Annotated in this window: 52 protein-coding genes and 1 tRNA gene (1 of these 53 running past the window's edge); 30 read left to right on the top strand and 23 right to left on the bottom strand. The window is 41.4% G+C overall.

The annotated features are described in order from the left end of the window. The 3 genes from F986_RS09920 to F986_RS09910 form a co-directional block, all read right to left on the bottom strand. A protein-coding gene (locus F986_RS09920) for an amino acid ABC transporter permease (RefSeq protein WP_004694576.1) crosses the window boundary here: on the bottom strand, nt 1-605 show its 5' portion. Its footprint begins 139 nt before the window's first position; the window shows 605 of its 744 coding nt (coding positions 1-605); it begins with the start codon at nt 603-605; its stop codon lies off the left edge, out of view. A gap of 68 nt (nt 606-673) precedes the next feature. After that, nucleotides 674-1,618, bottom strand: a complete 945-nt coding sequence (locus F986_RS09915; protein ID WP_004694574.1) for a transporter substrate-binding domain-containing protein — start codon at nt 1,616-1,618, stop codon at nt 674-676. Between the two features lie 560 nt (nt 1,619-2,178). Next, nucleotides 2,179-2,601, bottom strand: coding sequence for a hypothetical protein (locus tag F986_RS09910; RefSeq protein WP_004694572.1), 423 nt, complete (start codon nt 2,599-2,601; stop codon nt 2,179-2,181). Nucleotides 2,602-2,888: 287 nt separating this feature from the next. Here F986_RS09910 and F986_RS09905 point away from each other — a divergent pair, with 287 nt between their 5' ends. The 4 genes from F986_RS09905 to F986_RS18440 all read left to right on the top strand — a co-directional run bounded on the left by F986_RS09905 (nt 2,889) and on the right by F986_RS18440 (nt 5,610). Further along, entirely contained in the window at nt 2,889-3,167 is a 279-nt protein-coding gene (locus F986_RS09905) for a hypothetical protein (RefSeq protein WP_004694569.1), read from the top strand. A gap of 163 nt (nt 3,168-3,330) precedes the next feature. Continuing rightward, entirely contained in the window at nt 3,331-5,037 is a 1,707-nt protein-coding gene (locus F986_RS09900) for a mechanosensitive ion channel (RefSeq protein WP_004694567.1), read from the top strand. 61 nt (nt 5,038-5,098) lie between these two features. Then, nucleotides 5,099-5,290 (top strand): hypothetical protein, encoded by a 192-nt coding sequence (locus tag F986_RS09895; protein ID WP_004694565.1) that lies wholly within the window; start codon nt 5,099-5,101, stop codon nt 5,288-5,290. 167 nt (nt 5,291-5,457) lie between these two features. After that, entirely contained in the window at nt 5,458-5,610 is a 153-nt protein-coding gene (locus tag F986_RS18440) for a hypothetical protein (RefSeq protein ID WP_004694563.1), read from the top strand. A gap of 21 nt (nt 5,611-5,631) precedes the next feature. Here the strand turns inward: F986_RS18440 and F986_RS09890 are convergent, their stop codons facing one another. The 5 genes from F986_RS09890 to F986_RS09870 form a co-directional block, all read right to left on the bottom strand. Then, entirely contained in the window at nt 5,632-6,831 is a 1,200-nt protein-coding gene (locus F986_RS09890) for a BaiN/RdsA family NAD(P)/FAD-dependent oxidoreductase (RefSeq protein ID WP_004694560.1), read from the bottom strand. A 64-nt stretch (nt 6,832-6,895) separates the two neighbouring features. Beyond that, on the bottom strand, nt 6,896-7,765 hold the full coding sequence (locus F986_RS09885; protein WP_004694557.1) for a 1-aminocyclopropane-1-carboxylate deaminase/D-cysteine desulfhydrase: 870 nt from the start codon (nt 7,763-7,765) through the stop codon (nt 6,896-6,898). A gap of 63 nt (nt 7,766-7,828) precedes the next feature. Next, nucleotides 7,829-8,989: an HlyD family secretion protein gene (locus F986_RS09880; protein WP_004694556.1), complete on the bottom strand. Its 1,161-nt coding sequence runs from the start codon at nt 8,987-8,989 to the stop codon at nt 7,829-7,831. A gap of 32 nt (nt 8,990-9,021) precedes the next feature. Then, the gene (locus tag F986_RS09875) at nt 9,022-10,671 is read right to left on the bottom strand and encodes an MFS transporter (protein WP_004694553.1); all 1,650 of its coding nucleotides are present in this window, start codon (nt 10,669-10,671) and stop codon (nt 9,022-9,024) included. A 12-nt stretch (nt 10,672-10,683) separates the two neighbouring features. Beyond that, a complete protein-coding gene (locus F986_RS09870; RefSeq protein WP_004694552.1) occupies nt 10,684-11,232 on the bottom strand; it encodes a TetR/AcrR family transcriptional regulator in 549 nt (182 codons plus the stop codon). A 545-nt stretch (nt 11,233-11,777) separates the two neighbouring features. Between F986_RS09870 and F986_RS09865 the strand changes: the two genes are divergently transcribed. Beyond that, nucleotides 11,778-11,981, top strand: a complete 204-nt coding sequence (locus F986_RS09865) for an NF038215 family lipoprotein (RefSeq protein ID WP_004694549.1) — start codon at nt 11,778-11,780, stop codon at nt 11,979-11,981. Nucleotides 11,982-12,188: 207 nt separating this feature from the next. Here the strand turns inward: F986_RS09865 and F986_RS09860 are convergent, their stop codons facing one another. Next, entirely contained in the window at nt 12,189-12,644 is a 456-nt protein-coding gene (locus F986_RS09860; protein ID WP_004694548.1) for a DIP1984 family protein, read from the bottom strand. Between the two features lie 471 nt (nt 12,645-13,115). Then, complete coding sequence (locus F986_RS09855) at nt 13,116-14,735, bottom strand: oleate hydratase (protein ID WP_004694546.1); 1,620 nt, start codon at nt 14,733-14,735, stop codon at nt 13,116-13,118. Nucleotides 14,736-15,180: 445 nt separating this feature from the next. On the opposite strand from F986_RS09855, the gene F986_RS09850 reads away from it, so the two are divergent. The 4 genes from F986_RS09850 (at nt 15,181) to F986_RS09835 (ending at nt 17,652) form a co-directional block, all read left to right on the top strand. Beyond that, nucleotides 15,181-15,804 carry a LysE family translocator gene (locus F986_RS09850; RefSeq protein WP_004694545.1) on the top strand — a complete coding sequence of 208 codons (624 nt, stop codon included), beginning with the start codon at nt 15,181-15,183 and terminating at the stop codon, nt 15,802-15,804. Nucleotides 15,805-15,915: 111 nt separating this feature from the next. Continuing rightward, complete coding sequence (locus F986_RS09845; protein WP_004694543.1) at nt 15,916-16,587, top strand: CsgG/HfaB family protein; 672 nt, start codon at nt 15,916-15,918, stop codon at nt 16,585-16,587. 13 nt (nt 16,588-16,600) lie between these two features. Continuing rightward, nucleotides 16,601-16,978: a DUF4810 domain-containing protein gene (locus F986_RS09840; protein WP_004694541.1), complete on the top strand. Its 378-nt coding sequence runs from the start codon at nt 16,601-16,603 to the stop codon at nt 16,976-16,978. Continuing rightward, nucleotides 16,975-17,652, top strand: a complete 678-nt coding sequence (locus F986_RS09835) for a DUF799 domain-containing protein (RefSeq protein WP_004694539.1) — start codon at nt 16,975-16,977, stop codon at nt 17,650-17,652. Before F986_RS09840 ends, F986_RS09835 begins: the two co-directional genes overlap by 4 nt. Before the next feature lie 108 nt (nt 17,653-17,760). On the opposite strand, the gene F986_RS09830 is transcribed toward F986_RS09835, so the two are convergent. Beyond that, the gene (locus F986_RS09830) at nt 17,761-18,735 is read right to left on the bottom strand and encodes an MBL fold metallo-hydrolase (RefSeq protein WP_004694537.1); all 975 of its coding nucleotides are present in this window, start codon (nt 18,733-18,735) and stop codon (nt 17,761-17,763) included. Nucleotides 18,736-18,833: 98 nt separating this feature from the next. Here F986_RS09830 and F986_RS09825 point away from each other — a divergent pair, with 98 nt between their 5' ends. Then, entirely contained in the window at nt 18,834-19,763 is a 930-nt protein-coding gene (locus tag F986_RS09825) for a hypothetical protein (protein WP_004694535.1), read from the top strand. 290 nt (nt 19,764-20,053) lie between these two features. Here F986_RS09825 and metG read toward each other — a convergent pair whose 3' ends face one another. Further along, nucleotides 20,054-22,114 carry a methionine--tRNA ligase gene (gene metG / locus F986_RS09820; protein ID WP_004694532.1) on the bottom strand — a complete coding sequence of 687 codons (2,061 nt, stop codon included), beginning with the start codon at nt 22,112-22,114 and terminating at the stop codon, nt 20,054-20,056. A gap of 350 nt (nt 22,115-22,464) precedes the next feature. Here metG and F986_RS09815 point away from each other — a divergent pair, with 350 nt between their 5' ends. Together F986_RS09815 and F986_RS09810 are read left to right on the top strand one after the other, a co-directional pair. Next, on the top strand, nt 22,465-23,265 hold the full coding sequence (locus tag F986_RS09815) for a hypothetical protein (protein WP_004694530.1): 801 nt from the start codon (nt 22,465-22,467) through the stop codon (nt 23,263-23,265). 149 nt (nt 23,266-23,414) lie between these two features. Then, nucleotides 23,415-23,879, top strand: coding sequence for a hypothetical protein (locus F986_RS09810; RefSeq protein ID WP_004694528.1), 465 nt, complete (start codon nt 23,415-23,417; stop codon nt 23,877-23,879). A 44-nt stretch (nt 23,880-23,923) separates the two neighbouring features. Here F986_RS09810 and F986_RS09805 read toward each other — a convergent pair whose 3' ends face one another. Next, nucleotides 23,924-24,253 carry a hypothetical protein gene (locus F986_RS09805; RefSeq protein ID WP_004694526.1) on the bottom strand — a complete coding sequence of 110 codons (330 nt, stop codon included), beginning with the start codon at nt 24,251-24,253 and terminating at the stop codon, nt 23,924-23,926. A 316-nt stretch (nt 24,254-24,569) separates the two neighbouring features. Here F986_RS09805 and apbC point away from each other — a divergent pair, with 316 nt between their 5' ends. After that, on the top strand, nt 24,570-25,847 hold the full coding sequence (gene apbC / locus F986_RS09800) for an iron-sulfur cluster carrier protein ApbC (RefSeq protein WP_004694524.1): 1,278 nt from the start codon (nt 24,570-24,572) through the stop codon (nt 25,845-25,847). A 52-nt stretch (nt 25,848-25,899) separates the two neighbouring features. On the opposite strand, the gene F986_RS09795 is transcribed toward apbC, so the two are convergent. The 3 genes from F986_RS09795 to F986_RS09785 are packed head-to-tail and all read right to left on the bottom strand — an operon-like array spanning nt 25,900 to nt 29,389. After that, on the bottom strand, nt 25,900-27,912 hold the full coding sequence (locus tag F986_RS09795; RefSeq protein WP_004694521.1) for a TRAP transporter permease: 2,013 nt from the start codon (nt 27,910-27,912) through the stop codon (nt 25,900-25,902). Next, nucleotides 27,909-28,382, bottom strand: coding sequence for a DUF1850 domain-containing protein (locus F986_RS09790; protein WP_004694520.1), 474 nt, complete (start codon nt 28,380-28,382; stop codon nt 27,909-27,911). The genes F986_RS09795 and F986_RS09790 overlap by 4 nt, the downstream gene beginning before the upstream one ends. Then, nucleotides 28,379-29,389 carry a TAXI family TRAP transporter solute-binding subunit gene (locus tag F986_RS09785; protein WP_004694518.1) on the bottom strand — a complete coding sequence of 337 codons (1,011 nt, stop codon included), beginning with the start codon at nt 29,387-29,389 and terminating at the stop codon, nt 28,379-28,381. The genes F986_RS09790 and F986_RS09785 overlap by 4 nt, the downstream gene beginning before the upstream one ends. Before the next feature lie 361 nt (nt 29,390-29,750). Here F986_RS09785 and F986_RS09780 point away from each other — a divergent pair, with 361 nt between their 5' ends. The 8 genes from F986_RS09780 to F986_RS09745 all read left to right on the top strand — a co-directional run bounded on the left by F986_RS09780 (nt 29,751) and on the right by F986_RS09745 (nt 38,145). Beyond that, a complete protein-coding gene (locus F986_RS09780; RefSeq protein WP_004694517.1) occupies nt 29,751-30,344 on the top strand; it encodes a LysE family translocator in 594 nt (197 codons plus the stop codon). A 113-nt stretch (nt 30,345-30,457) separates the two neighbouring features. Further along, on the top strand, nt 30,458-31,027 hold the full coding sequence (dcd, locus tag F986_RS09775) for a dCTP deaminase (RefSeq protein ID WP_004694514.1): 570 nt from the start codon (nt 30,458-30,460) through the stop codon (nt 31,025-31,027). Nucleotides 31,028-31,264: 237 nt separating this feature from the next. Next, nucleotides 31,265-32,707: a hypothetical protein gene (locus tag F986_RS09770; protein ID WP_004694511.1), complete on the top strand. Its 1,443-nt coding sequence runs from the start codon at nt 31,265-31,267 to the stop codon at nt 32,705-32,707. 9 nt (nt 32,708-32,716) lie between these two features. After that, entirely contained in the window at nt 32,717-33,400 is a 684-nt protein-coding gene (locus F986_RS09765; RefSeq protein ID WP_004694509.1) for a hypothetical protein, read from the top strand. 26 nt (nt 33,401-33,426) lie between these two features. Next, the gene (locus F986_RS09760) at nt 33,427-33,972 is read left to right on the top strand and encodes a DUF6160 family protein (RefSeq protein WP_004694507.1); all 546 of its coding nucleotides are present in this window, start codon (nt 33,427-33,429) and stop codon (nt 33,970-33,972) included. 12 nt (nt 33,973-33,984) lie between these two features. After that, the gene (locus F986_RS09755; RefSeq protein WP_005100823.1) at nt 33,985-35,010 is read left to right on the top strand and encodes an IS30-like element ISAba125 family transposase; all 1,026 of its coding nucleotides are present in this window, start codon (nt 33,985-33,987) and stop codon (nt 35,008-35,010) included. Further along, nucleotides 35,003-36,802, top strand: coding sequence for a hypothetical protein (locus tag F986_RS09750; protein WP_004694506.1), 1,800 nt, complete (start codon nt 35,003-35,005; stop codon nt 36,800-36,802). Before F986_RS09755 ends, F986_RS09750 begins: the two co-directional genes overlap by 8 nt. Before the next feature lie 23 nt (nt 36,803-36,825). Next, nucleotides 36,826-38,145: a hypothetical protein gene (locus tag F986_RS09745; protein ID WP_004694504.1), complete on the top strand. Its 1,320-nt coding sequence runs from the start codon at nt 36,826-36,828 to the stop codon at nt 38,143-38,145. A 58-nt stretch (nt 38,146-38,203) separates the two neighbouring features. Here F986_RS09745 and F986_RS09740 read toward each other — a convergent pair whose 3' ends face one another. From F986_RS09740 to F986_RS09725, 4 genes are all read right to left on the bottom strand, one after another. After that, nucleotides 38,204-39,922 (bottom strand): proline--tRNA ligase, encoded by a 1,719-nt coding sequence (locus tag F986_RS09740; protein WP_004694502.1) that lies wholly within the window; start codon nt 39,920-39,922, stop codon nt 38,204-38,206. Nucleotides 39,923-40,017: 95 nt separating this feature from the next. Next, a complete protein-coding gene (locus F986_RS09735) occupies nt 40,018-43,122 on the bottom strand; it encodes an efflux RND transporter permease subunit (protein WP_004694498.1) in 3,105 nt (1,034 codons plus the stop codon). Between the two features lie 20 nt (nt 43,123-43,142). Continuing rightward, nucleotides 43,143-44,270 (bottom strand): efflux RND transporter periplasmic adaptor subunit, encoded by a 1,128-nt coding sequence (locus F986_RS09730; RefSeq protein WP_004694497.1) that lies wholly within the window; start codon nt 44,268-44,270, stop codon nt 43,143-43,145. A gap of 57 nt (nt 44,271-44,327) precedes the next feature. Continuing rightward, nucleotides 44,328-44,966 carry a hypothetical protein gene (locus F986_RS09725; RefSeq protein ID WP_004694495.1) on the bottom strand — a complete coding sequence of 213 codons (639 nt, stop codon included), beginning with the start codon at nt 44,964-44,966 and terminating at the stop codon, nt 44,328-44,330. A 280-nt stretch (nt 44,967-45,246) separates the two neighbouring features. Here F986_RS09725 and pilG point away from each other — a divergent pair, with 280 nt between their 5' ends. From pilG to F986_RS09695, 6 genes are all read left to right on the top strand, one after another. Beyond that, nucleotides 45,247-45,630 carry a twitching motility response regulator PilG gene (gene pilG / locus F986_RS09720; RefSeq protein ID WP_004694493.1) on the top strand — a complete coding sequence of 128 codons (384 nt, stop codon included), beginning with the start codon at nt 45,247-45,249 and terminating at the stop codon, nt 45,628-45,630. Nucleotides 45,631-45,657: 27 nt separating this feature from the next. After that, the gene (locus F986_RS09715) at nt 45,658-46,026 is read left to right on the top strand and encodes a response regulator (protein WP_004694491.1); all 369 of its coding nucleotides are present in this window, start codon (nt 45,658-45,660) and stop codon (nt 46,024-46,026) included. A gap of 5 nt (nt 46,027-46,031) precedes the next feature. Continuing rightward, entirely contained in the window at nt 46,032-46,568 is a 537-nt protein-coding gene (locus F986_RS09710; protein ID WP_004694490.1) for a chemotaxis protein CheW, read from the top strand. A 50-nt stretch (nt 46,569-46,618) separates the two neighbouring features. Continuing rightward, nucleotides 46,619-48,691, top strand: a complete 2,073-nt coding sequence (locus F986_RS09705) for a methyl-accepting chemotaxis protein (RefSeq protein WP_004694489.1) — start codon at nt 46,619-46,621, stop codon at nt 48,689-48,691. 166 nt (nt 48,692-48,857) lie between these two features. Next, the gene (locus F986_RS09700; RefSeq protein WP_004694487.1) at nt 48,858-53,336 is read left to right on the top strand and encodes a hybrid sensor histidine kinase/response regulator; all 4,479 of its coding nucleotides are present in this window, start codon (nt 48,858-48,860) and stop codon (nt 53,334-53,336) included. Nucleotides 53,337-53,340: 4 nt separating this feature from the next. Then, the gene (locus F986_RS09695; RefSeq protein ID WP_004694485.1) at nt 53,341-53,796 is read left to right on the top strand and encodes a hypothetical protein; all 456 of its coding nucleotides are present in this window, start codon (nt 53,341-53,343) and stop codon (nt 53,794-53,796) included. Between the two features lie 65 nt (nt 53,797-53,861). Here F986_RS09695 and dapE read toward each other — a convergent pair whose 3' ends face one another. The 3 genes from dapE to F986_RS09680 all read right to left on the bottom strand — a co-directional run bounded on the left by dapE (nt 53,862) and on the right by F986_RS09680 (nt 56,296). Next, nucleotides 53,862-54,995 carry a succinyl-diaminopimelate desuccinylase gene (dapE, locus tag F986_RS09690; RefSeq protein WP_026056444.1) on the bottom strand — a complete coding sequence of 378 codons (1,134 nt, stop codon included), beginning with the start codon at nt 54,993-54,995 and terminating at the stop codon, nt 53,862-53,864. A 118-nt stretch (nt 54,996-55,113) separates the two neighbouring features. Continuing rightward, on the bottom strand, nt 55,114-55,230 hold the full coding sequence (locus F986_RS09685; protein WP_373868118.1) for an entericidin A/B family lipoprotein: 117 nt from the start codon (nt 55,228-55,230) through the stop codon (nt 55,114-55,116). Nucleotides 55,231-55,417: 187 nt separating this feature from the next. Then, entirely contained in the window at nt 55,418-56,296 is an 879-nt protein-coding gene (locus F986_RS09680) for a DUF1853 family protein (RefSeq protein WP_004694477.1), read from the bottom strand. A 97-nt stretch (nt 56,297-56,393) separates the two neighbouring features. On the opposite strand from F986_RS09680, the gene F986_RS09675 reads away from it, so the two are divergent. The 3 genes from F986_RS09675 (at nt 56,394) to F986_RS09665 (ending at nt 57,671) form a co-directional block, all read left to right on the top strand. Next, a complete protein-coding gene (locus F986_RS09675; RefSeq protein WP_004694474.1) occupies nt 56,394-56,786 on the top strand; it encodes a YbaN family protein in 393 nt (130 codons plus the stop codon). Next, a complete protein-coding gene (gene elsL, locus F986_RS09670) occupies nt 56,786-57,289 on the top strand; it encodes a cell wall-recycling L,D-carboxypeptidase ElsL (protein ID WP_004694473.1) in 504 nt (167 codons plus the stop codon). The genes F986_RS09675 and elsL overlap by 1 nt, the downstream gene beginning before the upstream one ends. A gap of 306 nt (nt 57,290-57,595) precedes the next feature. After that, nucleotides 57,596-57,671: transfer RNA gene (locus F986_RS09665), tRNA-Val, on the top strand.

The raw sequence follows: 57,671 nt of genomic DNA, 5'->3' as shown, positions 1-57,671 counted from the left end.
CTGATGGTTTTCATCTGCGAAATAATCTCGGAGACCCCAACTAAAGAGGCTACAGAAGTATTTTTGACGCAGTTGGTCAACTCTGAGCTCAGAGGCGGCAAAATCGTACGGAAGGACTGCGGTAAAATGACATAGCGGTATAGCTGTGCGGTACTAAAACCCATGGCATAACCTGCATTGACCTGTCCTGTAGGTAAGGCTTCAATGCCTGTACGGACTTGTTCGCAGACACGTGCTGCAGTAAACAGTCCCAGACCGATACTGGCTGAAATCAGCGCTGTTGTTCCTGCACTTAAATCATTAATCCACCATGACTTAATCGGACCAGGTAAGAAATTCGGCACCACATAAAACCAAATAAATAATTGGATCAGTAGCGGTACATTACGAAAAATGGTGACGTAGCCAGTGCCGATAGCACGTGCGGTTTTATTGGGAAGCGTGCGCATAATGCCGAGAATACTTCCGAGCACCATTGCAATGCTCCAAGCCACAATGGCAATAACAACCAGCCAGCCTAAACCAATTAAAATCCAACTGAGATAGGTGCTATCTCCGACGCCTGTGGATTGCCAAAGGACGTCCCAGTTCCAGGTATAATTCATGACAATCCCCTAAAATAGGTCAGGCAAAGAAACTTTGCCTGAGTGAACATTAATTCTTCCTTTATCGTTTACTGATCACGGTCATGTGGGTTTGCAATTAAGGCTTTAAGTTGGTCTGACATAGCAAAGTTCAGGTTAATGTTTTTCGGTGGAATTGGTTGTTCAAACCATTTGTTGTACATCTTGTTAATTTCACCTGAGCTATAAGTAGCTTTAATTGCATCATCAACCACTTGTTTAAAGCCAGTATCGCCTTTACGCAACATACAGCCATAAACTTCTTGAATTGGTGCTGTACCAACAATGTGCCACTTGTTTGGATCTTTGGCTTTCGATTTTTCTCCAGCAAGTAAAATGTCATCCATCATAAACGCAGCAGCACGACCACTTTGCAGCATCAAGAATGATTCAGCATGGTCTTTGGCAGAAATCACTTCACCAATACCGAGTTCTTTTTCATGCTGACGGATATAGCGTTCAGAGGTTGTTCCTGCTGTCGTTACTAATTTTTTGCCTTTTAAGTCAGCAAAGTCCTTCACACCTGAATCGGTTGTAGTAAGTAAACGTGAACCCACTTCAAAGAAGCCAACAGAAAAATCAACTTGTTGCTGGCGTTCTTTGTTGTTTGTAGTTGAGCCGCATTCAAGATCGACTGTGCCATTTGAAACCAATGGAATACGGTTTTGGCTGGTGACTAAGTTATAGCGAACTTTCAAATCAGGCATATTCAGCTTTTGTTTAACAGCCTCAACCACTTTGAGCTGTAAATCATGTGCATAACCGACAGGTTGATTTGGGTTGTCTGCGATATAGGAGAATGGAATAGAGGAGTCACGGTAACCTAAAACAATGGTTCCTGATTTTTTAATCTTATCTAAAGTGCCTGACTGTGAAGCATCTGCGCCAGTGCTAGCTGCATCCGCTGCAGGTGCTTTGTTGTCGCTACATGCACTAAGGCTCAGCGCAAGTGCACTTGCACAAAATAAGGTAGAAAGATTACGTTGCATAGTCATGTACAAACTCCTTTTGTTTGCAGCATCAATTGCATTGTTTTTATCAAAAACGTCAGAATTGGTTTAAAGCTTTATTCTGTGCAAAAGATGTTCTTTTTATGGTGTTTTTTTACAGCTTAGTCTGCATCTTAATCGAGATTGCTTTTGCTGCTCAAGAGGGATATTTAATATTTTGTTAATAATGCTTTAAATAAGTGCATCGCTATATTCCTCTGATATTAAAAAGAAAATTATGCATAATGCGTGCCATTTCAAGTTTTATAATTCATTTTATTAGGCTAATGTCTAATGCCACAGGGTTGGCTATGCGTTTCGTTATGGATGCATGACAGAATGGATTTTGTTCGTGTAGAACATGCTAAAACGGCAATAGCAAAGAAAAGTGCTTTATTTTGAAGATGATCCGTTTTAGGACGCAGTATATAAAGGTCAGTTAGATTCGGTTTACTGTCCTACGTTTTCCGCAGAGGATTAAAAAATAAAAGCGACTGTACGTTATGAACAAATGACGGGGCACAATCGCAAGGGGAGGAGATGAGCAGGTGTGTATCAAGAAGTGCTTAGTGCACAAACATATCCATATATTCACGGATTTCAGAAATAGCCGTTTCAATATCTGTTGTCAGCCATGTTGGCTCAAACAGTCCAATATAGTGATCTAAACGGTCTTGAGGCACAACTAAACGCACAGGACATTCTTCTTCCAGTAAGCGCCAAGGAATAATCGGTGTTTCATTGTCTAAAAAAGCTTGCACATTTCGAATGTCAATAATCATGGCATTGACACATTCAGGAAAAGGCATCACTGAAAACTCTTCAGTACGACGACGGAAAAACTCCAGATCACCCCATTTTAAAATATAACTAGGCTTAGAAAATTCAATAATACCAATAAGATGTTGGTCTCGCGTGTAGTGCAAATGACATTGGTGCGTAACATCAGTGTCTAAATCAAGCGTTACACTTTGTTGACGATATGCCATAAAGTCCAAAAACAGCTAAAACAAGGTGCATAATTATAGCGCAAATTCATTTAAAGAACGCTGTTCGCCAGACTCTTTTTGTCTATGTGTATATGAAATACTTTTTATATGACTTTTAACACTGAATTGACAGAAGAGTGACTGTTTTTAAAAATATAAAAAATAATAACTTAGATTAAAATAAAGCGTTTGTTTACTATCTCGCTATGCTTTGAAACACAATGCTACACAAGCAGTTGTTAGTATGAAAATTCGACAACTTGATAATAGACAATTGAGGGGGAGCTATGCCACATGATTTCAATAAACCGTCCCATGTGCAAACGCCAGAGGAGCGGCAGAAGAAAAAACGCGTGCCCTTGTATATATTGGCATTGGTCGGAATTTTCTTAATCGCATTATTATTTTATATGTTTGCAGATACCAAGCCAAATCCGAATGAGGCGCCTCCAGGACATCCGAATCCGAGTGCAGAGCCTGCAACACCAAATAACAGTACCACTGCAACAGCAGGTGACGAAGCGACAGCCAACGATAGCAATACGGCGACTGCAACTGACCGCTAAATGTGACTAAAGCCCTTGTAATGTACAGGGGTTTTTTCTTTAGCAGTCATCAAAAGGTATTCCATTTCTCATTCATACCTCATGGCAGACAATCACTTCAAAACTAAAATCTGTAGTTGAGCAAAGGTCGCTGTGATGTATACACAACAAGAGGGAGAACAAAATGAATGATTATGTAGGGCATCAGGGTCGATTTGATGCGATGTATTATTGGGACCAGTTTCACCCAATCCTGTCCGCAATCGCCATCCTGATCATTGGTTGGATTATTGCATTATTGATTGCAGGTGCTGTGAAAAAGGTTTTAACCAAACTCGGGACCAACCAAAAACTTTCCAATGCTACCGGCCATCGCTCAAATATTGAAAATATTATCTCTCGAGTTGTGTTTTGGCTCATCTTGATTATTGCGGTGATTGGTGCACTCAATGTTCTCAATCTCACCAGTGTAAGTGGGCCATTTAGTAGTATGGTTCAACAGTTCTTGTTGTTTATTCCACAACTACTGGCTGCTGTTGCTGTGGGTTTTATTGGCTGGATTGTGGCAAATCTGGTCAAAGTGGGTTTACAAAAAGGATTGGATCGGACTCAGTTAGATGAAAAACTCAGTCAGGATGTCGGAGTCAGTACGCTGAGTCAAAACATCAGTGAAATTGTCTATTGGCTGATTTTATTACTATTCTTACCCATTGTTTTGTCGATACTCGGTCTGACTGGGCTGCTCTTTCCGATCCAAAATATGGTCAATGAAGCCGTACTGTATCTGCCAAATATCTTTATTGCGGGTGTAATTGTTTTTGCGGGCTATATTCTGGCAAAAATTGTACGGGGCATTATTGAGGGTTTATTGAGAAGTCTAGATGTACAAAAACAGGTTGAAAAAGTAGGACTGTTTAAAAACTCAGATTTGGCCAAAGTGCTCGGATCTTTTGTTTTTGCAATCGTTATTATCACAGCGCTGATTATTGCGTTTGAAGCTTTAGGGATTGATGCAATTTCTCAACCTGCGACGGCCATGTTGTATGAAATCATGAATGCGATTCCGCACATCATTGCGGCGGCATTGATTTTAATCTTGGCCTATGTGGTGTCACGTTTTGTCGCAAGCCTTGTGGTTGAAGTCTTGTCGGGAACAGGTGTAGATGACATTCCAAACAAAGTTGGCTTGCAACGTTTCTTAGGAAACACCAAAGCATCTTGCGTCGTGGGTTATTTCATTGTGTTCTTTACCATGTTATTTGCAGTCTCTGAAGCAGCAAATCGACTCGGCTTTGAACAGATCAGTGGTTTGATTGCGATGTTTATCCAGTTTGGTGCAAACATCCTATTAGGTGCAGTCATTCTGGGCGTGGGCTTCTGGCTGGCGAACTTGGTTGCTCAGGTGATTGAGCGTGGTGAATACAACAGCTCTCGTTGGGTGGCGAACATTGTTCGTGTCTTGATCATTGGCTTGGTATTGGCGATGGGCTTACGTGCCATGGGTATCGCAGACTCCATTGTAAACTTGGCCTTTGGCTTAACGCTTGGGGCAGTTGCCATTGCATTTGCACTGGCTTTTGGTCTCGGTGGGCGTCAACCTGCGGAACGGGTTTTGACCGATTTGTTAGATAAAGCCAAAAAAGAAGGTACGCAACCGAATCCACTTTATCAGGCCAAAGCTGAAAGGACGCAACCCGCACAAGGCAAAGAAGAGCATGTCTCACTGAAAGAGCAAATGGATACGCCAACGGTTGCAGAGGAATATCAACATGCAGATGATATTCCAACTACAGCAGAGGTCGATCCTGCGCATAAACCTTTAAATAAACCTTTTGGTTCAACGGGTGAAGCTGAACAAGATATTGATGTTCACCCCAAAGATCCAGACTAAATTAATCACACTAAACACCGACCGCTGATGGCGGTTGGTGTTTTTTTATTGGAGTAAACCGATGTCAAAAAAAGCCCCAAATAAATATTTTGCCCCAATCATCATCGCGGGTATTACGGTTGGATTTTTTGTGAGTGCTTATAAATTTGTATTTGCAAAACCGAAAATCGATAGAACAACACACGCTAATGCTGCAAGAATACCGACTGCGGCAACTGAGGGACGTGATGCGGTTGAATCTGATGAAAAATAATACAAAAGTCTATAGTGTTGAATGAACTTTAATTTGGTATGTTTGATGCATGTGGAATATGGATATTTCATAAATTAGAAATACTTACATGCCTATACTTTTGTGATAGCTGCATGGACATTTCACGATTTATTTTTATAAATTGCAGTTTAAAAAGGAAAAAACAGATGATACAAATATTAAAAAAAACATTGATGACGAAACGTTCAGTGATCCAGCCGAGCCATGTCCATATTGCCATTGCGAAAATGGACTTAGCACTTGCCCGTCAGCGGAAGCAAAAGCAGTGCGTACTGCTACGCACTGATTATTTAGAATAATTTATCATTTAAGCAGATGGTTTAGACATATTCTGATGCGGCATGCGCAGATGACCATGCCCATTGGAAGTTAAAACCACCCAAATGTCCTGTCACATCCAATATTTCACCGACAAAGTACAAGCCTTTTTGCTTTTTACTTTCCATGGTTTTCGATGAAACTTCAGTGGTGTCTACACCGCCTAAAGTCACCTCAGCAGTACGGTAGCCTTCAGTTCCTGATGGTTTGACTTCAAACGCATGCAAGCGTGTTGCAATGTGCTCCAGTTTTTCATCCGACAGTTGGCCAATCGCTGTTTCAGCCAGTTCAGGCCAAATGAGGTTTTGCAGTTCAAGCACCACACTTTTAGGCAAATGTTCACCCATTAAAGTGCGAAGTAAGGCTTTGGGTTGACTGTGCTTCTTAGCTTTTAAATAGTCGTGCAAATCCACACTTGGCAGGAAGTCAATTTTGAAGCTTTGTCCGACATCCCAATAATTCGACAGTTGTAGCGAGCTTGGCCCACTGAGTCCACGATGGGTAAATAAAAGGGCCTCAGTGAAAGCGTTTAAGTCATTTGATAAAGTCGCATCGACCGCGTTGCCACTTAGGCGAGTGGTCACTTCTTTAAAGCTATCTGAAAAGGTAAAAGGCACCAAACCTGCGCGAGTTGGATATACATGGTGACCAAATTGCTTTGCAATTTCATAGCCAATGCCTGAACCGCCTAAGGTCGGAATAGATAAACCACCCGACGCAATGACTACAGATTCGGCTTCAAAATAACCCAGTGTCGTAGCAATTTGAAAACCTTGCTCATCGAGTGCGGTGATGGCTTTCACTTCACAGTTGGTTTTAATGTCGACCAAACCTGTTTTTTCACACTCGCTCAATAGCATGGCTAAAATTTCTTTGGCACCTTTTAGGGTGAACAGCTGACCGTGTTTACGCTCTTCATATTCAATGCCGTACTCACAAACCATTCCAATAAAGTCCCAATTGGTATAGCGAGTGAGGGCTGAAATCACAAAGTGTGGATTATGTGAAATAAAGTTGCTTGGTTCGACATAGAGGTTGGTGAAGTTACATTTACCCCCACCTGACATGAGAATTTTTTTGCCGACTTTATTGGCTTTTTCTACCACCACCACTTTACGTCCACGTTGAGCTGCCATATAGGCTGTCATTAAGCCAGATGCACCTGCACCTAAAACTAAGACATCATATTGATTTGTGGACATGACACACTCACGGGAAAATAAAGCAGGGCATTATAGACCATCTTTTTTGCTTTTTCAGGACTATCTAAAGTGCGGCTAAACGGCCTTGTAGCCCACCAGAATGAATCACCAAAATACGATGATCTTTGGGGAATGAACCTTGTTGAATTAAATCGCTTAAGCCCAACAGCATTTTGCCTGTGTAAATCTGTTCCAGTGGAATCTGATAGCACTGTTCAAAGTCTTGAATAAATTGCAGTAATTCAGGCGTGGTTTTTGCATAGCCCCCACAACAATATTGATCGGTAATTTGCCAATTTCGTTTTTCAGTCAGTTGCTGTAGTTCTCGACTCAAAAAATCACCTTTGAGCGCGGAGAAGCCCAAAACGTACTGCTGTGGATGACTGGCTTCAATCAGACCCGCAATGGTGCCACCCGTCCCTACGGCACAACAAATCAGATCGAAATTTTCTCGATCCGCATCAGAGAGAATTTCTGTGCAGCCTTGAATGGCAAGGGGATTGGTTCCCCCTTCGGGAATCACATAATAATCAGGATAATCTTGTTGTAACTGTGCTAAGTATGCTGGGCTTTGCTTTTGACGATAGGCTTCACGGGACACAAACTGCAATTGCATGCCGAATTGCTGTGCTGTATTTAAAGTTGTATTCAGGGGTTTACAGGCCAGTTCTTCGCCTCGAATAATGCCTAGACTCTCAAAACCAAATAACTGCGCTGCATAGGCCGTGGCGGCAATATGATTGGAATAGGCACCGCCAAAAGTCAGCAGTTTTTTATAGCCTTGTTGCTGCGCCGACAATAGATTGTATTTCAGTTTAAAAAATTTATTGCCTGAAATGTGTGGATGGACCAAGTCTAAACGTTTGATGCTGATCTCAAATCCTTCGACAGTAATTTGCTGATAGGGAATGGTTTGGGCAATTTGGTCAAACATAGAATTTTTATCAACTCGGCTTAGAGCATAGTGTAAATGAAAATGAATTTCTTCTGCACAAGATTAATGTTGTGCAGATTGGGTATCGACCGAACTAATTACGGACATGCCTGGACGTAGGTTTTCAATGCCCGTTTGATTCGGATCAATTGCAATCCGTACCGCAATGCGTTGTACCACTTTGGTAAAGTTACCTGTCGCATTATCAGCTTTAAGTACACTGAACTCTGAACCCGCCGCTGGGGAAATTTGCTCGACATGGCCTGTAAATTTCTGATGATTGAGGGCATCCACGGTGAACCATGCTTTTTGTCCAATTTTCATATTGGCAATTTGAGTCTCTTTAAAGTTAGCCGTGACCCAAGTTTGCTGCGGAATCAGATAGAGCAACTGTGTGCCTGCTGCTACATATTGTCCCACACGTGGATTGACTTCACCCAGTTGTCCATCCATCGGGGCGATAATACTGCTGTAATTTTTGGTGGTTTTGGCTTGATCCAGCTGCGCAGCGGCATTGGTCACTTGTGCTTTAAGTCCTGTTTCAGCCACTTGCGCGGTTTTGAGCGCTTCTTTCGCCACCAATACATTGGCCTGTGCTTGTTGCAGTAGAGCTAAATTATTTTGGGTATCGGCAAAGGCTTTGTCTTGTTCCGATTTAGACGCTGCGCCAGAGTCTCCTAACTGTTGATAGCGCTGCTGTTGTGCCAATGACAGTTGGTACGCTGCTCGCGCTTGTTCGACCTTAGCTTCTGCCGCCACAATATCGGCTTTACGCTGTGCAATATTTTGGCTTTGATTGGACAGTGCATTCTGCGCCTGATCCACCCCAGCTTCTGCTTGAGTCACTTTTTGGTCATAAGTCGTGGCATCAATATGCATCAACACCTGTCCTTTTTTGACATGATCAAAATCACTGACCAACACATCTTTGACATAGCCATTAATTTGCGAAGAAAGCACTGTAGTTTTGCCTTTGACATAGCTGTTGTCTGTTGACTCAACAGCACTGTCAAAGGGCCCAATTTTCCATGCCCATAAAATGATGCCAATACCGATGATCAGCACAATAAACATCAAGATCAGCGTACGTTTCGCTGTTGGAATTAGTTTACTCGAAGGCGGCGTAATCGGTGTTGCTGCTGCCACGGGCTGTTCAGGCTGAGAGGCATCTTCAGAAGTTGCAGTTGTTTCAGCGGGAGCTATTGGTTTTTGATCTTCAGACATAACAATTTCTCAATAAATAGGGAGCAGTAGTATTAGGCAGGACCGATTTTCGCTTGTTGTCGCAGTTGATATTGATTTCGTGCAATCAGGAATGCCCCCCACAACAACAGCAACATGGCAACGACACCATTGAAGCTAATCACATCGTTATAGGCACGCACTTGAGCTTCTCGAGTCACCACTTGATTGAGATTTTTTAAGGCTTGTTGTTGCTCTAACTGCTGATCCAGCGTGTAAGTATGCGAACTTTGTTGATACGCTAAAAGACGCTGTGCAATCAATGGATTGGTTTCGGGAAGTTGTTGAATCATCTCAGCACGATAGTTTTGGGTTCGGACTTGTTGATAGGTGGAGTAAAACGATGAACCGACTAAGCCACCAAATGTTTGAGTCGCTGAAAATAAAACAATAAACGTGACAATATGGGTGGGGCCTTTTTGCATGGCGCTTAAGATACCCGTGATCAAGAGTGGACCAATAAACACACCACTGGCAAAGCCCACCAAAAACTGACTGCCGTAGAAGTTGGAAGGGCGAATATCGCTGGTAAGGTGAAAATCTAGTCCGCAAGCAATCAACACCAAAGCTTCTGCTAATAGTAAGTGCCAAATAATCCGTTCACGTGAAAAAGTGATGGCACTAAATAAGGTACCAGACACGATGCCTAAAAAGATCACCACATAGAGCGGCACAAATTGATCGGGGCCCATGCCCATAGTTTTGAGAAAACTCACGGCAGCATAACTTTGCTCCGACATTAAGAAGCGAATGGCAAAGGCACCAATGATAAAACGAAGCGTGGATGATGTCCCCAGCCAACGCGTCATAATCAGCGGATTGACCCGATAATGCTCGTAGACCAAACCAATGACAATTAGGCTGAACCCTGCAATGAGCAAATAGGCTAACCATTTCACTTCAAACCACCACAAGATAGGCCCTTGGGTCAGCACAATACACAAAAAAGCAAAACCAGGCGCAAGCAGGGCAAAGGTGAAGAAGTCTTGCTTTTCAAAAACAGCAATTCTTAAACTACGGGGGAGCTTAAGAGACACCACCATTGCGAAACAGCACAGCGCTAAACCAATTTCAAAGGTATACAGGACATTCCAGTTATTCACGTCAATGAGATACGGAGAAATGATCCATGCCAAAGGAATACCGAGCTGCTGAAAGCCTAAAGCCAAATAAATACTGCGACCAAAATTTTCCCGCTTAAAGGCCTGCATAATGTAATACATGCCCAAAGAGCTAAGTGGTGCTGCAACCATGCCGCTAATAAAACGTACCAATACCGCCATTTCAAAGGTATGCACAAAGACGTGTAGAACCAAAACCACAATAAAAATCAGTAGGCCAATTTCAGAAAATAGACGTAGACCGTATTGCTGGCGGGCTTTAAACAGAATCAGGTTCGCACTGACATTGGCCATGACATAGGCCGCAGGAATCAATGCCACCTCAGAGGGTGTTAGTCCATATTCGCCCTGAATTAAGGGCAAATTGGCGGTAATAAAACCATTACTGAGACTTGCAGACAGTGCGACAAACAAACCAATAAAAAAATACACGAAGCGCTTAGGCGTGGAGTGCGCAATCACGGCAGGAGAGCCGGGCAAGGTTGGTTTTTCTTCAGCTGTCCAGTTTGGCGCGGGTTCGAGTAAACGCGGTGGCTGTGTCATGAGTGGTGACCTTTATGCCCGAATACCATTGAGTAAGAGCTCAATCGCACGCTGTGCAAGTTGTTGTTGCTCTATATCGGTCAACCCTTGAAATGAAGTCCTTAAAATGGCCGTAATCATGGCGTAATCTTGGGTAGTCAAATCGGGGCGGCATACGCCGTGCTGAATAGCTTGATCAATCAAAGGCTGTAAAATCGCATCGCGGCGCGCGTAGATATCGACCATGACGGGATCATCACGCTCAATCACCCGCCAATATTCCATCAGTGCAGTTAAATACGGTAAGTTATAGACATGGTTTTCAATTAAACGAATAAAACCATCGTCATACTGAGAAAACGCTTCAGCACGAACTGCAAGACGTTCCAAAGCTTGCTCCATGAGTGCAATCACTAAGGCACGACGGTCATCAAAATTACGATAAAAAGTCGCCCGTCCGACATTGGCTGCGTTAATCACCTGTTGTAAGGGCGCATTTATCCCGTGTGTACGAAAAACCTGAACTGCGGCTTCCAGCAATTCCTCACGGTTTTGTGCAGCACGCTGTTGCCTACTGGTCATGGTGATTATTTCATTTGATTTGGGGGTGCTATTATTTAACGGACAAAAGTGTCCGTTGTAAATATTCAATCCTGTAAGATTTTGTAAACCCCTTTGTCTTTTTCTAATTTAATCTAATTTCGATAAGAAATATGCGACTCGGAAACGTCATCTGCAACCTGCATGGTGTAAATAAGATAATGTTTATTCGTTATATTTGAATAAATCCAAGAAATGAACAGGTTTTGCAGATGACAATGGTTTTGCCTACTTTTGTCGAAACAAAAGTAGGGCGAGCCGCAGGCTGATGAAGAAATTGAATAAAACAAGATAAGACTCCGCCAAGATAGTTTTTTCAATACGTCGGATAAATATTTAAATCGAATTTTGGTTAACTTAAATCATTTATACTATTGTTTTATCTACGAATAGTTGATATTTCTTTTAATAAAGAAAATATGCAGAGAACCATCATGTAGATGGATAAGAGTTGTAACAAAGTCGATAGGATTGGAAAAATAAAAGTGCTATGCTGAAAGAACAATAATGATAAATGAGGGGATATGATGAAAACTTTATCTACCCTAGTATTGGTTTTATTGCTCACTCAACTGACCGCGTGTGATGCAAAAAAGGATTTGAATCAGCCTAGAACTGAGGCTCGTACCATGATTATTGGTGGTGTTCCTGTGCATGATCGTGACTATAAACTTCCATCACAAGAAATGGCTTTTAATCAGAAAACGCCTACACAGGCTGATACGTACTAATAGGTGAAAATAGGGAGGCATATTGTCAGTACATGGTGGTGCAAGGTGCGATGTACAGTATAAAAGATGCATTGTGCTACGTCAGATTTGTAAAAATGTGAAGTAGACGTCTTACTTCCTGCAAATGTTTGTTGAATTAAAGCCTTACAAACGTATAAAAGGCCTTGTACTCGCCCAATATGCCCAAACTGTTATGGCTCAACTTGGCTAGATCAGTTCGATTTGCCAATTTGAAGCTTGAATCTCTAAGTTATTTTGCCTGAGTTGCTGGCTAATTGCATCGGCTTGTTTTTGCAAGTCTGCAACCGTAATGGTTTTAACCCAGCGAATTTCACTGGAACTATAACGACCATTTTCACGTCGTGAACTGTCGATGGCCTGTTGAATAATACGATGCTGTTGTGTGAGTAAATCACGTGTGTTTAAAACACTGAGCATGGATTGACCCGTACTGGTTTTAGCTTGAGCATTGGTCGCATGAATTTTTTCAATCAGATGATGTAATTCTGTATTCACACTAAAGGCCTCACCCATCAGCGCATTGGGGTCTTCACTCAGTTCATCGCCTTCTTGGATTAGCACATTATTGTTGATGCGTTGTTGTAAAGAGGTGAGTTTGGTTTGTAAATCACTACGCAATAAAAGTGCTTCTGCTAGTTTCATAGATTTGTTTTTAAAGTTTTAGATGAGTCTTATGCTGCATCTGTACAGTCAAAGCTTCAAGTGAGTTTTGTAATTTTTATGAAATCTAAAATCATGAGAAAACGATAGAAAAGCACTTAGTCAGTTTCGGTATTTTATTTAAAACGTGGAGGTGTTTTTCCTATGTTGATTAGTCAATTTATTTACTAATGAGGTATAAAGTTTTATCTAATTTTTCTTTTTATCCAATTTAAAATTAGGTGCGTACACGGCCTCAACATTTCAATAAAGTACAAAAGGTGTTTGCGTAGGCAATAACCTTACTTTTGATAGGCCAAAAGTAAGCAAAAGCCTTTGTTACCCATACATAACATCCCTGTTATGATGGATAACGTGTGGCATCCCTGCCACACTCGCGTATCCAAACGTTGCTTAAATTAAACTATGTAATAGTAGCGACATAAAGGTGCTCTTATCACTATTATTAAAAGCTTAGTGGAACACGGTTTCCAAAGCTTTCAAACCGACCTTTGGATCAAGCAGACCATTGTAAATTTCAGGGATTTCACGTTCGACCCCAAAGAATTCATAAATGGCAAGCATCGCTCCACGAACTGAATATTCCACAGTAAAGACCACGTCATCTTCAATTTCCACAAACTGTCCAAGGAAGGCAAAGTTTTGTGAGCCTTGTGGAATTACCTGTGGACGATCCCCCGGCTTACGGCAGGCGAATAGGGCAGAGGCATATGGCATCATGGCAGTGGTTACATTGGTGGTTGCCAAAACATGATCTAAAATGTCGTCAAAACCGAGCTGTTTAATCAGTTCTATCAGGATTTCTTGCCCAGTGGTTTCGGACATTGGTTTCTTGATGTAATCGCCCATATGATCAATTTGGAAACCGTAGCCCCATAAGGTATACAGGCCTTCAGGTAAGTCGGCAAAGTGTGGCTGTGCAGGAACCACGATGGATAAATGCCAACCCGACTCATACCAAGTCATCAGTGCGCCTGTACCTGGCTCATTGCCTGTATAGTCAATAATACGTTTAAGCAGCACGTCATCTTTCATGGTCAGGGTGAAAGACTCCCACTTATGTTCATCGATATTGCCATAAAAAGTCATTGGACGGCCAAAGTCTGGGGCTTTTTGTGCTAGCGTTTCCCAAAGTGTCCAGCCATGATCTTCTCGATTACGAACGAGGGCAGGCACGTCATGATTGCCACCATAACGTGAGTCTGCGGTAATAGAGCCTAAAGTGAAAATGGCTAAATCATTGGCTTTCAGATTAATTTGCTCTGAGCCTTCAGGCAATTGTACATATAGTCGCGAGGTATGGCGTTCTTGGGTTTCAGCATTGGTAATGAAATCCGCATCTGTGACATAGTGTCCAAAACGCACATCGACGCCTTGTGCGACTAGCCAACGCTGTAGGGGCAGAATCATCGAATCATATTGGTTGTACTTGGTCCGTTTCACACCCGCTAAGGTATGAATGCGTGGCAATTCTTGAATAAAACGCAAGAAATAGCGTCTTAACTCTGCTGCACTGTGCCATTTTTGAAAAGCGAAAGTCGTGCGCCACATGCGCCAGAAATTGGTTTCAAAAAAGGCTTCATCAAAAAACTCATCAATGCGGCGACTGCCAATTTTTTCTTCTTTTGAAGCCAATAGGCGCAGCATCTGCGCACGATGTAGTGTATTCAGACCAAGCTTTGCCGCATCCGCAATGACATGTTCGGCATCAATCAAACGTGCATTGGCGTGGGTTTTCACTTGTTCATTAAACTCACGACATTCTTCACGTACCGAAACGTTTGGATTTTCCAAAGATGGAATACTGGAAAATAAATCCCATAGGCACAAATAAGTTTCATCGGTCAGCATTCGCCCACCACGTGTTACCCAAGCTTGCGCGGCATGTGGAGTATGTCCACCATCCATTGAGCCACCTGAAATATCGAGTTCTTCTAAAATATGGATATTTTTGGCAGGGACTTTGGCATCACGGATCGCAAATGCAGCAGCAGCCATACCTGCGATACCACCACCAATGATCCAAAGATGGGATTGTTGCGCGTCTAATGGGGTGCGCTTCTTATTTTGCATGGTTCACCTGTAATTATGATGTTAAAAATTATGAAGTTAAAAAATGTGGTTTTTAGAAATAAAACCTTATAAATAGTAAGTCTTTTTATATATGAAAAATGTATGAAAAGGGAAGCAATTCCCTCATTATATTTTGTAATCAAAAATAAGAACATGATGGCTATTTTTAATACACATTTGTCTTTTTATTAAAATTGAATATGATCTAAATAACTGATGTTGAAGTTTATTCTTGAGTAATTGCTCTATTGTTGTTTTCACTATGGCCTATGCCGAATTTACTTAAAAATAGGCTTTTTATTTATCATTAAAAAATATAATGGGTGTACAAGCTGTGGCTTGATTACGATATAAATGTGAAAAATAACTGATAAAGTGAATATCGTAAAAACTTTGTTTAGCGTAAAATCGCAGCTGATAAATTCTCTCAATTTAGAGGTCACTCTTGGAATCATTTTGGATTTTGGGCTCCATTGCCTTTGCATTAATGTTAGGCGCAATGAGCCCTGGACCGACGTCGATTTATGTAGCAAAAAATTCGATTGCGATTTCTCGAAAGCATGGCCTCTTTACCGCACTGGGGACAGGAACAGGCGCAGCTGTTTTTGGTCTGTTGGCTGTACTTGGTTTACAAGCCTTTTTGTTGGCTGTGCCGTCAGCGTATTTGGCCTTAAAAATTTGTGGTGGGTTCTATTTGCTTTGGCTCGCGTTTAAAATTATTAAACATGCCAAAGAGCCGATTGAGGCAGATCATTCCAGCTCAAAAGCAATGACTTTACGCCGTGCCTTTATGACTGGCTTAATTACCCAGCTGTCCAACCCTAAAATTGCGATTGTTCTAGCCAGTATTTTTACTGCACTTTTACCCAAAGAAATCCCAACTTATTACTATTTTGTACTACCTATCCTATGTTTCTTTATTGATGCGGGTTGGTGTTCGTTGGTTGCAGTGGCATTGTCTGCTGAAAAGCCGCGCCGTGTGTATTTGAAGTTTAAAGCCGTATTTGACCGCGCAGCAGGGGCAGTGATGACAGTGTTAGGTTTGAAACTTATTTTTGGAATGAAGTGATAAGTTTCAAAACAACAAAACTGGATTTTGTATAGGTAACTAAAAGCTAAATGGTTATAATCCCTTTGATTTTTTTAATGATTTTTAAATTAAAGATTTGAGGGATAAATTTTGAATAAATCTATATTTTTGGCCGTTTTGAGTGGCTTAGCATTATCTGCATGTTCAACAACAGAAACATCAAAAACAATTCAATCACCGCAAGTAACTGCGGCAGTGGCGACAGTTAAATACGCTGGCGCTAAAACGCCTGTTTCTGTAGGAAAATTTGACAACCGCTCAAGCTACATGCGTGGCATTTTTTCAGACAATATTGACCGCTTAGGTGGTCAGGCGAAAACTATTTTAGAAACGCATTTACAGCAATCGGGCTATTTCTCTGTCCTAAACCGTGACAACCTTGCTGAATTAAAACAAGAAGCAGGCTTTACTAAATCATCTCAATCCATTAAAGGCGCACGTTATGTATTAACGGGCGACGTGTCTGAATTTGGCCGTAAAGAAGTTGGTGATCACCAGCTATTTGGCATATTGGGCCGTGGTAAAACCCAAATTGCTTATGCCAAAGTGAACTTAAATATTGTCGATGTAAAAACAGCAGAAATTGTTCACTCTGTGCAAGGTGCAGGCGAGTATGCACTCAGTGAACGTGAAATTTTAGGTTTTGGTTCTACTGCTTCTTATGACTCAACTTTAAACGGTAAAGTTCTAGATTTGGCTGTGCGTGAAGCGGTTAATAATTTGGTGTTGGATATTCAAACCAATAAGTGGTCTGCGCAGTAACTGGTTTGAATCAATGAAAAAAATCGTATTGGTTTTAGGTGTGATCTGCACCATGACTTTGGTGGGCTGTGTTTCAGCGCCAAAATCGTTATACAGCTGGGGCGAATACCCGCAGCAAACCTATTTGATGTTGAGTCTGCCAGAAAAGACTTCTCCACAAGAACAGATTGGCAAACTTGAAAAAGATATTGAAAAAGCCAAAGCCAAAAATGCAGCAGTGCCTCCGGGCTTGTATGCGCATTTGGGTTTATTGAATTTAAATATCAATAATGGGCCACGTGCTGTTCAGTATTTTGAGCTTGAACGCCAAACTTACCCAGAGTCGACAGTATTAATGGATCGTCTTTTGAAAAAAATGACGGCTCAGTCTGCGGTAGGGAGTGTGAAGTGAAAAATTTCAAAAAACTATGCATACTTGGCCTTGCTGTGACACTCTTCACAGGTTGTGCTACGACACCAAAAAGCAATCGTGACTTATCTGCATATCATGCCAATATGCCAAAATCCATTTTGGTATTGCCGCCTGTAAATGAGTCACCCGATACACGGGCAACCTATGGGTATTGGTCTACTGTGACTTTACCTGTAGCAGAAGCGGGCTATTATGTGTTCCCCATTTCTGTGGTCGATACGCTATTTAAAGAAAACGGCGTAACCAACGGCTATGATGCGCAGCAAATTCCAATTCAGAAACTCAATGAAATTTTTGGAGCGGATGCCGCACTGTATGTCAAAGTTAAAGAATATGGTTCTAAGTATCAGGTGATTCAATCCGTTTCGACCGTTGCGGTCGAGGCAAAATTGGTGGATTTAAAAACTGGAGCATTATTATGGGAAGGTCAGGAAAAAATCCAACAAGCCAATAATAATAGCAACGCGGGTCTGGTCGGGATGTTAGTCGGTGCTTTGATTGACCAAATTTCCAATCACCTATCGGACAAAGCCTATGTGCTGTCTAACAGTGTGAGTACGCAGTTGTATGCTCCACAGTTGATGCAGCAAAAAGGGTTGCTATATGGACCTCGCTCTCCGCATTTTGTACAAAACTCGATGAGTCCACAGTAGTAAAAAAATCCCCTCAAATGAGGGGATTTTTTATGATTTAACAAACTTCTATTTGTTTTGAAGAGACTTTTAACTCTCAGCCCAAAGAAGAGGTAATTTTCGTATAAATTAATCCTTAAAATGCACAGGAATCCATTGATAGCTTTTCCCATCTGCTGAATAGATATGTCCAATAGCAGGGAATGGCAAGTGTGGTGCTGCAATGGTTTGCCCGCCTTTTGCATATTCAGCAAATTGCTTTAAGCGGGTTTGAACTGCTTTTTTCGGATCGATATCATAATCGATTGCGGTTTCTGGCTTGTCGAATTGCACAGTATGAGAGTGCACAATGTCACCAATAAAGATCACCGTTTCGTCTTTGGTTTTCAGCTCATAGCTAAAATGTCCCGGCGTATGCCCCGCGGTATTAATGACTTTAAAACCCTGAACTTGATCACCCAATTGATACGTTTTGAAGCGGTTTTTGGCTTGATAGGGTGCAATGGCTTGTTTAATTTTTTCAACAGTTCCTAAGTAGCCTGCTTGCTTTTCTTTCGGGAGCTTTTCGACCTGTTTCGGGTTTAGCCAATAGTTTGCTTCATCGTTCGAAACATAAACCGTTGCATTTGGAAAGTTTGCCACGCCATTTTGACTAATGCCACAGACATGGTCTGGGTGCAGGTGCGTCAGTAAGATGGTATCGACTTGCTTTGGTTGATAGCCTGATGCTTTTAAGTTGCTTAACACTGAACCTAAATGTGCGCCAAAACAGCTCGCAGCACCACTATCCACCAAAACCAGTGAATGACCTGTATTCACGAGGAAGGCATTGACAGAGGTTTGAACGCCTTTGGCTTGGTCGGCAGCGTATTTCTTTAATATTTCATGCACATCTTTTTCTGGAATGTTTTGAAAGAGTTTAGGCGACATGAAATTGGTGCCATCGAGCAGGGCCGTGATTTGTACATCACCCGCTTGGTATTGATAATAGCCAGCGACTTGTTTTTGTTGGGGGATGGGGGCAGGTGGGGAAAGGGCGAAGGTTGATGAAAATGCAGTAGCTAATAAGCCTAGAACGGTGAGTTTAGATTTCAATTTTTTCATAGGAATTCTTATAGATTTGATAGTGATATGTTTGTTCTAGCATAAGCTTGGTATAGTGACTAGATGAACGTTATAAAAATTAAAATGGTAACTTTTGAATGACGATACTACAAAATGCAATTGACTCAATTCAGCTTGGAATAGAAGACTATGAGTTAATTAAAGAAAATCCGAAAAGATTAATTTCCTGTACAAGAAATCTATTTTCAGGGATTTTGTTACTTTTTAAATATTATCTATACACAGTTAACCCAGATTTAATTTATATACCTTTAAAATCAAAAGAAAAGGGAAGGAAAAAAACATTAGACTTTAAGCAGCTCAAGGATAAATTAGATGAAAGTCAAGTTTTGATAGAATGGGGTGAGTTAGAAAAAATTCAAAAAATTAGAAATGATATTGAGCATAAATATAGCGATGAAAATCCTTTGATAATTTTAGGCTTAGTAGCAGTAAGCTTTAATGTAATAAATGATTTTGTTCGAAAATATTTACAACGAGATCCTATAGAAATTTTTGGTGAAGAAATTTGGTCGATCTTAATAGAAGTAGATCGGGTGTATCAGATTGAAAGGAACCAGTGTATTAATGATTTAGATTCAAATACATACTATAACTTTAAGATTTTAGAGCTTATCAAACAGTCTAATTATTCAGAATGTGGATTTGATGTCATTAAACCTCTGAAGAACAATACTAATTCCCATCAAATTGAATATAGATGTTTATCTTGCTTTAAAGAAACTGATTATCACGAATTGATTGTCTCCGCTATAGAGCAAGAAGTTGACTATCAACAGAGAAGAGATTCAATGTTTGGAGACTCATTAAACGAAGTATTTTGCACATGTCCATCATGTTGGACGAATGCCTACTCGATAGAAAGTTGTTTTTGTTTTTCATGTCAATATCAGGCAAAACAGATTTGTGATGTATGTGAGTCTAGCTTAACTGGAGATGAAATTAGTTTTCAAAGTAAGTTCTGTAGCGCTTGTCGAAATAGATATGAAAAAGTAATGGCAGAATAGTTTGTTTATTTAATTACCTTTACCTTTGAATGAGCAAAAGTAACAAAACCCCTTTGTTCACTAGAGGGCACATCCATGTGCCCCCTAGTGAACGGGCGACATCCATGTCGCTGGTCATTTGATTAGATAATGGTTTTCTCATCTTTTTTATTAAAAGAGAGCGTGTAATTAAATTATTCCCTAATGAAAGTTCCTTCTCCCTGAGGGAGAAAGCTAGGATGAGGGGGGAGAAACAGCAAATAATAAAAAAGCCCCTACAACGTAGAGGCTTTTCTTTTAATGATTAAACCTTAAGATACTTTATCACCAGCTTTAGCACCAGATTCAGGTGAAATCACCCAGACACCTTCGCCATTACCCGCAGCGAGTACCATACCGTTTGAAATACCAAAACGCATTTTACGTGGTGCAAGATTAGCCACCATCACCACCAATTTACCTTTAAGATCTTCTGGTTGGTAAAACTCACGAATACCACTGAATACATTACGCGGTTCAGCTTCACCCACGTTTAAAGTCAATTGAAGTAATTTGTCCGAACCCTCTACCGTTGCAGCTTCTAAAACTTCAGCGACACGGAGGTCAACTTTCATAAAGTCTTCAATACCAATCACTTCTGCTTCACCAACTTTAGGTTCAACTTTCGCAGGTGCAGTTTTTTTCTCTTTCTTTTTCTCAACTTTTACAGGTTCAGCCGCAGCCGCTAAAGAGTCTTTAGAAGCATCGACCATTGCCGCAACGGCTTTCGGGTCTACACGTTGTATTAAAGGTTGGAACAATGCAATTTCATGATCAACCAATGCTGTTTGAGCAGAAGCAAAGTCAAAGCGGTCTAGTTTTAAGAACTCTTGCACTCGAGCCGCTAAGGTTGGAAGTACAGGCGCAAGGTACACAGCCAATTGATGGAACAGGTTAATTCCCACCGAACATACATCATGTACTTGCTGTTCTTCGCCCTCAACTTTTGCTAAAGCCCAAGGTTTTTTCTCATCAATATATTGGTTGGCTTTATCTGCAAGCGCCATAATTTCACGAATCGCAGCAGAGAACTCACGTGCTTCATAGGCTTTCGCAATTGAATCGCCTGCATCAATAAAGCTTTGTAGCAATTCAGGCTCTGCACAAGTTGCACTTAACTTATTATCAAATTTAGTATTGATAAATTTTGCACAGCGACTGGCAATGTTGACCACTTTACCAACCAAATCTGAGTTTACTTTCTGAACGAAATCATCCAAGTTCAGATCAGAGTCTTCAACTTTATCAGACAGTTTAGACGCGAAGTAGTAACGTAAATATTCAGGGTTTAAGTGTTCTAAATACGTTTCAGCCTTGATGAATGTCCCGCGAGACTTCGACATCTTCTGACCGTTCACCGTCAAGAAACCATTGACGAATAAACCTGATGGCGTACGGTAGTTTGCACCTTCAAGCATTGCAGGCCAGAACAGCGCATGGAAGTAAACGATGTCTTTACCAATGAAGTGATAGACTTCTTTGTCAGAGTCTTTCTTCCAAAAGTCGTCAAAGCTTAAATCAGGACGTTTAGCTTTGATATAGTTTTCAAAACTCGACATATAACCAATCGGTGCGTCTACCCAAACGTAGAAATATTTATTTGGTGCATCTGGAATTTCAAAACCGAAATACGGCGCATCACGTGAAATATCCCAGTCCGATAAACCCGCTTCAAACCATTCATCCAGTTTGTTGGCAATCGAAACAGGTAAGCGACCTTGGTCACGTGTCCATTTTTGCAAATATTCTGAGAAATTCGGCAGTTTAAAGAAGTAATGATCTGAAGATTTTTCTACAGGCGTCGCACCACTTAAAGTTGATTTTGGGTTTAAAAGCTCAGTCGCATTGTATGTTGTACCGCAGACTTCACACGCGTCGCCATATTGATCTTCCGATTTACATTTCGGGCACGTGCCTTTAATGAAACGATCCGATAAGAACATGCCTTTTTCAGGGTCAAAAAGCTGGTTGACAGGACGGATGGCAATATTGCCTGCTTCACGGTTTTTCACATAAATTTCAGAAGCACGAGAGCGGTTTTCATCACTATGGGTTGAATCATAATGATCGAAATGCACGCCAAAACCGTCAAAATCACGGATGTGTTCTTTTTGCACATTGGCGATTTGGTCTTCAGGTGAAATACCATTGGCTTCGGCACGTAGCATGATAGCTGTACCGTGAGCATCATCCGCACATACATAAGTCACATCGTGTCCCATTGCACGCATGGCACGAACCCAAATATCTGCTTGGATATAACCGAGTAAGTGTCCCATATGGATGGGGCCATTGGCGTATGGTAGGGCGTTAGTGACTAAAATATTACGCACGGATATGACTCTCTCATTCGTATTTTATATAAGGTCAACGATTTTACCTTAGATAGCCGCGACTTGCACAAGTGAATCGGTGAAAAGTTTTCAAATGAGACTAAAGCCCATATGAATTGATCGCTAGATTGAGCATCAATCGCTAATTTGAGCCAGATACTGAAAAAATCATGGGAAATGCATGGTCTAAAACGGCATAAAGCAGCTTGTTCATCTTTTAATGAAAGATTGAAGGGATTGTTCAAAATTCAAATGATGGAACTTAAAACTAATGCGTATTTTCTCTATATTCATGCGCTATTAACAGCGATAATACTTAGATTCAGCCCGTTTTTAAGAGTATGCCGTCTATGATCGATGATGATTTTGATTTCGACCAACCCGTGACCCGAATTCCGCAAAATCCACAAGCGACTAAACTACTGGGCAATCGACTTTTACAACAAGCTGAACAATATCTTGCTTCAATGGGTAGTCGACCACATGCACAATTGGTCGAGTCGCTCCGTCAGCTCGAGTCTGAAGATCCGTACTTTGCGGTAATGGCGGATCAACTTGAGTATGAAAGTGATGATCCAATCGCCAATGACGTGCTCAATCTGTTGTATTTCTGGCAAATAGCCCATGAAAAAGAAGCGGATATGACTAAGTTTCAATTGCCCGATTTAATTCAAACGGACTATTTCCAAACGACTTTGTTTGACGCTTACGACGCGATGGATTTGGGGGCATTCCAAGCTCAGCGCCGCAGCGTGATTGAAGAAACTTTAAAACTATATCAACAGCAGTGTTATGCAGGTTGTATTACGGTTCTTTATGGTCAAATTGAAGGGATTTTGACCGATGCGTTGATTGAGCATGGGTATTTACAGCAAAATCAAACCAAGTTTGTCGATGTCTATAAAATCGTACCAGGTTTGAAAGGCCATGAGGTCAAAAGCCTATGGCATAAAGTTAAAATTGCCAGTGAAATCAACCCGTATTTCCTAAGCCTTGAAGCATTGAAAATGGATGCGAGTTCTAGTGTCACGGCCAGCCGTCATAATATGGTACATGGCGCAGACGTGACCCATTTCACTCAAGCACGCAGTTTCATTTTGTTTATTTGGCTGTTTGCAGTTATCAGCTTTATCAGTACTTTAAAGCGTTAGTCTCTTCCGTTGAGTGGTACAGGATGGTGTTTAAATTGATGCATCCTGTACAGCTATTGTTTCCAAATGATGCAAATGACGTCAGCACTTAAAAAGCAAGGTATAACTCTGAGTTAAGCAAAATTTTAAATACGAAAGAGGGCTGTGACATGACAAATGACAATAAACTCGATGATTTAAAAACCAAAGCGACTGAGTTGGGTGAAGACTTGAATTTGAAAGCTCAAGAGGCAAAACTCGAAGGCAAGAAAGTGCTGGAAGATGTCAAACATCAGGCTACTGAAGCCAAGCTTGATGCTGAAAAGCAGCTGACTGACTTAAAGCAGAACGCAGCAAAAAGTAAAGCCGAAGGCGATGCAGCTTTTGAGCAAAAGTTGGAGTCTGCACAAGCCAAAGCTGAGCACGCGAAACAAGTCGCGCAGGAAAAATTGGATCATTTTAAAGTTGAAGCAGGGCATAAACTGGATGAGGCGAAACTTAAAGCCACTGAGTTAAAGCATGAGGCCGAAATTAAACTGGAAGAATTTAAGGTGCAAGCCACTGAAAAGTTTGATGAGTTGAAAAAGAAAGCCACAGAAACACTGCAAAAGTTTAAAAAAGACGACCAAGCTTAATCCGTCTGAAACGGCGAATGTCGATTTTTCCGAATTTGCGAATACTATGGCGTAGACTGTGTACTGAGTGCAGGGTCTGCGTCTAAATTAAACCACATGATGCTCTGAATTTGATTGTTCACGGTGCGAATGGTGTAACGATAGTTTGCAATTTCATATACATATACAGTCTCAAGTGGGCTATTCGGCGCACTGCTGATTGGGGTAGAGGACATAGAAATTGGCGATAAATCGATTTTTTTCTGCATGTCTTGAACTTGATCACCGATAGTCACCGTTTGACCCGCAGGGGTTTTAAATGAATTGGTTGATGTATCTGCAAAACTAAAGCTAGATATGGTGCAAGCCAAAACAACCACGGCCCAAAGTTTCATTTTTTTCTCCCCAAATCGCGTCAAGATAGAACAATAGAATATAGATATTTTGCTATGCAATAACATCACCTTAAATGGGGAGATTAGATTGTACTTACAATTCTTTACGTTCAAATTTGATGTAATTCACTGATTTTATTTTTTCAGTTAGCTTAAACGACTAAGCTTTGTTCTGTGATATTCAGCGTATAAAACCAACTAAAAAGCTAGGAATACTAAATTTCATGGCATAATCCATAAATACTGAACTTAACCTAAGTTCGTTTTGTGGTTAAACTATAGCATTCAGCTGAATACTCGAATTTGGAGTACATATATGTCGTGGCTTTCTTCTCTTAAATCAGTTTTTTCTCCTGCGCAGGAGGTAAAGGAAGAAGAAATCCAAACAGTACTGCAAAACTATATTTTGCCCAATTCAAACTATGCGTTGAAAGACCGCATTACTCAAGTGAATGTGCAGGGCAATATTCTGCAAATTACCATCAATACTTTTCCTGCCGAAGCCGATGATTTACAAAAGATTCATGATGATTTGGCGGTTGCATTTGAAGCATGCGGTATCAAAGAATTAAACATGCATGTGATTCAACAAAAAACGGGACATAAAGAAAAGTCAGGTGGCTGTGGACATCAGCATGCTGAAGGTGAGAGCTGTTCAAGCCAAGCAAAAGAGGCTGCACCGAAAAGCAATTTACCCCCAGTGGTTGATGCTTCAGGCTCAGCACCCAAAGCAGTTGCACAACCCGTTGAAACTGATACAAACAATCCACCCATTCAAAAAGCAGCGCCACAACAACGTGATGTGCCGAAGCATCCGCGTATTCAAAATGTGATTTTGGTGTCCTCGGGTAAGGGGGGCGTGGGCAAATCCACTACCACGGTAAACCTTGCACTTGCTTTGCAAAAGCTAGGCTTAAAAGTTGGTGTCTTAGATGCGGACATTTACGGTCCAAGTATTCCGACCATGTTGGGCAATGCGGGCAAAACGCCGATGATTGAAGCGGAAAATTTTGTACCCTTAGATGCCTATGGTTTGGCAGTGTTATCGATTGGGCATTTAACAGGTGATCACAATACTCCTGTGGCTTGGCGTGGGCCGAAAGCGACAGGTGCGTTGATGCAACTGTTCAATCAAACCTTATGGCCTGACTTAGATGTATTGATGATTGATATGCCACCGGGCACAGGTGATATTCAGTTGACGCTTGCGCAGCGTATTCCTGTGACAGGTGCGGTGATTGTCACCACACCGCAAAATGTGGCACTTATGGATGCGACTAAAGGCATTGAGTTATTTAACCGCGTACATATTCCAGTTATGGGTGTTGTGGAAAATATGTCGACCCATATTTGCTCAAATTGTGGATTTGAAGAGCAAATTTTTGGTACGGGCGGCGGTGATAAACTGTCTGAGCAATATGCTATTCCGCTGTTGGGACGTTTACCTTTAAATGTACAAATCCGTGAAAATGCGGATGCGGGCAAGCCTTCTGTTTTAGTGGAAGACAGTGCAGCAGACAGCTATATGCAGATTGCTGAAAAAATTGCAGCCGCACTGCCTCAGGCTGAAAAAGATCAGACTCGTATTTTCTAAATGAGCCATAAAAAAGCCCAACACATTAAGTTGGGCTTTTTTTGTTTCTTTTTTAGGAGAGTGAATAGGACTGATTTTGTTTTTTGGCTTGCATAAGATTAATGCTGATCGCAATCACCACCATCACAATCCCGATAATATCAGTCACAGTTTCAGGGATAATCATACATAAAGCACCTGCACCTAAGAAAATTCGCCAGAACCAGTTCAAACCAACTTTAAAGTAACCTTCAACTGCTGCACCCAGCGCCAAAATACCGACTACTGAGGTAAAGACAATACTCACAATAGTTGTCCATGCAGGAAAGGCAAACTCACGTGCATTGACTGCGACGTTGGCCGTATCAATCATCAGCATGGCAGGGTTATAGACGAACAGGAACGGGACAATGAAACCAGCCAAAGAGAGTTTCAAGGCTTGGAAACCTGTGCGCATTGGGTCGCCCCCTGCGATTCCCGCACCTGCAAAGGCGGCTAAGGCGACAGGTGGCGTAATATTGGCAAACAGACCAAAGTAGAACACAAACATATGCGCCACCAGTGTGGGAATATCAAAGTTTGCCAAAGCGGGTGCAGCCATGGTCGCGGTAATGATATAGGCTGGAATCGAAGGAAGTCCCATGCCTAAAATCATCGATGCAATCATGGTAAAGAACAGCGTTAGAAATAGGCTGCCTGCACCGATGCTCATAATCGAGGAGGTCATGACAGAGCCAAAGCTGGTCAGGCTCACTACACCAATAATAATCCCCACCACAGCACAGGCTGCCATGACTGAAAGGGATTGTTTTGCACCATCGGCGAGCGCTTCTAATATTTCTTTGAAGCCCATACGGGTCGATTTGCGGAAACTCGCCACAATCACAGTTAAGACAATGGTGTAGACCGCGGCATAACTGACAGGAATGGATTGAAAGAGGAAAAACACCAAGGCCACGATTGGAATAAGTAAGTGCCCTCGCTCTTTTAGGACATCTTTAACCCGTGGTAAATCCGCTTTCGGTACGCCTTTTAAATTGTCTTTACCAGCACGGAAATGAACCTGCGCCATCACACCTAAATAGTAGAGCAAAGCTGGAAGGGTGGCTGCAAGGGCAATGGTGCCATAACTGACACCCGTGGTTTCAGCCATAATGAAGGCACTGGCTCCCATCACCGGGGGTAAAATTTGTCCACCTACAGAGGCACTGGCTTCAACAGCACCTGCAAAATTTTTGTGGTAGCCAATTTTTTTCATCAGGGGAATGGTAAATGAACCAGTACCTACGACATTGGCCACTGCTGTGCCATTAATGCTGCCCATAAATCCACTGGAAATGACGGCAACTTTTGCAGGACCACCTTGTTTATGTCCCGCAAGTGCCATCGCAAGATCATTAAACAGTTTTCCCATGCCTGATTTCGCCAGAAAAGCACCAAACAAAATAAACAGGAAAATAAAAGTGACTGAAGCACCGATTGCGGAAGAATAAAGTCCTTCGGTTTTTAAATACATTTGCCCGAAAATATCACTAATACTATATGGACGTGTCAATAAACGATCAGGGACCCAGTCATAGTGGCTAAAAAACGGATAAGACAGAAAGACTAAACCTAAAATAGGCAGCATCCATCCCATGACCCGCCGAGCACCTTCAACCACCAGCACCACGGCTAAAATGGCAAAAACAATATCTAAAGTGTTTGGAATACCCCCACGCGTAGTCATAATGGCTTGATATTCTTTCCAAAGGTACAAAAAGGTTGCTAAAGAGGCTAAGGCAAGTAACCAATCCAGCCAAGGGATGCTTTGTCGTGAACTGGACTGACGCGCAGGATAAAGTAGAAAGATCAAAACCAAGCCAATAGCGACATGGGCGGAACGTTGAATCAGTTCGGGTAGTGGATTAAAGGTAATAAATAAATGAAATAAGGAATAGAAAATAGCAATAGCCGCTATGAACCATGCCACAGATTTGTTGCTTGGGGAACGAGTCACTGACTCACGATCAAATTTTTCTAAAATGGCTTGTTGTTGTTGCTCATCTAATTGTTCAGGGGCAACTTTTTCTTCATTTTGAGTCATCGGCATTCTCCGATCTGCCATGCTTTCCACAAGGGCTGTTGTTGTGCTGTAATTTGCACCAAGGTGTAATCTGGATATTGTTGAAAAATAGGCCAGACGCGCTGGTGAATGATGATACTGCCTTGCATATTCTTGGAAATGATCCAGTTGATTTGATCAATGCGCCGATTAACTTTCATTCTGACCATACCGTCTTTTTGAAAGATGATGGGATAGTCATTCGGTGTGCCTGCACCGAAAGAAATCAGGTCGGTGTAGCGCAATATAAAGTGTTGTTGCTCTCGTTGATAGTTTTCAACCCAACGAGTTTTTTCAACTGAATGTTTCCATTGCAAACTAAATTGTGCTGTTGAAATTCGGCACTGCATTTGAGCAACAGTTACTTCGCTATAGCGAACAGGCAAGAACAACAGCCCGCATAAACCGAGTAGAAAAAGTGCAGTAAACACTGCACTTTTTTTCAGCTTCATTTTTTCGCTGCGAGTTCGTCGTAATAACGCTTAGCCCCAGGGTGTAGCGGAGCAACCACGCCTTTTTGAGCCGTTTCCAGATTAATTTCTGTCGCTGCCTGATGTGAGTTGGCCAATTGTCCTAAACTATCAAAGAAAGTTTTGGTCAGTTTATAGACATCATCTTCAGAAAGGTCGGAACGGACCACTAAAGCATTCATAATGGCCGCAGTTGGAATATCTTCTGCATTGCCATAAGTGCCTTTCGGAATATTCAGAGATAGGAAATAGGTTTGGTTTTTGGCGATTTGTTTCACTTTCTCAGGATCGATCCCGACCAGTTGTAAATCGAAACCTTGTTGCAGTTCCATCAAGGATGAGTTGGGGATACCACTGGTTAAGAATGCAGCATCAATTTTTCCACCCTTTAAAGCATCCGCGGCTTCAGCATAGCCTAGATAGTCGACCTTCACGTCATTGTAAGTAATACCAAAACCATTTAAGAGGGTGCGCGCATTAACTTCAACCCCTGAGTTTTGGGCACCGACAGCAATACGCTTACCTTTTAAGTCTTCAAGCTTTTTAATGCCTGATTTTTTTGATGCCACAATTTGTACATAGTTGGGATAGAGTGCCGCCACTTGTTGGACATTATCAATTTTCCCACTGGCAAAACTGCCAGTGCCATTCAGTGCTTCGGTTAAGCTGTCACTCATGACAAAAGCCATTTCGACTTTTTTCTGTTTGAGTAAGTTAAGATTTTCTACCGATGCGCCTGTGGTTTGGGTTTTTGAATTTACACCGTAGGTTTTATTATAAATTTCAGCCAAACTGGTGCCAATCACGTTATATGGCCCAGATGCACCACCTGTCGCTATATTGACAAATTTACTTTGGAGTTTGTCGGATGCTTGTGCACTGGCTTCGGTTTGAGCATCGGCTGAAGTTGCGGTTTTATTGTCACTTGAGCATGCTCCTAGACCTGCAAGTGCAATTGAAAGTAGCGTGAGTTGAGTCCATTTTTTCATATACTTTTCCTCGTTTTATTATCTTCAAAGCCATTCACTTGGCTCTTTTATCCTTGACTTAGCGTGATCAGATTGATGAATAAAAATACGCATGTTTTAAAAAGTAACTGATTAAAAATCATTTGAATAGTTTTTTTTCATTAGGCATGTCTATTTGATTTATAAAATCATTGATTTGAAAAAAGAATAAAGCATGTGGCGTCATTTTTATGAATGCTAGATTGGGTAAGGGTCTTATACGTTATTTATGTTAAGTATTGAATGAAAATTAAAAAAACTGTTATCACGGTTCACTAAATTTGATTGCTTTCAGCATGGCAAGTCATTACGCTTATAGTTATATATATGTGGGTCTGTGAATATGGTCACTTGGTTTTTTATTGGTTTAGTGATAACCATTCTTCTAACTCCAGGACCAACCAATACCCTACTTGCCTCTTCGGGCATTCAAGTCGGTATTCGTAAATCTTTGCGTCTCATTCCAGCAGAAGCTTTTGGCTATCTCATTTCAATCACCGCATGGGGCTTCCTTATTGGAAAAGTGTCCGTACACTTGCCTTTATTGCCGACTATTTTAAAACTGTTCAGCGCAAGCTATATCATTTATTTGGCCATCAAATTATGGCGTACAGCCGATGCTGAAGTGAGTTTTAATCAACCGACTATTCGGGCGCGTGAACTGTTTTTGGCAACGTTATTGAACCCTAAAGCATTATTGTTTGCTTCAGCCATTTTCCCAACCATTGCGTGGACAAAACTGGATTATTATCTGTCACATATGTCGCTGTTTTTGGTTTTGATTGTTCCAATTGCTTTCTTTTGGACTTTTATCGGGTCAATTTTAGCGAGCAATAAAATTCGTTGGCTGAACCAATCTAACCTGCAAAAAACAGCATCGCTGGTTTTGATGAGTTTTTCGATTCCGCTGAGCTATTCTGCGATTTTAAGTTTTTAATTTAGTAATTAAAGACAGAAAATTTGCGAACTTAAACGCGCTTATTTTCATTGAAAGCGATTTCAGTTAAAGTACAACGCAATTATTGAAATTAAGCTTTTTGGAAAGAATAAATGGCTATTAAGTCCGATCGTTGGATTCGCGAAATGAGCGAAAAACACGGCATGATCGAACCGTATGCAGAAAACCAAGTTCGTTTAGATGAAAATGGTCAAAAACTCATTTCTTATGGCGTGTCGAGCTATGGTTATGACGTTCGTTGTGCACGTGAGTTTAAAGTTTTTACCAATGTTCACTCGGCAATTGTAGATCCAAAAAACTTTGATGATAAAAGTTTTATCGACATTGAAGCTGATGTTTGTATTATTCCGCCGAACTCATTTGCTTTAGCACGTACCGTTGAGTATTTCCGTATTCCGCGTAATGTGTTGACTGTGTGTTTGGGTAAATCGACCTATGCACGTTGCGGTATTATCGTAAACGTCACACCACTTGAGCCTGAGTGGGAAGGTCATGTTACTTTAGAGTTCTCGAACACAACGAATCTACCTGCGCGTATTTACGCCGGTGAGGGTGTTGCACAAATGTTGTTCTTCGAATCTGACGAAGTGTGTGAAACATCGTATAAAGACCGTGGTGGTAAGTACCAAGGTCAAACAGGTGTGACTTTACCGAAGACCTAAGTTATTGATATTTAAGAAAGCGGATCATTGATCCGCTTTTTTTATGTCAATTCATTCATCGGAAAATAAATATTATCGGACAGTTGGTTTTGCATTTGTGCTGAGTTTCAGCATAATCAATTGTGAATTAGAGTGCTTTGGTTGACGCAAATAAAAATTATAGTGCGCAGAGTAGAATGCCAAGCAAAGGATGCAGTACATAAAGATGCGGAGCATCGAATAATAAGGATGGTCGAGATGACGAATCGTATATATCCCGCAGGATTGAAAAAATCCTGTTTAGCTAGTCTTGTCGGACTCATGCTTGCGCAGTCTACATTTGCCCTTGAATCACTTTCCGATGAATATCTAGCGGATACTACGGGTGAAGGCATTGCTTTACTTCCTGAAAACTTCAAGATGGTGTTTCAAGGGGCTAATGATCTCTCCACGGCTTCTAGTTATAACCGTGGCGTGGCCAATCCACAGCAATACGACACGGGCTTTATTCGCATTATTCCTGTGGGTGAGAACTACTCCAAATATACCAATGCTGATGATCTGACCACGAAACGAACCAAAGCGGACATCTTTATTTATGGTTTGGCACTTTCACGGTCTGATAATAATGCCAATAGTCGTTTCAGCAATCAGGGCTTCACATGGGGAAGCGATGTTAACCCTTGGTTATTTCGCGCTGGTACAGCCACGGGGATTAAACAGTTTCATCAGTCGAATGCAAGTTCAGATGTAAGTTTTCTGGGGCTTGAAGCGCCTTTAGCGACCGTTCTCGCCAGTGACGCAGATAATAATATTAAATTAGGTCTATGGTGGGATGCTTTTTCACGAAGTTGGAACTCCCAAAATAAAGTGGACCCTATCACTGGTGCACCAACAACAACCAACGCGGCAGCAGATCCTGATTTAAGTTTAAATCAAAGAATACGTTTACAAGCGGTTGCCAACGGATTGAGTTTAAATGGTTCACAGGTTCGTATGTTTCAAACTCAAGCATCTACCTTAGACCAGCAAAATAAAACCTTTGGGATGGCAGCCTTACTTCGGATCAATACCAATGATGATCCATCTGGATTGGTCTATGCCAACGATGACGCAAATAAAGCGCTATTGAATGCTAAAGTCCTTCGACTGAGCACAGCTGCGACCAACGACGGTACGGCAGTCACACCCGCATTAGATCGTTCATTGGCTCCAATCTTTGATGCGAGCGAGGGGCTTTATTTATACAGCCCAAATATTAATTTGGTCTTGGGCAATATGTATCAGCCTTTTGTTGTAGGTTCAGAAGGACGCAATATTATTCTTGAAGTCACGCGTATTCCGAATGTGCCTGAGATTTATAAGCAGATTTATACCTACTACCCAGATGTACAGGGTGGAAACAATGCTGACTATAAAGGATCAACCTGTAATGTGGCCTATTGTGGTTCGAATTTTGTTCAAACGGGGACAGGGAGTACCGCGATTCAGTACCAAGGGAATAACGCAACACATAGCAGTATTTCGATTGGTAGCGTGACACGAGATCCGACCACCAATACGCTCAAAGCCAATACGGCGACACAATCTACTGGTGTGGTATTCCGCGGGACTGGAACAGCAGTTCCTGTAAATCTCGGTTCGGTTGCTATAGATGGTGTATTGATCCAACACTTAAAAATTAAGACCACAGGGCTATAGGATACTGACATGATGAAAAAATTATGTGTAACCATGTTGATGTCTGTATCCATGTTGTCTCAAGCGGGTTTGGTAGATTTGGATAATACGGAGCTGGTCGGCGTGACTGGGCAGGGCGGTGCAGATCTGAGCTTAACGCTATCGATCAACCACCAATATGCCAATGATATGAGTTTAAATACGATCTCTAGGACCAATGGTGTAGATGCAAATGGGCGAGCTATTGTCACTGAAGCCTATTATCAAATGCGCGCAAATCAAGATTGCGCTTTATTAGAACTGTGTCGTATCGCCATTTCCCCAAATAATCATAAGGAAAATGGGCAACGAAAATGGCTGGTGTTTAAGCAGTTTCAAGGCACCATGCAAATTGATAAATTTTCGCTGGAAGGCACCACAATTCTGAATAAAGAAGGTAAGCCACAAACTGCGATGCTGTTAAAATTTTTCGATGATAAACCCCTCAAAATTCGTAACTTGGGTTTTGCTAGCCTTTCAGTTGAAAGTGGTGAAAATGGATATTTCAATACCTCAACGTATAACAGTTATGGTACGAGTAAAACTGTACCCACTTTTGATAAAGGTCAAGAACAAGGTTTTATGGGCTTAAATGTTCACGGAAACTTACATCTGGATGGAAATCTAAAAATCTTTAGCTATAACTGCTCGGGCACTGCGGGTAGCCGCTGTTAGACACATAGTTTCAAAAGGATATTGAGATGCATAAAATAATAAAACTAAACCTTCTGACACTGTGTATCTGTGCAGCGAATCAAAGTTATGCATTACAAGCTTTGAATGATCAGATTTTAAGTGATGTAACGGGTCAAGATGGTATTTCAATTACCCATGAAGCTTCAAAAGTTGACATTAAACAATTGAATTGGGTCGATCCAGCGGAAGTCGGAAAAACACCGATTAAACTGGGTTTACATAATATTGACGTTAAAACGGCGACTGGTTATAACAACATTAAAACCAAACTCGATTTTGATGTGGGAACAACACAATTAGCCAATGGTACGCAAGGGGTTGGCATTCAGCTCTCTGCCAGTGTGTCACCTTTTACCGCAACGGCTGCCCAAATCATGCTGATGTGTTCACCAAATTGTGCAACGGGTGAAACGGATCAAAATTTAGGAAGTTTTAAGCTTTCGACTATTTCACCTTTTGAAGTGTACTTGGCAACGACGAATGGGCTGTTTAACCGCGACTCAAAGGTGGGCAGAGTAAAACTTGAAGTGCGACATAAACCACCTAATTAATTTAAAGGGTTTATGGAGTATATAAAATTGTCATACCATCATCTTAACTTTGAAGATCGTACTGCATTAATGCTTGAGTCAAGAAAAGAAGGCTTTTCAGCCAGAAAATTTGCTGAACTCATTAAAAGACATCCTAGTACGATCTATCGTGAGCTTAAAAGAAATAGCATCAATGACGTTTATCAAGCTCAATATGCTTCTGATAACACCTTCGCTAGACGTAGACGTGGTCACAGAAAACTCAAAATCGATTCAATCCTCTGGAAATTTATTGTTGAAGCGATCCGTTGTTTATGGTCTCCTCAGCAAATAGCAAAACGTTTAAAGACATTTCCTGATTTGGATCAAACAATGAATGTAAGCCATACAACGATTTATTCAACGATACGAGCATTACCAAAGGGTGAGTTGAAAAAAGACTTATTATCCTGTCTGCGTCATGAAAATAAAAAGCGAAAAGCTAACGGTGAACCTAAAAAAGATTCTATATTACAGGATATTAAAACTATTCATGAGCGCCCAGCCGAAGTTCAAGAAAGAAAAATACCGGGTCATTGGGAAGCTGATTTAATTAAAGGTAAAGACAATAAAAGTTCGATAGCAACACTTATTGAACGAAATACACGGCTCTGTATCTTGGCAACATTACCTGATGCAAAGGCAGAATCAGTGCGCAAGGCTTTAACTGAAGCTCTGAAATATTTACCTGCAGAACTGCGTAAAACGTTGACCTATGACCGTGGACGCGAGATGGCAGAACATAAAATACTTGAAGAAGATTTAGGCATAGATGTATATTTCTGTGACCCACATTCACCCTGGCAAAAAGGCACATGCGAAAATATGAATGGTTTAATTAGGCAATATTTACCTAAAGGGATTGATTTAAATCAGGCAGATCAGCATTATTTAAATCAAGTTGCCATGTCACTGAATACTCGTCCTAGAAAAGCGTTAGATTGGCTTACACCATTAGAGAAATTTGCTCAGCTTGTTGATTATCATAAGACTTTTCAAACTGTCGCACCTCATGTTTGAATTCGCCGTGCATTTAGATTTTAAATTGCAGAATGCTAGTATTAGTTATGGACAGAATAATCAAGATTTAACCCTAAAAGATTTCAATTTCAATTTATCTGCTGATGGATATCTTTATATCGATGAAACGGAAGGTGTGGTTCTCACTTCAAAGGGCAGTGTTGGCGATAATATTGTTGTTTTAGGTCGAGTGGAAGATAAAACTGATGTACATGACAGCCGTGTAGGCAATGCCACAAATCCCGGGTTAAACGTCGATTTACGTTATGGCTCAGTAAACTCGACTCACCGGAACTTAATTCGGATAGGGGCATCGGGTGCATTAACCAATGGCAAGATCGCGTTGAATGCTGACCAAACTGGTGTTGCTAAGTTTAATACGGTCAACCGTGTTAACGGTAATGTTCAAGAAAATGAGGTGGTTGCATCTGCAGGTTATGGTTTTAAGAATGCGGGCGGCTTACATTTAAATGTATCGGCTGACTTTACCCGTGCAGGGAATAGTTTGCTTGGTGCTAGCACACCAACAACGTTTGAATTAGGACACACTGGTACAGGTAGTTACGCCATCGAGTTTTCAAATTTATCACCGCTCAATGTACGTACTTCTACTGACCCCAATTCAGCAATAAACAGTCAAAATGCTTATATTGATTTTGGCCAGATTTATATCAATAACATTCGCACTAACTCAATGGGTTTTGTGGTCAATGACCAAATTAAGACGATATTGGGTGCACAAAACTATGAGTTAATTTATAACCCATCACCAACGGGCAATGCTTCAAATATGGCTTTTATTGCTGTACGTGGGCTCGATTTTCAAGCTATTGCACGTAAAGCCCGTTTTATTTCAGATAATTCGATTGCAGTAAACAATACTAACGAAGGAACATGGGGTTTAGGTATTCCAATTTATAACCTAAATGCCAATGCAGCATTTTTTGCCAAGAAATATACCAATACCGCTGGAACAGTGAAGGATGGGTTGGGCTATGACATCGCGGTATCAACTGATGGTTATGGTGAAGATAGTCAAGGCAACCCGAAAACAACGTCGATTATCGTCATTGATGGTGCGATGAGTAAGCATGGCGAAGAAGTTAACTACTATACAGGCTTACGCAATATTGATTCATATTTTAAAGCCAATGGTGTGATTGGTTTTAATGAAAATGAAATCTATATCAAAGCCGATAGTTTATTGTTTGCTGCGAATGCGGAAATCGCAATCGGGCAGCTTCCAGGTGCATTGTATAACTGCCCAGCAGAGGTAAACAGTTGTGCAAAAGAAGTCGTACCGATTAATAACTTTGCCAAAAAAGATGATGTTCTCGCATCGATTGCTTTTATGTTAGATGGTAAAGGTGAACTCTTTATTATTCCTGGGCTTGAGGCTGTAGGCGGGACACCACAAAGCAACTATTTGTCATTTAAATCCAATTTTGAGTTTAATACGTTGAGTAGCACAGACCTGAGTAATGAAAGTAAAAAAGGCAGTTTTATTAGTCTCAGTAATACCGATAGCAATGGGACAACAACAAAAACCTCAAGTTTTAACTTAAATAAAATGCAAGGTCACTTAGGTTTGAATGGAAAAATTCATATGCAAAAGGACTCAGTTGTCATCGACAATCAAGTGCAATTTAACCATAAGGCATTAGCAGGTGGACAAGGAACTGCCTTTAGAGCGGAGGTTGGATTGTCTCCAACAGGTACCATGCAGAAGGTTGCTGATATTGCTATTACGGGTGGAGCTATGCGTAGCACATTAGGAATTATGCCGCGCTAAAAAGAATGACAAGGAACAATAAAATGAATAAGTCTTTAATTTCAATTCTAATCACAGCGACTTTAGGTTTGAGTCAAAGTTATGCGATGACTGCTTTAAATGACGAGGAATTGGCAGAAGTCGAAGGCCAAGCTTTGATGAATTTAGAATATACCGCTGGATCAAATGGCACAGACTCGCTCGGGCAATCTTATACGCAATCAGATCTTGGTTTTTATAAGTTAGGTTTAAGTGCGGAAATAGAACTGAATGCCAATATTAAGAAGTTACAACTAGGTTGCGGTGGTAGTAATAATACGATAAAAGCTGGTTGTGATATTGATATTGATAATCTGAGTCTAAGTGGCTTACCTGAGGCAGGTAAAGAGAGACCTGAAACATCAGCGAAGCTAACCAACCCATTTATAGAGTTTGCTATTAAGAATCCTACGAGTGCTGCGACAAGAGAAGTAATGGGATTTCGTGTCAGCGCAGAAAAAATTGTGGGGTTACTTACAGCGGGAACAAATGATGGTACCCAAAATGGTATTAATACATTAAGCGGTTATATGAAAATTGCACCTGCAACGGGTTCCACAAAAACTCAAGAAACACCATTTACACAATCTTTAACAGGAAAAGTAAACATTGCAGGTTGTTTGAACTGCCCAAGAGAGTTTGTCACCAGTAATAGTACGATTAAGATTCCTTCTATGCCTGTGAATTTTACTACTAAAGAAGCTATCTTAAATGGGTCAAGATTAACCTCAGTAAATGTTAATGCTCTTGCAGATGTTCCCACAATTATTTTGACAGAAAATTCAGGTAATATGAAAGCTGTGGTGCCGGGAACAACTTGGGTAACAATTATCCCTTTATCTAATTTTACTATCAATGATATGCGTGTAAATATGCAAATTTCAGGTTTAAAAACAGATATTGCACTCAATCAGAGTTTGGGGTTAATCCATTCTTTACCGCTGAACAACCCTGTAAGCCTATCACTTCAAAAATCAAAACTTTTTTGGCCTAAAGAGCAAGCGGTAGCCGACCCCGGGTGGTGGTTGGCAGTAAATGATCCTGTACAGCTCGGAACATTGAATGCCAGTGAAAATTATGCAGTTGACATTAATCCAATTTTACCCGATGTTGCGACTTATTTAAGTGATTGGTTTGATGATCATCCACTCTATGTAGATTTTGGCTCTGCTGTAAGTGCATTATTTACATCAAAACTTGTAAGTAACGTGGGGGAGGTGAATTTAGGCTCATTGCCGGCATTGCCTTTACCGCTGAATAATATTCCATTAGGAGCCAGCCAAAATGTTATTTCCAATTGCTACGGTGGTTTAAAGTTCTGTTAAATATATGATTCCATAAAAAATCCCGCGATATACGCGGGATTTTTTATTCTAAAATGAATTATTTTGCAATTTTCGCCAACAACTCGTCTTTAGAAATGTTTACAGATTCAGCATCACGACGGCCTTTATATTCAAAAGTACCTGCATCCAAGCCTTTCTCACCAATCACAATACGGTGAGGAATACCTGTAAGCTCTAGGTCAGAGAATTTCACGCCTGGACGTTCGTTACGATCATCCAGTAAAACATCATAACCTGCTGCCGTAAGTTCAGCGTACAGTGCTTCAGCTGCTTCCAAAGTGCGTGGAGACTTATGTGCATTCATCGGCACAATGGCAACTTCAAACGGTGCAATTGCCATAGGCCAAATAATCCCTTTTTCGTCAAAGTTTTGCTCAATTGCAGAGGCAACTACACGTGTTACACCAATACCGTAACAACCCATGGTTACAGTAAATGGCTTACCATCTTCACCTAAAACTTTACAACCCAAAGCTTCTGAATACTTTTGACCGAGTTGGAAAATATGCCCCACTTCGATACCACGTTTAATTTGCAGCGTACCTTTACCGTCTGGAGACGGATCACCCTCAACCACATTACGTAAGTCATAAACTTCGGTGAACTGTGCATCACGTTCCCAGTTTAGACCAGTCACGTGCTTATCAACCTCATTTGCACCAGCAACAAAGTCAGACAGTACTGATGCAGCACGGTCGACAATGACCGTTAAGCCTTTTTCAACTAAGCCTTGTGGTCCACAAAAACCAGCGGTTAAACCCAGTGCAACAAGTTGTTCTTCTGTTGCAAAAGTTAATGGTGATGCGATACGTGGATGTTTCTCCGCTTTAATTTCATTCAGCTCATGATCGCCACGTAAGAACAATGCCACTACCGGTGTTGTTTGGCCTTCTTCGGCTGCAATACCTTGTACTAACAAGGCTTTTACAGAGTGTGCAGGATCAGATTTTAAGAAGTTAGAGACGTCTGCAATGGTTTTTTGATTTGGTGTATCGACAACTTCTAATGCTTTGGTTGGCGCTGCACGTTCACCGACTAAAATAGCCTCAGCCATTTCAATATTTGCCGCATAGTCAGATTCAGTCGAGAAGGCGATATCATCTTCACCACTTGATGCTAATACGTGGAATTCATGTGAGCCTGAACCACCAATTGAACCTGTATCTGCTTGTACTGGACGGAAATCTAAACCTAAACGGCTAAAGATTTTGCAGTACGCACCATACATGATGTCATAGGTTTCTTGCAGTGATTCTTGGTTTGCGTGGAAAGAATAAGCATCTTTCATGATAAATTCACGTGAACGCATTACACCAAAACGTGGACGAATTTCATCACGGAATTTGGTTTGTACTTGATAGAAGTTTGCAGGCAATTGTTTATAGCTTTTGAGTTCATTGCGCGCAAGATCGGTTATGACTTCTTCGTGGGTAGGACCAAGCACGAAAGGGTTGCCGTGACGGTCTTTGAAACGAAGCAGTTCCGGGCCGTATTGGACATATCGACCAGATTCTTCCCATAAAGATGCTGGTTGAGTTACGGGCATCAGGACTTCGAGTGAACCCGCATTGTTCATTTCTTCATGAACGATCGCTGCAACTTTATTTAATACGCGAACGCCCATCGGCAGCCAAGTATATAAACCTGAAGCCAATTTACGAATCATCCCAGCACGTAGCATTAGTTGATGTGAAATCACTTCTGCGTCATTTGGGGTTTCTCTTAACGTTGCAAATAAAAAGCGACTCGCGCGCATGGAAACTGTCCTAAAATTTTAAACTTTGAAAGTCAAAGATTATACGATAAAAAATGAGGAGGCATGTCGACACCACCTCAGAAAAATGTTGATTATTATGACATGATTTTACGTACTTGACGCAGCATAAAGTTCTTAAAGTCATCTAAATAGGTGAAGATCACAGGAACCACCACCAAGGTTAGTAGTGTCGATGTAATGACACCGCCGATCACTGCATGTGCCATCGGTGCACTTTGTTCACCACCTTCACCTAGCCCTAAAGCCAGAGGCACCATGCCCATCACCATAGCACTAGTAGTCATCAAAATAGGGCGTAGACGTGTTTTACCCGCATTAATAATCGCTTGATAACGATCAACGCCGTGATCCATGGCTTTTTTAATGAAATCGATCAATAGAATTGCATTCTTGGTCACCAGCCCCATCAACATGATAATACCGATAATAGAAAACAAGTTCATAGTGGAGTTAAATAAGAAGAGCGCTAAAAATACCCCTATCAATGATAGTGGCAGGGAAGCCATAATCGCCGCAGGGTGAATAAAACTATTAAACTGAGAACCTAGCACAATATAAATAAACACAATGGATAAGGTGATTGCGGTCATGGCATAACCTGCAGATTCAGCCATGTCTTTGTTTGAACCTTGTGTGTCAAAGCTATAACCTGCAGGAAGGTCAAAGTTGTCTTCAATTTTTTTAATATCGATGCCAATATCGCCTGCAGGACGACCTGCGGTGTTGGCTTCGACTAAGACCTCCCTTGCTAGATCACGACGATTAATCTGCGATGCCCCCAGACTTTGCTCTAAATGCGCAACACTAGAAAGGGGAATCAATAAAGCTTGACCATTGGCATCCGTTTTTTGCGATGTGAGGTAAAGGTTTTGTACATCACTAGGTAAGCTACGCGCATTTTCAGTTAAGCGCAGGTTAACGTCATAGGTTTCGCCTTTGTCATCTTGCCATGTGGTGACATCATCCCCTGCAATCAGTGGGCGAATGACATTGGCAATTTGGTTGACCGATAGCCCTAAATCACTGGCTAAGACCCTATCAATATGTACGCCTAAAGTCGGTTTAGGGGCTTTAAGTGAGCTTTCTAAGTCGACAATGCCTTTGACTTGCGCAATTTCTGCCATAAAGCGGTCTGATATCTTCTGGAGTTCGGCTAAGTCTGGACCTTTGATGGAAATCATCACGGGTTTTTGTCCGCCCGATACCGTTTCATCTGCGGAGGCAATTGAGGTCACGGTAATGCCACCCACTTGTTGTAGGCGTTGACGGAACTCATTGTTTAAGTCGGTTAAGCTTTTCTTGCGTTCTGTACGTGGTGTAACGGTTACGCGAATACTGACATGGTTTTTACCACGATCCGTAACACCATTAATCACGGCATAGGTTGCTCGAACGTCAGGGTGCTGCTGAATAATTTTATCGACTTGCAGCAGTTTGGCTTGTGAATATTCCAAAGAGGCGTCGACAGGTGTTTCGAACTTAATCCGAATCTCACCTTTATCTGGAACAGGGACAAACTCTGTTCCAATCAGTTTAGATAAGCCTAATGCACCGAACAGTGAAGCCACAGCAATCATGAGGGTGATGAGTCGGAAGCGTAGAGCAAGCTTGAGTAATTTCTCATAGCCATGGCTGAGATTATCTAGTTTGCCAGAAATCCAATTAAAGAAACGTTTGACTCGATTGGGTGGTTTATGTGGATTATGCTTTTCAGCCCAATGTGCAGATAGCATTGGATCTAAAGTAAAGCTGACAAACATGGAGATCAGCACAGCAGTACTGACGGTTACGCCAAACTGATAGAAAAAGCGCCCGATAATACCGCCCATAAATGCCACAGGTAAGAACACCGCAACAATGGTTAAGGTGGTGGCTAAAACAGCGAGTCCAATTTCTTTGGTGCCATCAAGGGCTGCTGTGACAGGGTCTTTGCCCATGTCTGAATGTCGCACAATATTTTCACGGACTACAATCGCATCATCAATCAGTAGACCAATACTGAGTGATAGTGCCAGTAAGGTCATCATATTGATGCTAAAGCCAAAGATCCAAATAAACGTCAGAGTGCCAAGGAGGGCAATCGGCAAGGTCATGCCTGTAATGGCAGTGGAACGGAATGAGCCTAAAAACAGCAAGACAATCAAAACGGCAAGTGCTGCACCTTCAATAATGGTACGTGCAACATCGGTGATGCTGTTACGAATGCCTTTGGATGAATCTACCACGACTTTTGCTGTGGTGCCTTCAGGCAACTGTTTTTCGATATCTGCTAAGGTCTCATAAGCACCGTCGACCACGTCAATCACATTTGAATCGGAACTGCGTAAAATATCAATCGCAACCGCGGTTTTACCATCTAAATAGGCACTTGACTCAAGTTCTGCTTGGCTGTCTGAAATGCTTGCAACTTGGCGCAAATAAATCGGTACACCATTTTTATTGGCAATCACCAAATCGCCGAAGGCTAAAGGATGAATCACTTTAGACTTGATCTCGACCACAAGTTCACTGTTACCATGTTTCAAGGTTCCACCCGGAACCTCGACATTTTCAGCTTTTAGCGTGTTGATGATCTGATCAATACCAATCCCAAAACTTTGTAATTTGTGGGCTTCAATCTGTATGCGAATTTGTCGCTTGGCATCACCCAACAAGTTGACTGTCCCGACACCAGAAACGGTTCTAAACTGTGGAACGATGCGCTGGTCCAAATAAGAACTGAGCGCTTTCAGTGACATGTTTTGTGATTCAAATACAATTGACATCACGGCATTGGCAGAAGGATCGTAACGTTCAACAATTGGGTCTTGAATTTCGTCTCGAAACTCAGCGGTGACCGGTGCAATTTTATCGCGGACATCTTGTGCGGCTATAGCGGAAGAAACATCGAGATCAAATTCAGCAATAATGGTCGATAAGCCTTCGCTAGACTGAGAAATGACCTGTTTTAAACCTGAAATGGTATTGATTTGGTCTTCCATTTTCTTGGTAATTTCAGACTCAACCGTTTCAGGCGATGCTCCTGGATAGGTGGTATAAACCACGACGAAGGGGAAATCGACATCAGGAAACTCTTCAACACCCATTCTTTGCCAAGAGGCTAAGCCTAAAACCATCAGACAAAACATCATCATGATGGTAAAAACAGGATATTTCACACTAATACGGGTTAACCACATAGCAACAACCTTTTCTTATTTTATGGATTGATTGTCACCATTTGATGCAAATCTTTTTCATTAAACTTTATACGGCTGATACGGTCGCCAGTTTGTAGTCCCTGTACTACAGCGCTGTTATTGCTATAGCGTTGTTCCAAGACTTTTATGTGAACACGTTCAATTTTATTTTGGCGAATCACCCAAACATAAGGCGAGTTTTGTATATCCTGAATGGTATCGAGCGGGATAATTTGGCCTGTTATGGACTGTGAACCAAGTATGTCACCCTCTACAAAGGTCCCGATACTCAATGAATTAATACTTTCCATTGGCTGAGCAAAGAACTCAATTTGACGGCTTGCAGGGTCAGCAATCGGGGAAATACGAGTAAGCTTGGCTGTCAGTTTTTTGGGATTGCCTTGCAGTTGATATTCAATTTTTTCTCCCAAACTTAAAGCGGCTTGTAGATCACTTGGAATTTTGGCCTGTATTTCTAAATGACTCGGGTCAATGATTTCAAAAAGAGTTTGTCCTGCGGATACTGTTTGTCCAGGTTCTACCTGACGTTGAGTAATAACCCCTGAAATCGGGCTTAAAATAGTGCCATCGCGATCCGCTTTTTCGGCAATATCAACATTGGCTTGTTGCGCACGAACATTTTCTAATTGAGCTTGATAGTCCACAAGGCTTTGTTCATATTCCACTTTAGAAATAAAGCCCTGATCGAGTAAACGTTTTTTTCTTTGAACCATGCTTTTTGCAAGATTGGCTTGGGCTTGGGTTGATGCAAGATTGGCTTGAGCTTGGGCAAGACGCGCAGCATTATCTTGATTATTCAATCGAACCAGTACTTGCCCTTTCTGAACAGCTTGTCCAACTTGAGCGGAGACGGTGGTGGCTGTCGCTGTCACTTGAGCCTGAATGGAACTTTGATTGACGGCTCGAATGGTGCCAGTAAAAGCTGTACGTTGGATAGAAGGCCCTTCTTGGAACTGAACCAAGTCTTGTGCTATCAGCTCGATTTTAGCTGTAGACGAAGTAGGGGAGGTGACTTCGTTTTGTTTTTGGCAGGCAGAGAGGAGTAAGCACAAACACAGCGGACTGAGTTTAAAAATTGGGAGCACTTGGCGGCTTAATTGGTTTTTTATACGTAGTGCAGCCTGCATTGAGTCAAATCCTTTGGTCTAGCGGCGAAAGTCAGCACACTGTAAATAAGACGCAGATTATTCAAGTGTTTTTAAGCGAGCAATAATTCTGTCGTATTCAGCCTTGGTATTACGATAGTGACTTTGTAACGATTGTATTTGCTCTTTTTTCATCACAATATTTTTGGAATTATAATCAACCATATCTTGGAGCGGTTTCGGATTGCTTTTGCCTTTACGCATGTTCTCTTTTTCTTGGCGTAAGAATCCAATACGGTCATTCTGTAATTGTTTTAATTCATCTTGCTGGAACTTAATCTGCTTTAAGATATAGGAAAGGGCGGTATTGCGTTTTTGAGTGGCGACTTGGCTGTTGGTATAAGCGCGTTTTAATTTAAGATCTGACTCGCGTTGCTTGGCTGCTGCTGCACGTTGCGGCGCATATTGCGCATCTTTTTCTGCGTTGTATGGGCGTGCCCGTTGAATCACTTGCATGTTGCTATCGAGTGCTTCATAACCATAACGAATATGGTTGGGGGTGACACTGCTACTGACGTTTGCGATGCCTTTACTGTCGTAATATCGATACCAGACCGCTTTAGGTGGATCGGCCATAATCGAGGTGGTCTGCAAACTTAGCAAAGCCAGCAAAATGACTTTCGCAGTCATCCTTTTTTTCACGATCAAAGCAAGTTTGTGATTAAACTCCCTAAGCATCGATACCCCCAGTTTAAAGTTGACTAAATTACTTATTTACAAGCAATAAATAGTGCTATATTAGTCCTAAATTTAGGAATAAAAAATATAATCAGTCAAAAAAAAATCGACGGGTGTGGGAAAGTGTGAAGCCGTTCTTAAAAACAAGATGAAGTGTGGTTTTATGCGGAAACTGTTCGTTGAAAATATAAGTAAATATATGTTAAAAGTGTACGTAACTTGTAAAGCGTCTACGAATCTGTTTCTACAAACATTCTAAAAATGGGAAGGGTCATATTAAATGGACGATAAATTCCAGAATCTAAAAGTAATGGTCATTGATGATTCAAAAACCATTCGTCGCACAGCTGAAACATTATTGCAACGTGAAGGTTGTGAAGTGGTGACTGCAGTCGATGGTTTTGACGCATTGTCAAAAATTGCTCAAGCCAATCCTGATATCGTATTTGTCGACATTATGATGCCACGACTAGATGGTTATCAAACGTGTGCATTAATCAAAAATTCACAAAATTATCAAAATATTCCTGTCGTGATGCTCTCTAGCAAAGATGGTCTATTTGACCAAGCCAAAGGGCGTGTTGTCGGTTCAGATGAATATTTAACAAAGCCGTTTAGTAAAGATGAATTATTAAATGCGATTCGTAATCACGTTTCAGCATAAATAATATAAGTGTAATTGGGGAAAATTATGGCGCGTATTTTAATTGTGGATGACTCACCTACAGAGACATTCCGCTTTAAAGAAATTTTGGGGAAACACGGTTTTGAAGTGATTGAAGCGTCGAATGGTGCCGATGGTGTAACCATGGCTCAAGCTGAACTTCCTGATCTTGTGTTGATGGATGTGGTGATGCCAGGCGTTAATGGCTTCCAAGCAACCCGTCAAATTGCGCGTGGCGCAACAACAAAACACATTCCCGTAGTGATCGTCAGTACTAAAGACCAAGCTACGGATCGTGTATGGGGTAAGCGTCAAGGTGCATGTGATTATTTAACTAAGCCTGTTGATGAAAACCAACTGATTGATGTGATTAAGCAACACCTGAACGCAGGATAGGCTCTATGGCAGCAAATGGATTTATCGAATTACTTCGACTTGCTAAACGTGGTAATAAAAACTACGTTTCAAACGAAAATGAGGTAAACCGCTGGTCGGGCATTGCTTTTGAGATGATGGGGCAATATTTCGTTGCGCCATTAGGTGAAGTTGCAGAGGTGATTTATCCTCCGAAATATACCTTAGTGCCAAATACTCAGCCTTGGGTTGTGGGTTTGGCCAATATTCGAGGACGTTTACTTTCTGTTGCCGATTTAGCGCACTATGTATCAGGGCATCGCAGTGCGTATTCACCGACTCAAAAAGTACTCTGTATTAGTCACAATGACCACTATGTCGGTTTAGTTGTAGATCAAGTTCTGGGGATTCAGCACTTTAATAAGAAAAGTTTCTTTTCTAAACACGAAGATTTAGATCGGAATTTAAAAGAATATTGCCAAGGGTATTTTCACCAACACAACCAACAATGGCATGTTTTCTTATTCAGTCGCTTATTAGACAATCCAAAGTATATGAACGCATCTATAAAATTTATAAATTAATATCATTGTCGCGCACGAAAATATAAGGGCGTAAATCGGGGAGAAGCTGCATGGGCTTTAAACTTAAAAAGAAAAATACAGATGGAAGCACGAACCGCTCAGGTGGAAATGCTTTAGTAGCAAAAATTCAATCGCAGACGGAACAGTTTTCACGTGTATTTGGTGATAGTGAAAAGTCCAAGCCATTAATTTTGGGTGCAGCATTTTGTATTGTTTTAGCAATTTTCCTACTGTTGTATCTATTCTATAGCGTACCGCGAAATAACGAATTTACCCGTAGTGTGGGTGACTTACGTCTTTTATCGCAAACCATTTCACGTCAAGCGACTGAAGCTACAGCATCAGGTACGCCTGAAGCGATTAAAAAATTGACCGAATCGCAAAAGTCGTTTGCTGAAAACCTAGAAATTGTTAAAGATATTCATGCAAGTACAGATGCGCTACGTGAAGTAGATGCGCAGTGGACGAAAGTTTCTGCAAATATTGATTTAATTGCCTCACAACAAAAAATTATTAATCAATTGTACGATACCAACATCGCAATTAGTGAAACAATTCCTGGTATTCAGGCCGAATATAACTTAATGGTTGACCAAATGGCACGTCAAAATGTGCCAGCCAACCAAGTCGTGATTGCAAAGAACCAAGTATTCATTGCTGAACGTATTCTTCGTTCGATTGGTTCGGTATTGACGGGTTCAGACAACTCACGTGAATCTGCAGATGACTTTAGCTCAGATACAGAAACTTTCGCTTCTTACCTAAATGCGCAGTTAAATGGCAGTGCTGACTTAGGTGTGGAACGGATTAATGATCCTGAAATGCGCGACTCTCTAACCAGTATTCAGTCTGAATATGATGCTGTACTGAAGTCAGCAGCAGCAACCGTCTTAAAGAACTCATCACAAATCGTTAAAGTACGCCAAGCGTCATCATCGATTTTTGAACAGTCGGATGCTTTGTTAAGCAATTTGAACAAATTGTCAGGTGGTACAGGTTTAGCCATTGCAATTCCTGCCTTAGGTTTAATTCTAGCCCTGATTGCTTTCTTATTCTGTGTATTTAAATTACTCGTACTTCGTGGCGAATCAGATAAAAAACGTGTATCTCGCCTACAAGATGAATATGACCGTAACCAAAACGCGATTTTACGTTTACTGGATGAGATTGCCGATCTTGCAGATGGTGACTTACGTTCATATGCAACGGTATCTGAAGACTTCACGGGTGCAATTGCCGACTCGATTAACTTCGCAATTGACCAATTGCGTGACCTTGTATCGCGTATTACCGAAACATCTCAAGAGGTTGCGCAATATACGGCAAATACGCAGGGGATTACCAACCAGTTAGCCGAAGCATCTGAACACCAAGCGCAAGAAATTGCGGGTGCATCTGCTGCGATTAATGAAATGGCAATGTCAATTGACCAAGTATCTTCAAACGCTGAAGAATCAGCGGTGGTAGCAGAACGTTCAGTAAAAATTGCTGCAAATGGCGCGAACGTTGTAAACCGTTCAATTGAAGGTATGGATATCATTCGTGAGCAGATTCAAGAAACCTCTAAACGTATTAAACGTTTGGGTGAATCTTCACAAGAGATTGGTAACATCGTTGCCTTGATTAACGATATTGCCGACCAAACGAACATCTTGGCTTTAAACGCAGCGATCCAAGCATCGATGGCAGGTGAAGCAGGTCGTGGTTTCGCCGTGGTTGCAGATGAAGTACAGCGTCTTGCAGAGCGTTCAGCTTCAGCAACCAAGCAGATTGAAACACTGGTAAAAACTATTCAGACCGATACCAACGAAGCTGTAATTTCGATGGAACAAACCACGTCTGAGGTTGTACGCGGTGCGAACTTATCTAAGGATGCGGGTGTTGCACTGGATGAGATTCAAAACGTATCGGGTAATTTGGCGAAATTGATTGCAAACATTTCGGATGCAGCAAAGCTACAATCCGCATCTGCAGGTCATATTGCAACTACGATGAATGTCGTACAAGAAATTACCTCACAAACCACCACTGCGACGTTCGATACAGCACGTTCAGTCTCTGAACTTGCAAATATGGCGGAAGCGTTACGTGAGTCTGTAACAGACTTTAAACTGCCTGATTAAGCGCTTGCTTTGGGGGGGAGGTATGCTACTCATCGCTTGAATAGCATACCAAAATCAGGATACACATCAACTCAATTAGCTTGAGCAAAAAGACTGGTTTGGGATGATGGTTATAATGAAGTTTATGCACCTTTTTGGGTAGCTGACAACGCAAGAAGCCTTAGCTATGAAAGAAATAATAAAACATTTAGTTGAAACGACAACGCTTCCGGAAGATAGTTATCTAGATCAAGATGCAGAAATTCTTGAAATTTTTGTTGAAGAAATTGAAGAAATCTTCGTTGACTTAGATCCATTATTTGAAAAGTGGTACGCTGAACCGACACATCAAGAAACTTTGTTGAGCATACGTCGTCACTTCCATACCTTAAAAGGCTCTGGTCGTATGGTGGGGGCAAAGTCAGCAGGTGAAACAGCATGGGCGGTTGAAGATACCTTAAATCGTGTGATTTCAGGGGCTGTGCCTCTCACGGCAACGGTTCAAAAATTCGCTAAAACAGTATTCAAACTGTATCAATTTAAACTGTATCCGATATTCAAAGCGGTACAGGAAATTGATCTTGATCTTCGTCCATTGGTTTTAATTGGACAACAATTACAACAAAATCAAAGTTTAGAACCTGCTCTAGAAGAGTTGCTACAACTGTCTAATCATCTAAATAGTAATGATGTCATGACGGGATTAGAGCTGAGCGATATTGAAGTGGCTGAATCTGAGCCACAAGTTGCAGACGTTTCTGAGCAGGATGGTCAAGTGCATGATGTTCTTGAAGAAACTTTAGCGATCTTCATTGAAGAAGCGGAAGACCATTTAGCGACTATCGATCAGTTCTTAAATGCAGATGAAACCAAAGTACAAGATTACAATGGCTTAATCCGTGCTTTACATACATTGCGCGGTAGTTCGTCTATGGCGCAAATTGAGCATGTCTTTAATGCCAGCTCAAAAGTCGAAAATCTATTTAAAACCTTGGTACAAGAAGAGATTGTTTCCACCTCGAAGGAGATCTCTTTACTCACCCAATATGCTGAATTTGTACGTGATTATTTACATGTGCTTGGGCGTGGTACGAACGAACAGCTTGACGTGATTTACGCCACGTTCACTACGGCTTGGGATAACTATGGTTTCAGTATTGAAGACGTAGATGATGAGCTAAACCCACAAGGTATGGTCTCGAAGCTGATCGAGTTAAATATTGATCTGTTGCTTGATGCCGAGTTTGAGTTTGATCAGCGTGCTAAGGTTGAATATCCTGAATATATTCAGCACTTAGGTGAACAAGCAAAACAATTGCTAGAATTCACCAATAACCGTGCTGCTCAAGGAATTCATGACTTTACTTCTGAGCTATATGCTGGTTATCAAGCCTTACTGGAAAAGCCAGAATTACTCAATGTAGATTATGCATACGAGTTATTTGGTCAGGCACATCAAGAATTTATCCATTTATTTGACACTTTAGCTGCGGGTCAGCGTGTCATTCTGACTGAAGAAGTGCATAAAGTTCTGAATGAATTAATGGCCTTCGTACAGCAAGATGTTGAATCGACTTCGACGACGGTAATTGAACCTGTTGCTGAGGCTATTGTTTCTGGAAATACTTTACAACCAAGCCTTGATCTTGCGCAGATTTCGCAGCAAATTGCATCGGATCATCAGTACAAGCAATCGAATACGGCCAATACCGATTTTGATGATGATTTGCTCGATATCTTCTTGGAAGAAGCCGAAGAATTATTGATGGGGATGGATCAGGATCTCAATACTTGGTCTAAAAATGGCAATGATACCGCGGCACTCAATAATTTAATGCGTTATTTGCACACCTTAAAAGGTGGTGCCAATATGATTTCTGCACCTTTTATTGGTTCGATTGCACACGAATTAGAGTCTATTTATGAACGTGTGATTCGTCAGCAAATTGCCACAACGCCACAGTTGATCAGCATCATACGTTTAGTACAGGATGACGTCGCAGACCGAATTCAGGTCATTCGCACCGAGAAGGTTGATTATCCAGCAACAGCAACCATCAAGGTACTGCATAACATTCAGAGCTTAGTTGAGGGTACGACTGTTACAACTACAGTATCCGAGCCTTTAGTTGAAGCGTTTGTTGCGGCAGTTGAAGAACCTTTATCTAATATAGATAGAACGATTGAAGCTGAGGCAGCTGCGGTTGAGTCAGCAACTGCGATTGAAGAGCCGAGTGTAGTTGATAACACTGACGTTACTGTCGTTGAACAGCTGGATACTCCGTCACTTGTCCAAGAAGAAGCAGTCAGCGCTGTTGAAGAAGCAGCTAGTCTTTTATCAATTGTTGAAGAAACCTTCTTGGAAGAAGCTGAAGAAATTTTAGCGACTACGGATGGCTTACTGAAACAGTGGACTGAACAACGTAGTGACCGTAGTGTGTTACTACAATTGCAACGTGCTGCGCACAGCTTAAAAGGCGGCGCGCGTATGGCGGAGAATGAACCCGTTGGTGCGATTGCTTATGAACTAGAAACCACATTTGAGCAATTTGCTGTACATAATTTCAGTTCAAACGTGTATGACCCATTATTGCAAACTGCATTTGAATGGTTAAAACAAGCCATCTTCAAACGTGATTTCAGTAATTATGATGGTTTGAAAAATAGCTTAGCATCTATTGATTATGTGGATGTGATTGCGCAATTACCGACGCGTGTAACTCAAATTGATTTACTCAATGCGGTACCAAGTTTTGAGTTTGTGCAGGGTGATGGTACTGAGCCGCCAGCAATGCTGGGTGAGTGGAAAGAAACGACTCACTTGGATGGCGGTAATGAGATGATCCGTATCTCAGCTGATTTGGTTGAAAAAATGATCGACCTATCAGGTGAAAATGCAATTAACCGTTCGCGTATCGAGATGGACTTAGGTCAACTCGGCAATACGTTGAACGAGATGGAGCTTGCAATTAAGCGTTTGGCAGATCAGTTACGTCGAATGGAAGGCGAGCTTGAGAGTCAAATTATTGCGAAGCATGGTTCTGAAAACTCGCGCTACGCAGACTTTGACCCCTTGGAAATGGACCAATATTCATCGCTGAATCAATTGTCTAAATCCTTAGCCGAATCGGCTTCGGATTTGGTTGACTTTAAGAGCACTTTGGCTGAGAAAATTCGTGATGCGGAAGGCTTGTTACTACAACAATCCCGTATTCAAGCGGAAATTCAAGAAAGCTTAATGCGGACACGTTTAGTGCCGTTCTCACGTATGTTGCCACGTTTGCAGCGTATTGTACGTCAGACTGCATCAACCTTAAACCGTCCAACGGAATTGGTTGTCCACAATACCGAAGGTGAATTAGATCGTACGATTCTTGAACGTTTGGTTACACCGTTTGAGCATATGCTACGTAACGCAATCGACCACGGTATTGAAGATACGGAACAACGTGGCGCTGCGAAAAAATCAGCGACAGGCCAAATTGAACTAAACATTAGCCGTCAAGGTACAGATGTTATCGTCAGCTTTAAAGATGATGGTAAGGGTATTGATGAAAGCACGATTAAAGCGAAAGCGCTAAATTTAGGTTTAATTAAAGCCGATCAAGTACTAGATAAACAGGAAATTTTACAGTTTATTTTCCATCCAGGTTTTAGTACGGCCAAAGAAGTGACGCAAATTTCTGGACGTGGTGTAGGCCTTGATGTGGTGCAAAGTGAAATTAAAGCACTGGGTGGACATGTCACGGTTGAATCGGAAATTGGACTCGGCACGACCTTCATTATTCGCGTACCGACTACGGTAGCGGTGAGCGATGCCTTGATGGTGAAAGCCGGTGATCAACAATATGCGATTCCATTGGCGCAGATTGATCGTATTGTGCGTATTGCTCCAACAGCATTGGATCAGTATTTCCACAGCAAAGATGACCAATTCAAAATTGATGGTGTGAGTTATAAACTGCGCTATTTATCTGAGTTTTTATCTAATCAGCCGATTCCACGTTTGAGTAATATTGGACATTCATTGCCAGTGTTGTTGATTAAAGGCAACAGTGGACAAACCATTGCATTATTAGTCGATCAGCTCATCGGTTCACGTGCGCAAATTGTAGTGAAGCCAGTTGGACAACAGTTTGCCAGCATTGGTGCAATTGCGGGCGCAACGATTTTGGGTGATGGTCATGTGTGTTTGATTTTAGATGGTCAGAACATTGCACGTCAGATTTTAAGTACCAAGCGTGTGACGCATGCAGCAGATCATCGTGACTTTGGTCGCCATCAGGATACACGTCGTTTAGTGATGATTGTGGATGACTCGGTCACGGTTCGTAAGGTCACATCGCGTTTATTAGAGCGCCAAGGCTTTGATATTGTGACTGCTAAAGACGGTGTCGATGCGATGGAGCAGCTGGAGAGTGTTAAACCAGACTTGATGTTGCTGGATATTGAAATGCCACGTATGGATGGTTTTGAAGTAACGAACTTGGTTCGTCACCACGAAATTCACCAGAACTTGCCGATTATTATGATTACATCGCGTACGGGTGAAAAACACCGTGAACGTGCTTTCAGCTTGGGCGTGACGCACTACATGGGCAAACCATTCCAAGAGGCAGAGTTACTTGCCAACATTCAGCAGTTATTGGCTGAAAAGCAGGGGTAAATAAATGAATGCAAATGTTTCAAAGAGCATGAATGAGCAAATCAGTCAGCAAGAATTGCAATATCTGATTACAGTATCAACGGGTTTTATTGATGCTTATATTATTGAGTGTCATGGTAAAAAACCCATGCTCTTGCCTCAAAATATTGTACTTTCAGCGCTCGATAGTGATACGCAAGTGAAAACGGTGGAATGGCACGATCTTCATCTGCCTGTTTATGCCATCAACCGTCCAGACCAAATGGAAGGGGTGGCACTGGTGATTGAGGGAGATGATGCTTCTCAACGCTTTGCTTTGATGTGTAATGAAATGCCGAAGTCAATTCGTTTGCGTATTTCTGAAATTGTTGATGATGAAAGCCCTGTGAATGATCCCACCATTTTCCAGCTGGTGCGTATGGGGGATGAGACTTACCACATACCGAATTTAAATAAAATTCAGGCCAGTTTAGGGCTTTAAGCTTAAGTTTGAATGTAATAAAAAAGGAACTCAACTGAGTTCCTTTTTTATGTGGGTTTGAATGCTTATGCCAAAAGGCCTTCTAAAATTTGTTCGTAAATTTCAGCAAGTGGTTCCAGATCAGCCACATTCACATGTTCATCAATTTGATGGATGCTGGCATTGAGAACACCAAGTTCAAGTACTTGAGCACCTGTAGGAGCAATAAAGCGACCATCTGATGTTCCGCCTGAGGTTGAAAGCTCAGTTTCTACGCCAGTTACATTACGAATAGCATTTTTAGCCGCATTCACCAACTCACCCACTGGCGTCAGGAATGGCAAGCCTGAATGTGTCCATTTAATGTCGTAGACTAAACCATGACGATCCAAAATTTCTAAAACACGTGCTTTTAATTCTTCAGCGGTCAATTCAGTTGAATAACGGAAATTGAAAGTCACGGTCATGGTACCTGGGACGACATTGGTTGCCCCTGTGCCAGCTTGAATATTGGACACTTGGAACGAGGTTGCAGGGAAGTATTCGTTACCCTGATCCCAAACCGTATCACAGAGTTCAGCAACGGCTTTAGACGCCATGTGAATCGGGTTAATGGCCAAATGTGGATAAGCCACGTGACCTTGTTTTCCTTTCACTGTCAGTACTGCATTGAGTGAACCACGACGACCATTTTTAACAATATCACCCAGTTGATGGGTACTTGATGGTTCACCTACCAAACACCACTTCATTTTTTCATTACGGGCTTCGAGTGTTTCGATCACTTTGACCGTGCCATTGATCGATGGGCCTTCTTCATCTGAGGTGATGAGGAACGCGATTGAGCCTTTATGATTTGGGTGTTTTGCAACAAAGCGCTCAGAAGCAACCACCATTGCGGCTAAGGCAGTTTTCATGTCTGCACTGCCACGACCATAAAGCTTGCCATCACGAATTTCAGGGGCAAATGGGTCTGAGTTCCAAGCATCTAAATTACCTGTAGGAACGACATCAGTATGACCAGCAAAGCAGAATACAGGTGCTTCAGTACCTTTTCGTGCCCATAGATTATCAACATCATCAAAGCGCATAGATTCAATGTTGAAACCAATTTTTTTTAAGCGTTCAGCCATAATATTTTGACAGTTGTGGTCCACAGGTGTAACCGATGGCTGACGTAAAAGTTGGAGGCTTAAATCGAGAGTAGCAGAAGAGGTCATGCGCATTTCAAAGTCAATAAAACAGTCGGCACTATAATAGGCGATTAATCTCTGGAATGCGAAACTTAGCAATAAAAAAACCTTATCAATTGATAAGGTTTTGAAGTGCAGATATTAATTACTTGCGGATTTTATCTTGGGTTTTTTCAGCGGTATTTGATACAGCATTACCTGCTGAAGAGACATCTTTACCCATACCTTTGACGGTATTACAGCCTGTTAAAACAAAAAGCATCACTAGTGAACTTAAAACAATTTTTTTCATCTCTATCTCCAAAATTTTTAGTGTATTCATCAAATGATTTTGTTCTGATGTTGTTTAAGATTAAAAAATAAACACTATAAAAAATAGCATCGTTTTACAGGAGATGAGTAAGCGTATGTTGCGTTATGTATTTTTGTATAAAGGAACCTCTGCAAAATCAAGTTAAAATCAAGTTTGGATTTCGGTACATATAAAACTGATTGTTTTGATTTTGTAAGTACATTCCATTTGTCCACCAATGTGCATTTTCGCTGCTGACTTCCGCATTTGGGCAAATCCACTCTTGACGCTGTAGGCGATAGTAATTTAAGTCGGTCGTTGGAATGATGTTACCCCAAGTACCTAGTCGACGGTCAGGATTGAGCCAATGGGGGAGGGAGTATTGGTTTAAAGCATCAACTGCTGTGAAACCATTTATTATGGGGAGAAAAAGTTGTCCCTTTAAAACGGCAAAGCGCGTTTGAATGTCTGTGTCTAAAGCTTGCTGGAATTGGAACTGTTTATGGGTAAAGTGTTTTAGTTTTCGGTTTAAAGTATCGGTACGATTCAACCCATACCATGTGGTTAAGCTCAGATCTGTTTCACCCAAATAATATTTCAACGCGACTTCCCAATGCTCGATTTGATTGGTTTCGGTATTTTTAATTAAAAAGTCCAGCTCACCTGTAGTCCGTGCCCCATCAATGATTTGAATACTATGCCCCAATAATTCATATGCATGATAGTGATGATCCCGTAACCAAAACCACATGAACATTTCAAAGCGCAGACCTAGACGGGTACTTTTCAGTTGAACCATAAAGTCTTCAAGTTCTTTCGGGTCTTGATCGAGCTGTTTAAGGCGAGGTAAATAGGTTTGAAAGTGCTGTTGCCAGATCTGTGAGGGATGAAAATGAAAAGTATGTTGTATATCGAGTTCTAACGGCAACGCAGACAAAATGTTTGGACTTGCTACAGCAAAAGCCAACTGACGAACCAATGGATGTTTAAATTGGAGCCACGGTTCAAACAATTGATGCTGTGAAATGAGATGCATGTGAGTGCCTTAAAAAAGAAGCTAAATATGCAGAAGGACAACGGATAAAATTAAAAAACACTTTATACTACCGCAATTCGGTGCTCAGGAAAGTGGTATGAAAACGTTGTTTTGGCGTTGTTTAGTGGTGATCTTTGTCATCCTAGGCTTTATCGGTGCACTGTTGCCGGGTATGCCAACCACTGTTTTTCTGATCTTGGCCGCTTGGGCTGCATCCAAAGGTTGGCCACAAATGGATGCTTGGTTGCTGAATCATCCGAAATACGGAGCAACATTAAGGGCATGGCGTGCCAATGGGACTGTACCACGTAAGGCGAAATGGTTTGCCAGTATCATGATGTTGATCAGTGGGGTGATTATGCTCTTTACCAATGCGCCATTTTTAGTCAAATTATTTACCAATACCACTATGTTAATTGTTGCAATATGGCTATGGCTACGCCCTGAACCAAATACGTTGATAGATAAAAAACAAATAGAGGACAACTGATGTCTTATGTGATTGCTGATGCAGACGTCTTGATTGATCTAGCTGAACAGACTTTAACACTGCCTAAAAAGAATAAATTTTATCTGATCTCATCGGGGAAAAATGGCATTGGCGAAACTGAAAATAGTGGTAAAACCCCACGGGGGTGGCATTGCATTGCTGAAAAGCATGGCGCTGAGCAACCACAAAATGCTGTTTTTATTGCTCGAAAGCCGACAGGGGAGGTTTATGATTCCAATTTGGCGGCTCAGTTTCCAGAACGGGATTGGATTTTATCTCGGATTTTATGGTTGAGTGGTTTAGAAGAGGGCTTTAATCGCGGCGAAGGATGCGACACCTATCAACGTTATATCTATATTCATGGAACACCTGATACCGAGCCAATGGGGATGCCGATGTCGCATGGCTGTATTCGTATGCGTAATACGGATGTCATAGAGTTATTTGAACTAATTGATTGCAATGCGCTGGTTTATATTTCCGAACATAAACTTGAACTCTAAAAATAGATGTTAAAAAATGTGCAAGCTTATTTTATTGAGTATTCAACGCTGTAATTTAAAATATGAATATTGAGTAGAAGAAGGGGATTAGTCATAGAAAATGTGTATTTTGAGGAAAAGAAATTTAGCGAATAATCATTTTAATTTTCGCAAATATGTTAAATAACATACAGAAAATACTTGTTTTTATACCATTTGACCTATTTTTTAATCACTCGATTGCAAAAAAGCGAAAACAAGCCGAAAAGCGTTTGACAGCCTGTAAAGATTCTCTATAATGCACCTCACAAACGATAAAGACGTTAAGGGCGCTTAGCTCAGTTGGTAGAGCGTCTGCCTTACAAGCAGAATGTCGGCGGTTCGATCCCGTCAGCGCCCACCA

This window comes from Acinetobacter johnsonii CIP 64.6 (assembly GCF_000368045.1).
GTDB lineage: Bacteria > Pseudomonadota > Gammaproteobacteria > Pseudomonadales > Moraxellaceae > Acinetobacter > Acinetobacter johnsonii.
Note: the sequence above shows the minus strand (reverse complement) of the source record. Positions and strands in the feature narration are given on the sequence as shown.

Excerpts from the sequence above, each read along its gene's own strand:
- F986_RS09870 (WP_004694552.1), bottom strand. The coding sequence starts at position 11,232 with ATGACCAGTAGGCAACAGCGTGCTGCACAAAACCGTGAGGAATTGCTG.
- F986_RS09900 (WP_004694567.1), top strand. The coding sequence starts at position 3,331 with ATGAATGATTATGTAGGGCATCAGGGTCGATTTGATGCGATGTATTAT.
- F986_RS09740 (WP_004694502.1), bottom strand. The coding sequence starts at position 39,922 with ATGCGCGCGAGTCGCTTTTTATTTGCAACGTTAAGAGAAACCCCAAAT.
- F986_RS09910 (WP_004694572.1), bottom strand. The coding sequence starts at position 2,601 with ATGGCATATCGTCAACAAAGTGTAACGCTTGATTTAGACACTGATGTT.
- F986_RS09680 (WP_004694477.1), bottom strand. The coding sequence starts at position 56,296 with ATGCATCTCATTTCACAGCATCAATTGTTTGAACCGTGGCTCCAATTT.
- F986_RS09710 (WP_004694490.1), top strand. The coding sequence starts at position 46,032 with ATGGCAGCAAATGGATTTATCGAATTACTTCGACTTGCTAAACGTGGT.
- F986_RS09915 (WP_004694574.1), bottom strand. The coding sequence starts at position 1,618 with ATGACTATGCAACGTAATCTTTCTACCTTATTTTGTGCAAGTGCACTT.
- F986_RS18440 (WP_004694563.1), top strand. The coding sequence starts at position 5,458 with ATGATACAAATATTAAAAAAAACATTGATGACGAAACGTTCAGTGATC.
- F986_RS09860 (WP_004694548.1), bottom strand. The coding sequence starts at position 12,644 with ATGAAACTAGCAGAAGCACTTTTATTGCGTAGTGATTTACAAACCAAA.
- elsL (WP_004694473.1), top strand. The coding sequence starts at position 56,786 with ATGTCTTATGTGATTGCTGATGCAGACGTCTTGATTGATCTAGCTGAA.
- F986_RS09715 (WP_004694491.1), top strand. The coding sequence starts at position 45,658 with ATGGCGCGTATTTTAATTGTGGATGACTCACCTACAGAGACATTCCGC.
- F986_RS09795 (WP_004694521.1), bottom strand. The coding sequence starts at position 27,912 with ATGACTCAAAATGAAGAAAAAGTTGCCCCTGAACAATTAGATGAGCAA.
- F986_RS09755 (WP_005100823.1), top strand. The coding sequence starts at position 33,985 with ATGGAGTATATAAAATTGTCATACCATCATCTTAACTTTGAAGATCGT.
- F986_RS09865 (WP_004694549.1), top strand. The coding sequence starts at position 11,778 with ATGAAAACTTTATCTACCCTAGTATTGGTTTTATTGCTCACTCAACTG.
- F986_RS09765 (WP_004694509.1), top strand. The coding sequence starts at position 32,717 with ATGATGAAAAAATTATGTGTAACCATGTTGATGTCTGTATCCATGTTG.
- F986_RS09885 (WP_004694557.1), bottom strand. The coding sequence starts at position 7,765 with ATGTTTGACCAAATTGCCCAAACCATTCCCTATCAGCAAATTACTGTC.
- F986_RS09895 (WP_004694565.1), top strand. The coding sequence starts at position 5,099 with ATGTCAAAAAAAGCCCCAAATAAATATTTTGCCCCAATCATCATCGCG.
- F986_RS09855 (WP_004694546.1), bottom strand. The coding sequence starts at position 14,735 with ATGCAAAATAAGAAGCGCACCCCATTAGACGCGCAACAATCCCATCTT.
- F986_RS09825 (WP_004694535.1), top strand. The coding sequence starts at position 18,834 with ATGACGATACTACAAAATGCAATTGACTCAATTCAGCTTGGAATAGAA.
- F986_RS09805 (WP_004694526.1), bottom strand. The coding sequence starts at position 24,253 with ATGAAACTTTGGGCCGTGGTTGTTTTGGCTTGCACCATATCTAGCTTT.
- F986_RS09745 (WP_004694504.1), top strand. The coding sequence starts at position 36,826 with ATGAATAAGTCTTTAATTTCAATTCTAATCACAGCGACTTTAGGTTTG.
- F986_RS09875 (WP_004694553.1), bottom strand. The coding sequence starts at position 10,671 with ATGACACAGCCACCGCGTTTACTCGAACCCGCGCCAAACTGGACAGCT.
- pilG (WP_004694493.1), top strand. The coding sequence starts at position 45,247 with ATGGACGATAAATTCCAGAATCTAAAAGTAATGGTCATTGATGATTCA.
- F986_RS09735 (WP_004694498.1), bottom strand. The coding sequence starts at position 43,122 with ATGTGGTTAACCCGTATTAGTGTGAAATATCCTGTTTTTACCATCATG.
- dapE (WP_026056444.1), bottom strand. The coding sequence starts at position 54,995 with ATGACCTCTTCTGCTACTCTCGATTTAAGCCTCCAACTTTTACGTCAG.
- F986_RS09785 (WP_004694518.1), bottom strand. The coding sequence starts at position 29,389 with ATGAAAAAATGGACTCAACTCACGCTACTTTCAATTGCACTTGCAGGT.
- F986_RS09730 (WP_004694497.1), bottom strand. The coding sequence starts at position 44,270 with ATGCAGGCTGCACTACGTATAAAAAACCAATTAAGCCGCCAAGTGCTC.
- F986_RS09750 (WP_004694506.1), top strand. The coding sequence starts at position 35,003 with ATGTTTGAATTCGCCGTGCATTTAGATTTTAAATTGCAGAATGCTAGT.
- F986_RS09770 (WP_004694511.1), top strand. The coding sequence starts at position 31,265 with ATGACGAATCGTATATATCCCGCAGGATTGAAAAAATCCTGTTTAGCT.
- F986_RS09905 (WP_004694569.1), top strand. The coding sequence starts at position 2,889 with ATGCCACATGATTTCAATAAACCGTCCCATGTGCAAACGCCAGAGGAG.
- F986_RS09830 (WP_004694537.1), bottom strand. The coding sequence starts at position 18,735 with ATGAAAAAATTGAAATCTAAACTCACCGTTCTAGGCTTATTAGCTACT.
- F986_RS09725 (WP_004694495.1), bottom strand. The coding sequence starts at position 44,966 with ATGCTTAGGGAGTTTAATCACAAACTTGCTTTGATCGTGAAAAAAAGG.
- F986_RS09760 (WP_004694507.1), top strand. The coding sequence starts at position 33,427 with ATGCATAAAATAATAAAACTAAACCTTCTGACACTGTGTATCTGTGCA.
- F986_RS09790 (WP_004694520.1), bottom strand. The coding sequence starts at position 28,382 with ATGAAGCTGAAAAAAAGTGCAGTGTTTACTGCACTTTTTCTACTCGGT.
- F986_RS09810 (WP_004694528.1), top strand. The coding sequence starts at position 23,415 with ATGACAAATGACAATAAACTCGATGATTTAAAAACCAAAGCGACTGAG.
- F986_RS09880 (WP_004694556.1), bottom strand. The coding sequence starts at position 8,989 with ATGTCTGAAGATCAAAAACCAATAGCTCCCGCTGAAACAACTGCAACT.
- F986_RS09815 (WP_004694530.1), top strand. The coding sequence starts at position 22,465 with ATGATCGATGATGATTTTGATTTCGACCAACCCGTGACCCGAATTCCG.
- F986_RS09700 (WP_004694487.1), top strand. The coding sequence starts at position 48,858 with ATGAAAGAAATAATAAAACATTTAGTTGAAACGACAACGCTTCCGGAA.
- F986_RS09890 (WP_004694560.1), bottom strand. The coding sequence starts at position 6,831 with ATGTCCACAAATCAATATGATGTCTTAGTTTTAGGTGCAGGTGCATCT.
- F986_RS09695 (WP_004694485.1), top strand. The coding sequence starts at position 53,341 with ATGAATGCAAATGTTTCAAAGAGCATGAATGAGCAAATCAGTCAGCAA.
- F986_RS09780 (WP_004694517.1), top strand. The coding sequence starts at position 29,751 with ATGGTCACTTGGTTTTTTATTGGTTTAGTGATAACCATTCTTCTAACT.
- F986_RS09685 (WP_373868118.1), bottom strand. The coding sequence starts at position 55,230 with ATGCTTTTTGTTTTAACAGGCTGTAATACCGTCAAAGGTATGGGTAAA.
- apbC (WP_004694524.1), top strand. The coding sequence starts at position 24,570 with ATGTCGTGGCTTTCTTCTCTTAAATCAGTTTTTTCTCCTGCGCAGGAG.
- F986_RS09705 (WP_004694489.1), top strand. The coding sequence starts at position 46,619 with ATGGGCTTTAAACTTAAAAAGAAAAATACAGATGGAAGCACGAACCGC.
- F986_RS09840 (WP_004694541.1), top strand. The coding sequence starts at position 16,601 with ATGAAAAAAATCGTATTGGTTTTAGGTGTGATCTGCACCATGACTTTG.
- dcd (WP_004694514.1), top strand. The coding sequence starts at position 30,458 with ATGGCTATTAAGTCCGATCGTTGGATTCGCGAAATGAGCGAAAAACAC.
- F986_RS09675 (WP_004694474.1), top strand. The coding sequence starts at position 56,394 with ATGAAAACGTTGTTTTGGCGTTGTTTAGTGGTGATCTTTGTCATCCTA.